The 56,898-nt window shown below is 62.5% G+C and carries 55 protein-coding genes (1 of these 55 only partly in view); 26 read left to right on the top strand and 29 right to left on the bottom strand.

Going from position 1 to position 56,898, the window contains the following annotated elements:
* A protein-coding gene (locus tag AC07VL_RS23140; RefSeq protein WP_494807935.1) for a GntR family transcriptional regulator crosses the window boundary here: on the bottom strand, positions 1-470 show its 5' portion. 415 nt of this gene lie to the left of the window's left edge; 470 of the gene's 885 nt are visible here — the first part of the coding sequence; the start codon lies at positions 468-470; its stop codon lies beyond the left edge, outside the window.
* A gap of 305 nt (positions 471-775) precedes the next feature.
* On the opposite strand from AC07VL_RS23140, the gene AC07VL_RS23135 reads away from it, so the two are divergent.
* The 5 genes from AC07VL_RS23135 (at position 776) to AC07VL_RS23115 (ending at position 7,720) form a co-directional block, all read left to right on the top strand.
* Complete coding sequence (locus AC07VL_RS23135) at positions 776-1,765, top strand: malate dehydrogenase (RefSeq protein WP_076566915.1); 990 nt, start codon at positions 776-778, stop codon at positions 1,763-1,765.
* A 112-nt stretch (positions 1,766-1,877) separates the two neighbouring features.
* Positions 1,878-2,876 carry an HpcH/HpaI aldolase/citrate lyase family protein gene (locus AC07VL_RS23130; RefSeq protein WP_494807934.1) on the top strand — a complete coding sequence of 333 codons (999 nt, stop codon included), beginning with the start codon at positions 1,878-1,880 and terminating at the stop codon, positions 2,874-2,876.
* Between the two features lie 13 nt (positions 2,877-2,889).
* The gene (locus tag AC07VL_RS23125) at positions 2,890-3,444 is read left to right on the top strand and encodes a hypothetical protein (protein ID WP_494807933.1); all 555 of its coding nucleotides are present in this window, start codon (positions 2,890-2,892) and stop codon (positions 3,442-3,444) included.
* Positions 3,445-3,532: 88 nt separating this feature from the next.
* Positions 3,533-6,253, top strand: a complete 2,721-nt coding sequence (gene acnA / locus AC07VL_RS23120; RefSeq protein WP_494807932.1) for an aconitate hydratase AcnA — start codon at positions 3,533-3,535, stop codon at positions 6,251-6,253.
* Positions 6,254-6,466: 213 nt separating this feature from the next.
* Positions 6,467-7,720, top strand: a complete 1,254-nt coding sequence (locus tag AC07VL_RS23115; protein WP_494807931.1) for a DUF2863 family protein — start codon at positions 6,467-6,469, stop codon at positions 7,718-7,720.
* A gap of 70 nt (positions 7,721-7,790) precedes the next feature.
* Here the strand turns inward: AC07VL_RS23115 and AC07VL_RS23110 are convergent, their stop codons facing one another.
* Positions 7,791-8,255: a CYTH domain-containing protein gene (locus tag AC07VL_RS23110; protein WP_494807930.1), complete on the bottom strand. Its 465-nt coding sequence runs from the start codon at positions 8,253-8,255 to the stop codon at positions 7,791-7,793.
* A 12-nt stretch (positions 8,256-8,267) separates the two neighbouring features.
* The gene (locus tag AC07VL_RS23105) at positions 8,268-9,389 is read right to left on the bottom strand and encodes a M14 family metallopeptidase (protein ID WP_494807929.1); all 1,122 of its coding nucleotides are present in this window, start codon (positions 9,387-9,389) and stop codon (positions 8,268-8,270) included.
* A gap of 298 nt (positions 9,390-9,687) precedes the next feature.
* Between AC07VL_RS23105 and AC07VL_RS23100 the strand changes: the two genes are divergently transcribed.
* Positions 9,688-10,350, top strand: coding sequence for a TetR/AcrR family transcriptional regulator (locus AC07VL_RS23100; protein ID WP_494807928.1), 663 nt, complete (start codon positions 9,688-9,690; stop codon positions 10,348-10,350).
* A gap of 96 nt (positions 10,351-10,446) precedes the next feature.
* Positions 10,447-10,818 (top strand): hypothetical protein, encoded by a 372-nt coding sequence (locus tag AC07VL_RS23095; protein ID WP_152281136.1) that lies wholly within the window; start codon positions 10,447-10,449, stop codon positions 10,816-10,818.
* A gap of 63 nt (positions 10,819-10,881) precedes the next feature.
* Here AC07VL_RS23095 and scpC read toward each other — a convergent pair whose 3' ends face one another.
* Complete coding sequence (gene scpC / locus AC07VL_RS23090) at positions 10,882-12,378, bottom strand: succinyl-CoA:acetate CoA-transferase ScpC (RefSeq protein ID WP_494807927.1); 1,497 nt, start codon at positions 12,376-12,378, stop codon at positions 10,882-10,884.
* Between the two features lie 161 nt (positions 12,379-12,539).
* Between scpC and AC07VL_RS23085 the strand changes: the two genes are divergently transcribed.
* Positions 12,540-13,433, top strand: coding sequence for a LysR substrate-binding domain-containing protein (locus AC07VL_RS23085; RefSeq protein WP_494807926.1), 894 nt, complete (start codon positions 12,540-12,542; stop codon positions 13,431-13,433).
* 53 nt (positions 13,434-13,486) lie between these two features.
* Here AC07VL_RS23085 and AC07VL_RS23080 read toward each other — a convergent pair whose 3' ends face one another.
* The gene (locus AC07VL_RS23080; protein WP_494807925.1) at positions 13,487-14,788 is read right to left on the bottom strand and encodes a sugar MFS transporter; all 1,302 of its coding nucleotides are present in this window, start codon (positions 14,786-14,788) and stop codon (positions 13,487-13,489) included.
* Positions 14,789-15,224: 436 nt separating this feature from the next.
* On the opposite strand from AC07VL_RS23080, the gene AC07VL_RS23075 reads away from it, so the two are divergent.
* Together AC07VL_RS23075 and AC07VL_RS23070 are read left to right on the top strand one after the other, a co-directional pair.
* A complete protein-coding gene (locus AC07VL_RS23075; protein ID WP_494807924.1) occupies positions 15,225-15,458 on the top strand; it encodes a DUF3563 family protein in 234 nt (77 codons plus the stop codon).
* 111 nt (positions 15,459-15,569) lie between these two features.
* Positions 15,570-16,097, top strand: coding sequence for an NADPH-dependent FMN reductase (locus AC07VL_RS23070; protein WP_494807923.1), 528 nt, complete (start codon positions 15,570-15,572; stop codon positions 16,095-16,097).
* 60 nt (positions 16,098-16,157) lie between these two features.
* Here the strand turns inward: AC07VL_RS23070 and AC07VL_RS23065 are convergent, their stop codons facing one another.
* From AC07VL_RS23065 to AC07VL_RS23050, 4 genes are all read right to left on the bottom strand, one after another.
* On the bottom strand, positions 16,158-17,864 hold the full coding sequence (locus AC07VL_RS23065) for a lactate permease LctP family transporter (protein WP_494807922.1): 1,707 nt from the start codon (positions 17,862-17,864) through the stop codon (positions 16,158-16,160).
* Between the two features lie 93 nt (positions 17,865-17,957).
* Positions 17,958-19,403 carry a LutB/LldF family L-lactate oxidation iron-sulfur protein gene (locus tag AC07VL_RS23060; RefSeq protein WP_494807921.1) on the bottom strand — a complete coding sequence of 482 codons (1,446 nt, stop codon included), beginning with the start codon at positions 19,401-19,403 and terminating at the stop codon, positions 17,958-17,960.
* Positions 19,400-20,116 carry a LutC/YkgG family protein gene (locus AC07VL_RS23055; RefSeq protein ID WP_494807920.1) on the bottom strand — a complete coding sequence of 239 codons (717 nt, stop codon included), beginning with the start codon at positions 20,114-20,116 and terminating at the stop codon, positions 19,400-19,402. Before AC07VL_RS23055 ends, AC07VL_RS23060 begins: the two co-directional genes overlap by 4 nt.
* Positions 20,113-20,916 carry a (Fe-S)-binding protein gene (locus AC07VL_RS23050; protein WP_494807919.1) on the bottom strand — a complete coding sequence of 268 codons (804 nt, stop codon included), beginning with the start codon at positions 20,914-20,916 and terminating at the stop codon, positions 20,113-20,115. Before AC07VL_RS23050 ends, AC07VL_RS23055 begins: the two co-directional genes overlap by 4 nt.
* A gap of 135 nt (positions 20,917-21,051) precedes the next feature.
* On the opposite strand from AC07VL_RS23050, the gene AC07VL_RS23045 reads away from it, so the two are divergent.
* The 9 genes from AC07VL_RS23045 to AC07VL_RS23005 all read left to right on the top strand — a co-directional run bounded on the left by AC07VL_RS23045 (position 21,052) and on the right by AC07VL_RS23005 (position 29,607).
* Entirely contained in the window at positions 21,052-21,762 is a 711-nt protein-coding gene (locus tag AC07VL_RS23045; RefSeq protein ID WP_494807918.1) for a FadR/GntR family transcriptional regulator, read from the top strand.
* Between the two features lie 96 nt (positions 21,763-21,858).
* The gene (locus tag AC07VL_RS23040; RefSeq protein ID WP_494807917.1) at positions 21,859-22,284 is read left to right on the top strand and encodes a hypothetical protein; all 426 of its coding nucleotides are present in this window, start codon (positions 21,859-21,861) and stop codon (positions 22,282-22,284) included.
* 258 nt (positions 22,285-22,542) lie between these two features.
* Complete coding sequence (locus AC07VL_RS23035; RefSeq protein WP_494807916.1) at positions 22,543-23,325, top strand: TorF family putative porin; 783 nt, start codon at positions 22,543-22,545, stop codon at positions 23,323-23,325.
* A 57-nt stretch (positions 23,326-23,382) separates the two neighbouring features.
* Entirely contained in the window at positions 23,383-25,476 is a 2,094-nt protein-coding gene (locus tag AC07VL_RS23030; protein ID WP_494807915.1) for a methyl-accepting chemotaxis protein, read from the top strand.
* 211 nt (positions 25,477-25,687) lie between these two features.
* Positions 25,688-26,308 (top strand): hypothetical protein, encoded by a 621-nt coding sequence (locus AC07VL_RS23025; protein ID WP_494807914.1) that lies wholly within the window; start codon positions 25,688-25,690, stop codon positions 26,306-26,308.
* A gap of 144 nt (positions 26,309-26,452) precedes the next feature.
* Positions 26,453-27,481 carry an acyl-CoA dehydrogenase family protein gene (locus AC07VL_RS23020; protein ID WP_494807913.1) on the top strand — a complete coding sequence of 343 codons (1,029 nt, stop codon included), beginning with the start codon at positions 26,453-26,455 and terminating at the stop codon, positions 27,479-27,481.
* A gap of 1 nt (position 27,482) precedes the next feature.
* The gene (locus tag AC07VL_RS23015; RefSeq protein WP_494807912.1) at positions 27,483-28,253 is read left to right on the top strand and encodes a PIG-L deacetylase family protein; all 771 of its coding nucleotides are present in this window, start codon (positions 27,483-27,485) and stop codon (positions 28,251-28,253) included.
* Entirely contained in the window at positions 28,250-28,894 is a 645-nt protein-coding gene (locus AC07VL_RS23010) for a class I SAM-dependent methyltransferase (RefSeq protein WP_494807911.1), read from the top strand. Before AC07VL_RS23015 ends, AC07VL_RS23010 begins: the two co-directional genes overlap by 4 nt.
* Positions 28,891-29,607: a glycosyltransferase family 2 protein gene (locus tag AC07VL_RS23005; protein ID WP_494807910.1), complete on the top strand. Its 717-nt coding sequence runs from the start codon at positions 28,891-28,893 to the stop codon at positions 29,605-29,607. Before AC07VL_RS23010 ends, AC07VL_RS23005 begins: the two co-directional genes overlap by 4 nt.
* Before the next feature lie 171 nt (positions 29,608-29,778).
* Here AC07VL_RS23005 and AC07VL_RS23000 read toward each other — a convergent pair whose 3' ends face one another.
* The gene (locus AC07VL_RS23000) at positions 29,779-31,791 is read right to left on the bottom strand and encodes a S9 family peptidase (protein ID WP_494807909.1); all 2,013 of its coding nucleotides are present in this window, start codon (positions 31,789-31,791) and stop codon (positions 29,779-29,781) included.
* 656 nt (positions 31,792-32,447) lie between these two features.
* A complete protein-coding gene (locus tag AC07VL_RS22995) occupies positions 32,448-32,822 on the bottom strand; it encodes a hypothetical protein (protein WP_494807908.1) in 375 nt (124 codons plus the stop codon).
* Between the two features lie 32 nt (positions 32,823-32,854).
* Here AC07VL_RS22995 and AC07VL_RS22990 point away from each other — a divergent pair, with 32 nt between their 5' ends.
* Entirely contained in the window at positions 32,855-33,052 is a 198-nt protein-coding gene (locus tag AC07VL_RS22990) for a hypothetical protein (protein WP_494807907.1), read from the top strand.
* 763 nt (positions 33,053-33,815) lie between these two features.
* On the opposite strand, the gene AC07VL_RS22985 is transcribed toward AC07VL_RS22990, so the two are convergent.
* The 3 genes from AC07VL_RS22985 to AC07VL_RS22975 are packed head-to-tail and all read right to left on the bottom strand — an operon-like array spanning position 33,816 to position 34,740.
* Entirely contained in the window at positions 33,816-34,082 is a 267-nt protein-coding gene (locus AC07VL_RS22985; protein ID WP_494807906.1) for a hypothetical protein, read from the bottom strand.
* Positions 34,079-34,471: a hypothetical protein gene (locus AC07VL_RS22980; protein WP_494807905.1), complete on the bottom strand. Its 393-nt coding sequence runs from the start codon at positions 34,469-34,471 to the stop codon at positions 34,079-34,081. The genes AC07VL_RS22985 and AC07VL_RS22980 overlap by 4 nt, the downstream gene beginning before the upstream one ends.
* Positions 34,468-34,740 (bottom strand): hypothetical protein, encoded by a 273-nt coding sequence (locus AC07VL_RS22975; protein WP_494807904.1) that lies wholly within the window; start codon positions 34,738-34,740, stop codon positions 34,468-34,470. Before AC07VL_RS22975 ends, AC07VL_RS22980 begins: the two co-directional genes overlap by 4 nt.
* A gap of 9 nt (positions 34,741-34,749) precedes the next feature.
* On the opposite strand from AC07VL_RS22975, the gene AC07VL_RS22970 reads away from it, so the two are divergent.
* The 5 genes from AC07VL_RS22970 to AC07VL_RS22950 all read left to right on the top strand — a co-directional run bounded on the left by AC07VL_RS22970 (position 34,750) and on the right by AC07VL_RS22950 (position 38,249).
* A complete protein-coding gene (locus AC07VL_RS22970) occupies positions 34,750-35,109 on the top strand; it encodes a hypothetical protein (protein ID WP_494807903.1) in 360 nt (119 codons plus the stop codon).
* Between the two features lie 69 nt (positions 35,110-35,178).
* Positions 35,179-35,529, top strand: coding sequence for a tyrosine-type recombinase/integrase (locus AC07VL_RS22965; RefSeq protein ID WP_494807976.1), 351 nt, complete (start codon positions 35,179-35,181; stop codon positions 35,527-35,529).
* Positions 35,530-35,953: 424 nt separating this feature from the next.
* Positions 35,954-37,393 (top strand): tyrosine-type recombinase/integrase, encoded by a 1,440-nt coding sequence (locus AC07VL_RS22960; RefSeq protein WP_494807902.1) that lies wholly within the window; start codon positions 35,954-35,956, stop codon positions 37,391-37,393.
* Positions 37,394-37,485: 92 nt separating this feature from the next.
* Complete coding sequence (locus AC07VL_RS22955) at positions 37,486-37,662, top strand: hypothetical protein (RefSeq protein ID WP_494807901.1); 177 nt, start codon at positions 37,486-37,488, stop codon at positions 37,660-37,662.
* Positions 37,659-38,249 carry a hypothetical protein gene (locus AC07VL_RS22950; RefSeq protein WP_494807900.1) on the top strand — a complete coding sequence of 197 codons (591 nt, stop codon included), beginning with the start codon at positions 37,659-37,661 and terminating at the stop codon, positions 38,247-38,249. The genes AC07VL_RS22955 and AC07VL_RS22950 overlap by 4 nt, the downstream gene beginning before the upstream one ends.
* 219 nt (positions 38,250-38,468) lie before the next feature.
* Here AC07VL_RS22950 and AC07VL_RS22945 read toward each other — a convergent pair whose 3' ends face one another.
* The 6 genes from AC07VL_RS22945 to AC07VL_RS22920 form a co-directional block, all read right to left on the bottom strand.
* Positions 38,469-38,780 (bottom strand): hypothetical protein, encoded by a 312-nt coding sequence (locus AC07VL_RS22945; RefSeq protein ID WP_494807899.1) that lies wholly within the window; start codon positions 38,778-38,780, stop codon positions 38,469-38,471.
* A 124-nt stretch (positions 38,781-38,904) separates the two neighbouring features.
* Positions 38,905-39,060, bottom strand: a complete 156-nt coding sequence (locus AC07VL_RS22940) for a DUF4113 domain-containing protein (RefSeq protein WP_494807898.1) — start codon at positions 39,058-39,060, stop codon at positions 38,905-38,907.
* A gap of 299 nt (positions 39,061-39,359) precedes the next feature.
* A complete protein-coding gene (locus tag AC07VL_RS22935) occupies positions 39,360-41,411 on the bottom strand; it encodes an eCIS core domain-containing protein (RefSeq protein WP_494807897.1) in 2,052 nt (683 codons plus the stop codon).
* A gap of 171 nt (positions 41,412-41,582) precedes the next feature.
* Entirely contained in the window at positions 41,583-42,101 is a 519-nt protein-coding gene (locus AC07VL_RS22930) for a hypothetical protein (protein ID WP_494807896.1), read from the bottom strand.
* Positions 42,098-42,622 (bottom strand): glycoside hydrolase family 19 protein, encoded by a 525-nt coding sequence (locus tag AC07VL_RS22925; RefSeq protein ID WP_494807895.1) that lies wholly within the window; start codon positions 42,620-42,622, stop codon positions 42,098-42,100. The genes AC07VL_RS22930 and AC07VL_RS22925 overlap by 4 nt, the downstream gene beginning before the upstream one ends.
* Positions 42,619-42,948: a hypothetical protein gene (locus tag AC07VL_RS22920; RefSeq protein ID WP_290608213.1), complete on the bottom strand. Its 330-nt coding sequence runs from the start codon at positions 42,946-42,948 to the stop codon at positions 42,619-42,621. Before AC07VL_RS22920 ends, AC07VL_RS22925 begins: the two co-directional genes overlap by 4 nt.
* A gap of 4 nt (positions 42,949-42,952) precedes the next feature.
* On the opposite strand from AC07VL_RS22920, the gene AC07VL_RS22915 reads away from it, so the two are divergent.
* Entirely contained in the window at positions 42,953-43,102 is a 150-nt protein-coding gene (locus tag AC07VL_RS22915; protein ID WP_494807894.1) for a hypothetical protein, read from the top strand.
* A 387-nt stretch (positions 43,103-43,489) separates the two neighbouring features.
* On the opposite strand, the gene AC07VL_RS22910 is transcribed toward AC07VL_RS22915, so the two are convergent.
* The 9 genes from AC07VL_RS22910 to AC07VL_RS22870 all read right to left on the bottom strand — a co-directional run.
* Complete coding sequence (locus tag AC07VL_RS22910) at positions 43,490-44,770, bottom strand: hypothetical protein (protein WP_494807893.1); 1,281 nt, start codon at positions 44,768-44,770, stop codon at positions 43,490-43,492.
* A gap of 2 nt (positions 44,771-44,772) precedes the next feature.
* Complete coding sequence (locus AC07VL_RS22905) at positions 44,773-45,627, bottom strand: hypothetical protein (RefSeq protein WP_494807892.1); 855 nt, start codon at positions 45,625-45,627, stop codon at positions 44,773-44,775.
* A 1-nt stretch (position 45,628) separates the two neighbouring features.
* Positions 45,629-48,262, bottom strand: a complete 2,634-nt coding sequence (locus tag AC07VL_RS22900) for a phage tail tip fiber protein (RefSeq protein WP_494807891.1) — start codon at positions 48,260-48,262, stop codon at positions 45,629-45,631.
* Positions 48,259-49,728, bottom strand: coding sequence for a hypothetical protein (locus AC07VL_RS22895; RefSeq protein WP_494807890.1), 1,470 nt, complete (start codon positions 49,726-49,728; stop codon positions 48,259-48,261). The genes AC07VL_RS22900 and AC07VL_RS22895 overlap by 4 nt, the downstream gene beginning before the upstream one ends.
* Positions 49,725-54,875, bottom strand: coding sequence for a hypothetical protein (locus AC07VL_RS22890; RefSeq protein WP_494807889.1), 5,151 nt, complete (start codon positions 54,873-54,875; stop codon positions 49,725-49,727). The genes AC07VL_RS22895 and AC07VL_RS22890 overlap by 4 nt, the downstream gene beginning before the upstream one ends.
* 13 nt (positions 54,876-54,888) lie before the next feature.
* Positions 54,889-55,392, bottom strand: a complete 504-nt coding sequence (locus AC07VL_RS22885) for an HK97-gp10 family putative phage morphogenesis protein (RefSeq protein ID WP_494807888.1) — start codon at positions 55,390-55,392, stop codon at positions 54,889-54,891.
* Positions 55,393-55,427: 35 nt separating this feature from the next.
* Positions 55,428-55,751 carry a hypothetical protein gene (locus AC07VL_RS22880; protein ID WP_494807887.1) on the bottom strand — a complete coding sequence of 108 codons (324 nt, stop codon included), beginning with the start codon at positions 55,749-55,751 and terminating at the stop codon, positions 55,428-55,430.
* Positions 55,752-55,831: 80 nt separating this feature from the next.
* The gene (locus AC07VL_RS22875; RefSeq protein WP_494807886.1) at positions 55,832-56,284 is read right to left on the bottom strand and encodes a hypothetical protein; all 453 of its coding nucleotides are present in this window, start codon (positions 56,282-56,284) and stop codon (positions 55,832-55,834) included.
* Between the two features lie 118 nt (positions 56,285-56,402).
* Positions 56,403-56,898 (bottom strand): hypothetical protein (locus tag AC07VL_RS22870; protein WP_494807885.1); only part of this gene is annotated, 496 nt, incomplete at its 5' end.

Raw genomic sequence — 56,898 nt, 5'->3', positions numbered from 1 at the left:
TCGATAAACTTACTTTCGGGATAATGCGGCACGCCTTCGTCCGGCACCAGGCGCAGGAAGCGGAAATGCGCGCGCGCCTCGTGGTGGGTGGACACAAAAGTGCCCTTACCCTGGCGGCGCATGACGAGATTCTCGGCGGCCAGCTCATCGATGGCCTTGCGCACCGTGCCCTGGCTGACCTTGAAACGGCCCGCCAGCTCGACTTCGCTGGGTATCAGCTCGCCCGGCTTCCACTCGCCCGACTGCAGGCTCTGCGTGATGAGCGCCTTGATCTGCTGGTACAGGGGACTGAAGGTGGGCGATGCACTGACGACGGGCGCGGCCGCCGCAGTGGCATTGACGCTGGCGGCAGGGGCGGCAGGCGTGCCGGCCGGCGCGGCCGCTGGAGTGGCCGGGGCGCCCGCGGTCGGACTGACCGCCCCGCTTGCAGCAGTGGCATTGTTGGTCAGATTGGACGAGGCGGAATTCATAGTCCGACATTTCAACACAAATCACTGCCCGCGTCCAGTAAAACACACGCGGTTATCTGTCTTATATAAGACATAAGATATGATTGACAGATGCAGATCGGAGGCCTAAACTGCCCTCGATAAAACTTGTGAGCCAGCGTTTTATGTTGTCGGCCAGCCACTCTGGCCTCGTGCAGCACAAGCGTGACGGCAGCGTACACCAGCAATTCGGTGGCGCGGGCCGGTTTTGGTATCATTATAGTTTTTCCGGATAAGCGTAAGCCCAGCTTCAAGCCCGTTTTCTTTCCCATTTTTGGAGATTCATCATGGCTAAAACCCCAATGCGTGTTGCAGTGACCGGCGCCGCCGGCCAGATCGGCTACGCCCTGTTGTTCCGCATCGCCAATGGCGACATGCTCGGCAAAGACCAGCCTGTCATCTTGCAACTGCTTGAAATCCCGGACGAAAAAGCCCAGAAGGCGCTCAAGGGCGTGATGATGGAAATCGACGACTGCGCCTTCCCGCTGCTGACGGAAATGACGGCCCACTCCGACCCGCTGACCGCCTTCAAGGATGTCGACGTCGCCGTGCTGGTTGGCGCGCGTCCACGCGGCCCGGGCATGGAACGCAAGGACCTGCTGGAAGCGAATGCGCAGATCTTCACCGTGCAAGGCAAAGCGCTCGACGCCGTCGCTTCGCGCAACGTCAAAGTGCTGGTGGTCGGCAACCCTGCCAACACCAACGCCTACATCGCCATGAAATCGGCACCATCGCTGCCAGCGAAAAACTTCACCGCCATGCTGCGCCTGGACCACAACCGCGCCCTGTCGCAAGTCGCTGCCAAGACCGGCACCGCCGTCAAGGATATCGAGAAGCTGACCGTGTGGGGCAACCACTCGCCAACCATGTACGCCGACTACCGCTTCGCCACCGTGAACGGCAAGGCTGTCAAGGACCTGATCAACGACCAGGAATGGAACGCCAACGTGTTCCTGCCAACCGTCGGCAAGCGCGGCGCGGCCATCATTGAAGCGCGCGGCCTGTCGTCGGCAGCATCGGCAGCGAACGCCGCCATCGACCACATCCATGACTGGATGCTGGGCACCGCCGGCAAGTGGACCACCATGGGCGTGCCATCGGATGGCTCGTATGGCATTCCTGAAGGTACCGTGTTCGGCTTCCCGGTCACCACCGAGAACGGCGAGTACACCATCGTTCAAGGCCTGGAAATTGATGCATTCTCGCAAGAGCGCATCAACCTGACCCTGAAAGAGCTGACCGAAGAGCGCGAAGGCGTGAAACACCTGCTGGCCTAAGCCCAGTCCAGGCGGCGCGGCGTAGCTTGCGCCGCCCACCGAAGGCCGCCCCGCGCACGTCGCGGCGCGGCTGTTTTATCCAGTAGTTTTTACCTGCAGAAATGCCTTAAGCATGCACCCTTCCGAGGTTTTATTCCAAGGCAAACGCCAGCCGCTGTTGCTCGCCGCTTGCGACCACTACGCCGGCTCTGAAAAGCTGATGCGTAAATCGATTGCTTTGCAACAAGAGCTTGGCCCCCTGTTCGACATCACGTTCGACTGCGAAGACGGCGCCAGCGCCGGCAATGAAGAAGCCCACGCCCACATGATCGCCGGCCTGCTGGCCAGCGACGACAACCAGTTCAACCGCATCGGCGTGCGCGTGCACGACGTCGACAGCCCGTTTTTCACGCGCGACGTGGAAATCATCTGCGCCGCCGCCGACCGTCTGGCCTACATCGCCGTGCCCAAGGTGGGCGGCGTGCAGGATGCCATGCTGGCCATCGACCTGATCAACCTGCACGCGCGCCGCGCCGGCCGCGACAACCTGCCCGTGCACATCCTGATCGAAACGCACGGCGCGCTGCGCGACGCCTACGCCATCGCCGCCCTACCCCAGGTTGAATGCCTGTCGTTCGGCATCATGGATTTCGTCTCGGCCCATTACGGCGCCATTCCCGCCGCCGCCATGCGCACGCCGGGCCAGTTCACGCACCCGCTGGTAGTGCGCGCCAAGCTGGAAGTGGCGGCCGCCTGTCACGCCCACGGCAAGGTGCCGTCGCATAACGTGACGACCGACGTGCGCGATTCGGCCGTGGTGGCCAACGATGCCCAGCGCGCGACGGCCGAGTTCGGCTACACGCGCATGTGGAGCATCCACCCGGACCAGATCAAGCCCATCATCAAGGCCTTCACGCCGCGCCTGTCCGAGGTCAATGAGGCCAGCAATATCCTGAATGAGGCGCTGCGCGCCAACTGGGGCCCGATCGCCCAAAATGGCCGCTTGCATGACCGCGCCAGCTACCGATATTATTGGACCGTTTTGCAACGCGCCAAACTGGCGGGCCTGGGCCTGCCCGAGGCGGCCGCCGCATTATTGAATACACCCTCTTCCAGCATCACTGAAAACTGACAGGAATTACACGATGTCCATCTCCAAACTAGCAATTGCCTGCAGCGTCGCGCTGGGCGCCCTGACACTGACGCTGGCCCCGGCCAGCTTCGCCGCCACGGATACGAAGGAACCGGCAAAAGCCAAGGCCGTCAAGGCCAAGCCGAAGGCCAAGGCCACCAAGACCAAGGCTGCCGCGAAGGAAGCCCATCCGCTGGCCATGTCGGTGCTCGACAAGGAAGAAGCGGACGAACCGGATACGGCAGGCTCGGCCTCCACGGATTTCAATTGTGAACTTGGTAATAAAATTACCATCTACACCAATGCGACTGATGACAAACACATCGCCCTGCGCTGGAAGAAGCGCCTGCACCGCCTGAGCCGTGTTGGCACCACCACCGGCGCCAACCGCTTCGAGAACCGCTTGTATGGTCTCGTCTGGATCGGCATCCCGGCCAAGGGCATGCTGCTCGATTCCAAGCAGGGCCGCCAGCTGGCCAATGAATGCAAGGATGCGGAGCAAGCCAAGCCGGCGGCAGTGGTGGAAGCCGCGCCATCGCTGGGCGTGCTGCCAGCCACCGGCGGCTGATGTGCGTAGCAAGGGCCTCTTTGGGGGCCCGGTCATGTTTTGTACCCTGAATAATCAATAAATAGACGATACCCAACAAGGAGAGGTCATGTCCCGCAACACTCTGAACACGCTCAAGGACTTTAATATTTCGGACAGCAAGAAGGGCAAGCTGTATTCCCTGCCTGCGCTGGAAAAAAGCCTGGGCATCAATGTCTCCCGCCTGCCAGTATCGATTCGTATCGTGCTCGAATCGGTATTGCGCAACTGCGACGGCAAAAAAGTCACCGAAGAACACGTCAAGCAATTGGCGAGCTGGGGCCCGACCGCCGAGCGCACCGACGAGATCCCGTTCGTAGTGGCGCGCGTCGTGCTGCAAGACTTCACCGGCGTGCCGCTGCTGGCCGACCTGGCAGCGATGCGCAACGTGGCCGCCAAGATGGGCATCAACGCCAAGAAAATCGAACCTTTGGTGCCGGTCGACCTGGTGGTCGACCACTCGGTGACCATCGATCACTACCGCGAAAAGAAAGCGCTGGACCTGAACATGAAACTGGAATTCTCGCGTAACAACGAGCGCTACCAGTTCATGAAATGGGGCATGCAAGCCTTCGACACCTTCGGCGTCGTACCACCGGGCTTCGGCATCGTCCACCAGGTCAACCTGGAATACCTGGCACGCGGCGTGCACACCACCGGCAAGAAGGCCGGCGATGTGTACTACCCGGACACCCTGGTCGGCACCGATTCGCACACCACCATGATCAACGGCATCGGCGTGGTCGGCTGGGGCGTGGGCGGCATCGAGGCGGAAGCCGGCATGCTGGGCCAACCCGTCTACTTCCTGACGCCTGACGTCATCGGCGTGAACCTGTCGGGCGCGCTGCGCGAAGGCTGCACCGCCACCGACCTGGTGCTGACCATCACCGAACTGCTGCGCAAGGAAAAAGTCGTCGGCAAGTTCGTCGAATTCTTCGGTGAAGGCACTGAGTCCTTGACCCTGACGGACCGCGCGACGATCGCCAACATGGCACCGGAATACGGCGCGACCATGGGCTTCTTCCCCGTCGACGAAGCGACCATCGATTACTTCAAGGGCACCGGCCGCAGCAAGGCTGAAATCGCCGCGTTCGAAGGCTACTTCAAGGCGCAAAACCTGTTCGGCGTGCCAAAAGCGGGCGAGATCGACTACACCCGCGTGGTGGAACTGGACCTGGCATCGGTCGCCCCGTCGCTGGCCGGCCCGAAACGCCCGCAAGACCGTATCGAAATCGGCAACGTCAAGGCCAACTTCGCCGAACTGTTCGCCAAGCCAACCTCGGAAAACGGCTTCAACAAGAATCCGGCCGACCTGGCTGCCGTGTATGAAACGACGAATGGCGTGAAAGTGTCGAACGGCGACGTGCTGATCGCCGCGATCACTTCGTGCACCAACACCTCGAACCCGAGCGTGATGCTGGCTGCCGGCCTGCTGGCCAAGAAAGCCGTGGAAGCGGGCCTGAAGGTCGCGCCGCACATCAAGACCTCGCTGGCTCCCGGCTCGCGCGTCGTCACCGAGTACCTGACCGCTGCAGGCCTGCTGCCGTACCTGGAAAAACTGGGCTTCGGCGTGACCGCCTACGGCTGCACCACCTGTATCGGCAATGCCGGCGACCTGACGCCGGAACTGAACGCCGCCATCGCCACCAACGACATCGTCGCGTCGGCCGTGCTGTCGGGCAACCGTAACTTCGAAGCGCGCATTCACCCGAACATCCGCTCGAACTTCCTGGCGTCGCCACCGCTGGTCGTCGCCTACGCCATCGCCGGCAACATGACGCGCGACCTGATGACGGAACCTGTCGGCAAGGGCAAGGGCGGCAAGGACATCTACCTGGGCGACATCTGGCCTTCGTCGGCTGAAGTGTCGGCCATGATGAAGTTCGCCATGAACGCCAAGGTGTTCAAGGATAACTACGCGGACGTCAAGGGCGCGCCAGGCAAGCTGTGGGAAAAAGTCACCACCGTGTCCGGTCAAGTCTACAACTGGCCGAAATCGACCTACATCGCAGAACCACCGTTCTTCGACAACTTCTCGATGACGCCAGCGGCTGTGGCCACCGGCATCGAAGGCGCGCGCGCGCTGGGCGTGTTCGGCGATTCCATCACCACCGACCACATCTCGCCAGCCGGCTCGATCCAGGAAAACGGTCCTGCAGGCAAGTGGCTGAAGGAAAACGGCGTCCTGAAAGCGGACTTCAACTCCTACGGCTCGCGTCGCGGCAACCATGAAATCATGATGCGCGGCACGTTCGCCAACGTGCGCATCAAGAACCGCATGATCCCTGCCAAGGCAGACGGTTCGGCGGTCGAAGGCGGCATCACGATCCACCAGCCTTCCGGCGAACAGATGTCGATCTACGACGCAGCCATGAAGTATGTTGCCGAAGGCACGCCAACCATGGTCTTCGGCGGCGAAGAGTACGGTACGGGCTCGTCGCGTGACTGGGCAGCAAAAGGTACGCAACTGCTGGGCGTGAAAGCCGTGATCACCCGTTCGTTCGAACGCATCCACCGCTCGAACCTGGTGGGCATGGGCGTGCTGCCGCTGCAATTCATCGGCGACGACAGCGTGCAAACCCTGGGCATCACCGGCAAGGAAACCTTCGACCTGAAAGGCCTCGAAGGCGAAATCAAGCCACAGCAACTGGCGACCCTGGTGATCCACCGCGCCGATGGCAGCTCGCAAGAAGTCAAAGTGCTGCTGCGCATCGATACGCCGATCGAAGTCGATTACTACAAGCACGGCGGTATCCTGCCATTCGTGCTGCGCCAACTGCTGGCCGAGTAATCAGCCCAGCCGTGAGGTAAGATAAAAGCGCCGGTTCCGACCGGCGCTTTTTTTCGTCCCGGCCCGCCGTTTTTACTTGAAATTGCGGCAATCGGCATGATCTACAGCCAGCTTACGTATTGCGTGTGGCCGAATCCTCTACAATACGGTTATAAGGGTTTATCATTGTTTGACTGATCCATTTTTTCCACTTTCCGAGACTCTTATCCCGCTATGCGTCGTCCTTCCAAAGATTCATCCCATAAACTGACTGCCGACAGCCAGCGCCTGGTCACCTTTGCCCAGGCGATCGTACAGGCAGCCAGCCGTCTCGAAGAGCGGTCCTGGGAACACAGCCTGGATACGCAGCTCCAGAAATTACTCAAAACCGGCCACCAGGACACCATCGACAACACCCTGGGCAGCCTGTTCAAGGAAGACTTGAACGCCTACGACGTGCTGATGGACTGCGTTGAAGCCGTCAGCGAATCGACCGTCATCACGCATGAAGACGTGCGCTACGACGCCCTGCTGGTGGCCGTGCCCATCCTCGCGTGGACGCGCTTTTCCATCGCCTCCGGCCCCATGGCCGGCGACGCGCACGGCGTCTTGTCCGCGCATTTCGCCGCCCACCTGCTGGCCGACGGCACGAAGATGGCCATGGCGCCGACCCTGTATTCGATCGACCAGTTGCCACGCAGCCATGTCGAAACCTATGCCAAGACGCAGAAGCTGGCGCAAGCCGCGCTGAAGGGCACGGCCGTCAAGCCGTCAGGCAAAGACGCGGAAACGGCGCCCTTCCTGGCCGACACGCGCTACCTGCTGGTGGCCGTGGTGGCGCCCGCCGGCGCGCCGCTGTTCCGCTGGCAGACGCCGGCCAGCCAGCTCGACTTCATCGCCGAGCGCAGCGCCGCCCTGGAACAATGGCGCACGCAGGCGACGCCGACCATCGCCCGCCTGCTGCCCGGCTGCGGCCTGGAACTGCTGCTGCCGGAAGCATATTATGTGGCCTGCCGCGAAGCCGATAAGCTGATCCGCCCCGTCTCCGTGCGCGCCGCCGTGCACTACCTGACGCACACCCTGGCCATCGAGCCGTCGGAACTGCGCGCCGTGATCGCCGGCTTCGGCGAGGAAGCGGCCGACGGCCAGGTGGACGAATACCGCATCGCCTTCACCCTGCGCCAGGCGCCGGACGTGATCTACGGCATCGTCTGGCCTTTGTACGGCCAGGAAGACGAGGATGGCACGCCGATCGAAGGCCTGATCCAGGTCGGCATCGCCGCGCTGGACAAGCAGAAGACGCCCGTCGATGAGATTATCGAGCACCTGAACGCGGCCGGCGTGACGCAGATCAAGCGCCATGCGGAACGCTTCGTCGGCGAATACTGCGACGACTGCGGCGCGCCCCTGTTTGCCGATCCCGTCGGCGAGCTGGCGCATGCGGAAATGCCGGAAGATACGCCGCAAGGCACCGAGCACTTCCACTAAATCGTGCAGACGTAAAAAAGGCGGAACCTTTGGTTCCGCCTTTTTCATTGCAACGCCATTTAAAACACCATCACCACTGCGAGAACGGGTGGCGGATCAGATTCGCGTTGTAGTAACGGGCGTCGCCCGACACTTCCGCGCCTATCCATTCCGGCTTCTCGAATGGCTGGTCTTCCGACGCCAGTTCGATCTCGGCCACGATCAAGCCTGCGTTGGCGCCCAGGAACTCGTCGACTTCCCACACCATGCCCGCGTGTTCGATGCGGTGGCGGTATTTTTCGATCAGCGGCTGTTCGCACAGGCCATCGAGCAACTCGACGGCATCGGCCAGCGGGATCGGATACTCCCACTCGCCGCGCGAGGCGCCCACGTTGGCGCCCTTGATGGTCAGCATCGCCTGTTCGCCTTCGATGCGCACGCGCACCACGCGCTCGCGCGCCGACGACAGATAGCCCTGGCGCAGCAGCACCGCCTGCCCCAGGCCGCGCCAGGCGTCGCCGGCCAGCAGGAATTTACGCTCGATCTCGATACCCATGAACAACGCCGATCAGTCCAGCGACAGCAGGATAGGCTGCAGCATGGCCGCACCCAGGGCCGCGCTGCGCGCGCCGTTCCAGCCGACGGCCGGATCCGGCAAGTCCGCGTTTTCCTTGAACGGCATTTCCAGGGTCAGCGCCAGGCAGCCGAAGTGGTGGCCGATGTATTTCGACGCCAGGGTCAGCATGTCCGACTTGTACTTGCTGGCCGCATAGCCGAACTTGTCCTGGAAATCGGGGCTGGCCTGCTTGTAGCGCTCGATGAAGGCCTTCTGGTGCGCCGCTTGCTCTGGCGTAAAGTTTTCCAGCATTTCGTTGCCGGCCACAAAGTTGTACGGCAGCGCTTCATCGCCGTGGATGTCGAAGAACATGTCGACGCCCGTTTCGTGGATCTTGTTTTTCACGCACAGCACTTCCGGGCTGGACGCCAGCGTTGGCGTCATCCATTCGCGGTTCAGGTTGGCACCGGCCGCATTCGTGCGCAGGTTGCCGCGGATGGAGCCGTCCGGGTTCATGTTCGGCACGATGTGGAACACGGCGCGCTGCAGCAGCTTGCGCGCGATCGGGTTGGCGTCGTCCAGCAGGGAGTCGATCAATCCTTCGACGAACCATTCGGCCATCGATTCGCCCGGATGCTGGCGCGCGATGATCCAGATCTTCTTTTCCGCCTGCGGGTTGCCGATGGTGACCATGTTCATGTCGCGGCCATCGACCGTGCTGCCCAGGTCGGAGACGCGCGCCAGCGGATGCTCGGCCACTTCGCCCAGCAGGCGCAGGTGGCGTTCCCACGAATACGGCTCGAAATAGGCGTAGTAGACGCTATCGAGTTCCGGCGTGTGCGAGATCGTCATGACCTGGCCATCGAACGATGTCGGCACGCGGAACCAGTTTTCGCTGTCGTAGCTGGCCACGGCCTGGTAGCCTTCATAGCCGGCCGGATAGGTGGCCTGGCCGGCGTTCAGGAAGCGCATGGTGCACGCCTGGCCACGGGCGCCCTGCAGGCGGAAGTGGAACCACTGGTGGATGTCGGCGTGGCTGTCCTTGCGCAAGTTCAGGTCGATGGCGCCGGCACTGGCGGCGCTCACCACATCGATGGCGCCCGAGTCGAAGTTCTGGCTGATTTTAATGGTCATGTATTGATCCCGTCCTAGGTAAGTGTTCCGGCGCCGCCTCGTGGGCGAGCGCCGTTGCGCTAAACGCAGTGTAAGCTATCCCGCTATTTTCCGCCCTTTGGCCCCGTTCGCAAAGCCTGGCAGCCAGATTTGTGCACCAATCCGGGGCATCGATGGCAAAGCACCGGGCAAAAGCGCGAAAAATCGGCCAGCTGTCGCATCTACCGGACAAAAATCTGATTTGTAACAATGCCAGACACATTGGCAATGCACGGCAGCCCTATAATTCTTGCTTTCATAGAGTCGCCAGGAAAGAGTCGTGGACAAGAAGTTAACTAATATTCAGGAAAGAAAGTTACGCGAGGCTCAGGCGCGGCGCGAGCACATCATCGACGTCGTCAAGGATCTCATCAAGAAGGGCGGCGCGCGCGCCGTCTCCATCCGCAAGGTGGCCGAAGCGGCCGGTTTTTCCACCACCGTCGTGTACGCGCTGTTCCGCGACAAGGCCACGCTGATCGCCCAGGCCATGGACAAGGACTTGCTGGAACTGGTACGCGCCATGCGCGATGCCTGCGCCGGCAGCACCGAGCCGTGGGAACGCATCAGCCTCGTCGGACGCGCCTACATCGAGTACGGCTTCCAGCACCCCGACGAATACTCGCTGATCTTCATGGAGTTGCGCCCGCACGCGGAAATCGACGCCGTCGAAGTCGAGCACGGCAATATCGAGCAAGACCCGTATGCCTACGCCCTGCACCTGTTCGGCGAGCTGGCGCAGGCAGGCCAGGTGCGCCAGGACGAGGCGTCCCTGCATGCGATGACGCAGATTTTCTGGCAATCGCTGCACGGCCTCGTGTCGCTGCGCATCGTCATGGATGCGGGCGATCCGTGGACGCCGCACCCGGAAATGCAGCAGCACATCGACGACTTGCTGGCCGTCGTCACGGCAGGCATCCGCCTGCGTTTTGCTGCCGCTTCCTGACGTTTGATCCAGCACAAACCGCGCTGGCGAAAAAGGCGGACAGTGGAGTCAAGCCGCCTGCGCTGGTGCAGCACGGCTGGCGCGAAGGAGCGTGAAATGAACGAAGCCTATGCCACGGACCGGCTTGACAAACAGCAAAGCGCGCACAATGCTGTCCGTATGGAAGCGCGGCTGACAAAACTGGAAACGGACCGGGAACATGACCGGCAATGGTTCAAGACGCTCGAACAGCGTCTTGGCGATGGCCTCGACAACGTGCGCACGGAGTTGCGCGACGAATCGCAGCTGCTGCGCGCCGACCTGACGCAATTTCGCGGCGACCTGCGCGGCGACTGCCATGCCCTGCGCACGGAACTGGGCGACATCCGCAAGCACATGCATACCCACTTCCTGTGGTTCATGGGCATCCAGGCCACCACCACGTTTGCCCTGCTGGGCTTGGGCGCCAAGGCGCTGCACATGTATTAAGTCATGGAAAAAGGCAGGCGCGGTGCTGCACCGCCCTGCCCTGTGTTGTGCGCTGACGCGAGCTTACTGCGCTGCCAGCATGCTCTGCGTTTCCTGGTAGCGCGTATGCCACGCCAGCGCCTCTTGCAGGATGTGCGGCGTGTGCCCGCCGCGCTGGCATGCCGCATCATAATACGCGCGCAATTGATCGCGGTAATCGGGATGGGTGCAGCGCTCGATGATCAAGGGCGCCCGCTCGCGCGGCGCCAGTCCGCGCAAGTCCGCATAACCCCATTCCGTCACCAGCACGTCGACGTCGTGCTCCGTATGGTCCACATGCGACACCATCGGCACGACGCTGGAAATGCGCCCGCCCTTGGCCGCCGATTTCGACACGAACATCGACACTTGCCCATTGCGCGCGAAATCGCCCGAGCCGCCGATGCCGTTCATCATGTGCGTGCCGCACACGTGCGTGGAATTGACGTTGCCGTAGATATCGAACTCGAGCGCCGTGTTCAGGGCGATGATGCCCAGGCGGCGCACGATTTCCGGGTGGTTGCTGATCTCTTGCGGGCGCAGCACGATCTTCGAGCGGTAGTGGTCGATATTCTCCATCAGCTTCTGGTGCACGGGGGCCGACAGGGTGATCGACGAAGCCGAGGCAAATGCCAGCTGGCCCGAATCGAGCAGCTCGATGGCGCTGTCCTGCAGCACTTCCGAATACATGGTCATGTTGCGGAAAGGCGAGCCGATCAGGCCGTGCAGCACGGCATTGGCGATGGTGCCGATGCCTGCCTGCAAGGGCAGCAATTCCGGCCCCATGCGCCCGGCCGCCACTTCGCCTTCCAGGAAGGCGATCACGTGGCCGGCGATGGCCTGCGTTTCCGCATCGGGCGGCAGGGCGTTCGACGGGCTGTCGGGGCTGTCCGTGATGACGATGGCGGCGATGCGGGCCGGGTCGATGGCGATGGCCGTGCTGCCCAGGCGCTGGTCGACGCGCGTGAGGGGAATCGGTTCCCGGCCCGGCAGGGTTTGTGGAATATAAATGTCGTGCAAGCCTTCCAGCGCCAGCGGCGTGGACAGGTTGATTTCGATGATGACTTGCGTGGCCTGCTGGGCAAAGGCGGCGGAATTGCCCACCGACATGGTCGGGATGATGGCGCCCGCGGCCGTGATGGCCGTCGCTTCGATGACGGCGATGTCGACGGCAGCCAGGTTGCCCGAGCGCAACTGCTCGGCCGTTTCCGACAGATGCTGGTCGATGAACATGACTTCACCGTTATTGATCTTGCCGCGCAGCACAGGGTCGACCTGGAAGGGCATGCGGCGCGCCAGCACGCCCGCCTCGGCCATCAGGCCGTCGCTGCCATTGCCCAGCGAGGCGCCCGTGATCAGGGTCAGGCTCAACGGGTCTTGCAGGGCGCGCTCGGCCAGCGCGCGCGGCAGGGCCTTGGCGTCGCCGGCACGGGTAAAGCCGCTCATGCCGACGCGCATGCCGTTGTGGAACAATTTGGCGGCCTCATCGGCGCTCATGATTTTATTCAGCAAGCCTGGGTGGCGGATACGGTCCTCGTACATCGTGATGCTCCTGATCTTCTTAATATTCTCAAACTGGATGGCTGTCATACACCAGCCCCATAAGTGGATTCAGTATAAAATCCCGGCTATATGCATGGCATGAATTAATTTCGCTACATCCAGTCGATATTTTCATGTTTTGCCAATGCCGAGCACCCATCTTGGATATCCGTTCCCTGCGCTATTTCGTGGAAACCGTGCGCCTGTCGAGCTTTACGCAGGCGGCCGAATCGCTGCACCTGACCCAGTCCACCATCAGCAAGATGGTGCGCCAGCTGGAAGACGAGGTGGGCGCGCAGCTACTCGTGCGCGACGGGCGCAAGCTGACCCTGACGGACACTGGCCGCATCGTCTACCAGCACGGCCAGGAAATGCTGGCCAATATGCGCCAGCTGACGCTGGAAGTGCGCGATACCCAGGCCTTGCAGCGCGGCAGCCTGACGGTGGGCATCCCGCCCATGATCAATGTGCTGTTTACGCCCGTGTTGAAGGCCTTCCGCGCGCGCCACCCGCACATCAGCCTGACCCTGCAGGAAGACACGGGCCAGCAGATCGAGCGCAAGGTGGCGGGGGGCGAGCTGGAAATCGGCATGACGGTGCTGCCCGCCGACCCGGAGCTCGATCTCGTGACGGTGGCCGTCGCCAGCTACCCGATCTGGGCGCTGGCCGAGCCGGGCACGTTCCAGAAAAACCGTAAGACCCTGCCCTTCAGGGCGCTGGCCGAGCTGCCGCTGGTGCTGCTGAAAGACGAGTTTGCCCTCACGCGCAGCCTGCGCCAGCATTTCGCGCAGGCCGGCTTCACGCCGACGATCGCCGCGCAGAGCGGACAATGGGACTGGCTGGTGGCGATGGCCTCGGCGGGCCTGGGCGTGGCCCTGCTGCCCGAGCCGTTCATCCACCGCCTGGCTGGCGAACCCCTGGAGACGGTGCGCATCGTCGAGCCGGAGGTGGCGTGGCAGGTGGCGCACATCTGGAGCGGGCGCTATCTGTCGCATGCGGCGCGCGCCTGGCTCGAGGTGTGCCAGGACGTGCTGGGCACGCCGTTCGCGCACTGACGCAAAAAAAGGGTGGCCGAGGCCACCCTTTTGCTTGATCACGGCAGCGCGGCTTACTTGGCGTCGCCGTTGTACATGCTGGCGTATTTCCAGCCGAAGTACAGGATGAACGTGTAGCACAGGGCCGGCACGAGGAAGGACAGCTGCAAGTTGATGTGGTCGGCCAGGAAGCCCTGGATGAACGGCACGATGGCGCCGCCCACGATGGCCATGCACAGGATGCCCGAACCCTGCCCCGTTTGCGCGCCCAGCTTGTTCAGCGCCATGCTGAAGATGGTCGGGAACATGATGGAGTTGAACAGGCCGACAGCGATCAATGCCCACATGGCCGTGTGCCCGCTGGAGAAGACGGCGACGAGGATCAGCGCGATGACGACGGCGGCGTTGAAGGCCAGGGTCTTGCCCGGGCTGACATAGCGCATCACGCCAAAACCGACGAAACGGCCCAGCATGGCGCCACCCCAGTAGTAGCTGACGAAATAGGCGGCGTCGGCGTGGCTGAGGCCCGCGATATGGCTCTCGCCCATGAAGTTGATCAGGAAGCTGCCGATGCTCACTTCACCGCCCACGTACAGGAAGATGGCCAGCGCGCCCAGCACCAGGTGGCGGTGCGACCAGATCGACACCTTGTGGCCATCCTGCGCCAGGGCCGCAGCATCGTCGGCATGCGAAATCTTCGGCAGCTTGGCCAGCGCGAACAGCACGGCCAGGATCACCAGGGTGGCGGCCAGCGCCAGGTACGGGCCCTGCACGGCGGCCGCCTCCTTGGCGCGGTAGGCCAGCTGCTCGGCGGCCGGCAGCAGGTCGAACTGCTGCACCGTCAGCACGGTGCCAGACAGGATCAGCATGCCGCCCAGCGCCGGCGCCACGGTGGTGCCCAGCGCATTGAACGCCTGCGTCAGGGTCAAACGGCTCGACGCCGTCTGCGGGTCGCCCAGTTCCGTCACATAGGGATTGGCGGCCACCTGCAGCACGGTGATGCCGGCCGCGAGGATGAAGAAGGACAGCAGGAACAGCGCGTAGCTGCCCGTGGAGGCGGGATAGAACATGGCGCAGCCGGCGGCGGCGATCAGCAGGCCCGCGACGACGCCGCGCTGGTAGCCGATGCGCTTGATCAGCATGCCGGCCGGCAGGGAAACGATGGCGTAGGCGCCAAAGAAGCAGAACTGCACCAGCATCGCCTGGACGTAGGTCAGGGTGTAGATCGAGCGCAGATGGGGAATCAGCACATCATTGAGCGAGGTCAATAACCCCCACATGAAAAACAGCACCGTGACAATGATCAGGGCGCCCGTATTGTTTTGCGTGCCGGCCCGTGCGAACTGTGCGCCCTGGCCTTGCTTTACGTATTCCATACCTTCTCCATTTTTCAAATCCAAGTTTTGTCTTGCCAGGCAGGCAGCGCTGCCATCAAGGCTGCACCGGAACGCGCCAGCACCTACGCCAGACATCAGCGCAGGCTATGACTGCCATCAATAATCCGCAGCAGGCATGGCGCCATCCTCGCGCGGCAGGCGCACGGCCGGGCATTTCTTGCCGGAACGTAGTTTTTGCGCGCAGCACGTCTGCGGGCCGCGTCTGAAAACAACATCCTGGCAAAAACGTCTTGTAGTAAAACTACGATACTGCGCCCGCATTATGCCCGAAAGCCCCGCAATGCGCAGCTTTCGCGCCTGTTATTTCAAAAATGAATAGCTGACATTTGAAATCAAAAGTAGTCTTATATCTTAGGATTGGTATACTTATGTTGCAGTGCAGCACATCGCGGCACGCCACTCACAGGAGTTTGCCATGTCTACCGCATTTACCTATCACACCACGCAAAACAACAATATCGTCGCCACCCTCGTGCACGCCGCGAAACGCCTCGGCACATGGCTGGCGCAAAACAGCGACCATCGCGAACGCGCTTACGAAGAAGCCTACCTGGCCGAATCGACCGACCGCTACGACCTGGAATACCGCATGCGCGAACTGGCCCGCGCCAACCCGCAACCGAGCTGGATGAGCGGCCTGAGCCGTTAAGAGTGCCGCCATACCCGGCCACTCATCGTAGCCCCTCATCGGCTGTCGCAACACCGATAGCGCCATCCTGCTCGCCTTGCGCTTGAGCACGGGATGGGCTATACAGGCGGGATGCACACACTTCTCTCCATCCTCGCCATCGCCGGCAGCCTGCGCGCCGCCTCCCTGAACACCGCCCTGCTGCGCGCCATCGCCAAGCTTGCCCCGGCGTCATTCGACATCCGCATTTATCAGGGGCTCGGCGACCTGCCGCTATTCAATCCCGACCTCGACGCCGACAGCCTGCCGTCCGTGACGGGCCTGCGCGACGCCATCCTGGCGGCCGACGTGCTGATGCTGGCCAGTCCCGAATACGCGCACGGCGTGAGCGGCCCCATGAAGAATGCGCTGGACTGGATGGTGGGAAATGAATCGTTTATCGACAAGCCGCTGGTGCTGCTGAACGCCTCGCCGCGCGCCACGCATGCGCAGGCGGCCCTGCGCGAAACGGTCGGCACCATGTCGGCGCGCCTCATCGACGATGCCTGCATCAGCCTGCCCCTGCTGGGGTCGGGACTCGATGCGGAAGGCATCGCCGCCGACCCGGCATTGCGCCAGGCCATCCTCGGCATGCTGCAGTGCGTCAGGTCATTTTCATGACCTTCTGCACGTTTTACTGGAAAATCATCTAGTTTTACTACGTACTTCTACGCACTGGCCTCAACGCGGAATCATGCCCGTCAACACGTACGCCTGCAGCATGGTGATCACGCCGATGATGATGGCAAACAGCAGGCTGTGCTTCAGGGTAAAGCGGAACAGGTCCGATTCCTTGCCCACCAGGCCAGTCGCGGCACACGCGACGGCGATCGACTGGGGCGAGATCATCTTCGCCGTCACGCCGCCCGTCGTATTGGCCGCCACCAGCAAGGTGTCGGACACGCCGATCTGGTGCGCCGTCGTGTTTTGCAAGGAGCAGAACAGGGCGTTCGAGGACGTGTCGGAGCCCGTCAGGAAGACGCCCAGCCAGCCGAGGAAGGGCGAGAAGAAGGGGAAGGCGGCGCCGCTGCCGGCCAGCAGCAGGGCCAGCGTGGACGACATGCCCGAGTAATTGGCCACGAAGGCAAACGCCAGCACGAGGCCGATCGACAGCACGGGGCGGCGCAATTCCACCATGGTTTCCACGAAGGCCCTGGCGCCATCGCGCGGCTTCATGCGCAGCATTAGCATCGACAGCACGGCCGTCAGCAGGATCGCCGTGCCCACGGCCGACAGCAGATCGAGCTTGAACACGGCCTCATATGCCTTCGGCGCGGCCACGATGGGCATGGTCTTCATCACCAGCTGGTCAAGGTAGGGCACGTGGATCTTGATCACCAGGCCAGACAAGGCGCCGCCGGCCGCAAACAGGGCCTTGAAGCCGGGCAGGCTCCACACGGTGACGATGGCCGTCAGCAGGCCGAACGGCGCCCAGGCGCGCATGGTCTGCGCCGTCGTGTAGGGCGAGGCGGCGCGGTTGCCGGCGCCGCGCAGGTCCGAGGCACCGCCCGCGCCGCCAAAACCGGACAGCGCGGCCGTGCCGCCGCCGACGGCATGGGCCACTTTCGCGTTCTTCGGCTGCCACACCTTCAGGAACAGGGTCAGCGACACCAGGCTGACGAGGGCCGAGGTGATGTCCGGCAGTTCGGGGCCGATATGGTTCGACGTGAAGTACTGGGTCACGGCAAAACTGAAACCCGTCACCAGGGCGGCCGGCCACACTTCGCGCACGCCGCGCAAGCCATCCATCATGAACACCAGCCAGAACGGCACCAGCAGCGACAGCAGGGGCAGCTGGCGGCCCGCCATGGCGCCGATCAGGAAGGGGTCGATGCCCGTCACCTGCCCCGCCACGATGATGGGGATGCCCATGGCGCCAAAAGCCACGGGCGCCGTATTGGCGATCAGGCACAGGCCCGCCGCATACAGGGGGTTGAATCCCAGGCCCACCAGCAGCGCCGAGGTGATGGCCACGGGCGCGCCGAAGCCGGCCGCCCCTTCCAGGAAGGCGCCGAAGGCAAAGCCGATCAGCAGCACCTGCAGGCGCTGGTCATCCGTCACCGACAGCACGGAGGCACGGATGATCTCGATCTGCCCCGTCTTGACGACGATTTTATACAGGAAGACGGCCGTGACGATGATCCAGGCGATGGGCCACAAGCCATACGCAAAACCGTAGCCGGCCGCCGCCAGCGCCTGCGGCACGGGCATGCCGTAAGCGAAGATGGCCACGGCCAGTGCCAGCGCCAGGGTGACGGCGGCCGCCACGTGGCCCTTGATGCGCAGCGCCGCCAGGGCGATGAAGAAGAAAATGATGGGAACGGCTGCCGCCAGCGACGACAGCCACAGGCTGCCGAGCGGGGTGTAAAGTTGGGTCCAGGTGTGCATGTCGGGTCTCCTCCGGTGGATGCGGGTTGAGTGAAAAAACGGCTTTTGATGTAATTGTGTGCAGCGTGTTTTTTACGGGCTTGCGGGGCCTGGCTATTCCGCCTGCCCCCTTGCATCGAGCAGGTCGGCCAGGCTGTGCGGCGCCGGTTTTAAAGGCTCGCGGTGCTGCGTCCAGCCCAGCTGCTGGCCAGGCGTGAGCCTGCGCAGCCGCGTGGCGGCCCAGCGGAACAAACGGTAGCTGACGGGGCGCGCGAAGGCGCCGCTCCAGAAGCGCCAGATCAGGCTTTCGCCCCGGCTGAATTTGGCGCCCTGCCCGCGCAGCGGATGCGCCACCTGCTCTGCCGGATTGCGGTTCGCTTCCGTGCGCAGGCGCACCAGCAATTGCGGTATCGGGATGCGCACGGGGCACACTTCGCCGCAGGCGCCGCACAGGCTGGACGCCGTGGCCAGGTCCGCCGTCGCGTCCAGCCCCAGCAAATGGGGCGAGATGATCTTGCCGATCGGCCCCGGATACGTGGTGCCATAGGCGTGACCGCCGATGCGCGTGTAGACGGGGCAGTGGTTCATGCAGGCGCCGCAGCGTATGCATTGCAGGGTGGCGCGCAGTTGTTCGTCCGCGTAGGCCTGGCTGCGGCCGTTATCGAGCAGCACCAGGTGCACTTCGCGCGGCCCATCGAGCTCACCCGCCCGGCGCGGGCCGGAAATCAGGTTGAAATACGTGGTGATGGCTTGCCCGGTGGCGGAGCGCGTCAAGAGGCTGGCCAGCGGCACGATGTGTTCCAGCTTGGCGACCACTTTTTCCATGCCCATGATGGCGATGTGCACCTCCGGCACGGACGTCGTCAGCCGGCCATTGCCCTCGTTTTCCACCAGCCACAGGGTGCCCGTGTCGGCCGCCGCGAAGTTCACGCCGGACAGGCCGATGTCCGCCTCGACGAAGGCCTGGCGCAGGGCGCGCCGGCCCGTCTGGATCAGGCTATCGACGTCTTCCGTGTAGGGCGCGTCGGGGATGTGCTCGGCGAACAGGCCGGCGATGTCCGCCTTGGTCTTGTGAATGGCCGGCATGACGATGTGCGACGGCTTTTCGCCTGCCAGCTGGACGATGTATTCGCCCATGTCCGACTCCAGGCAAGTCATGCCGCGCGCTTCCAGGTAGTGATTGAGCTCGATTTCCTCGCTGGCCATCGACTTGCCCTTGATGCAGCGCGTCGCCTGATTGCGCTGTGCGATGGCGTGGATGATGGCGTTGGCCTGCTCGCCATCCTCGGCCCAGTGCACCTGCACGCCGGCCGCCGTCAGCCGCTCTTCCAGCTGCACCAGCAGATCGGGCAGGCGCGCCAGCGCGTGCCGGCGCACGGCCTCGCCGATGTCGCGCAGGCGCTCCAGCTCGTCGCCGTCGGAGAATTGCGCCGTGCGCTTGTCCTGCAAAAAATCCATGGCGCCGCGAAAGCTCTGGCGCAGCTTCGGGTCGTCCAGCGCGGCGCGGGCGCGCGCATGGAAGTCGGCCGGCTTGACGAATTGCAAGGGCTTGGCGTTCATGGCTGGCCTCCTTCCTGGGCAGTCAAATCATCAACGATCAGCACCCACAGCCAGCGCGGGCCGTGCGCGCCATAGGCCAGGGTTTGCTGGATGTCCGAGGTTTTCGAGGGACCCGACACCAGCACCAGATTCGATGGCATGCCATCGGCCCAGCGCTCGGCGCGCGCCGCCGCGTGCAAGTCCACGTGCAGGCTGCTCGCATACACGAGACAGACGTGCAGGGGCGGCGCCAGCGACACCGTGCGCGGCGCTGCCGCGTCGGGCGCGATGACGAGGGTGCCGGTGGCGGCGATGCCGGAACGCGCGACGGTCAACCCCGCGTCGACGGTGTCGAACAATTCCCCCTTCCACTGCGCCAGCGGACGCTCAAAAGACAGCGCTGACACGCCCTGCGGCAAGGCGGCGCGCAAGGCGCGCCCTTCGGCGCTGGCAGTATCCACCAGCAGGCGGTGCACGCCGTGCGCGCCGAGGCGCTGCGCCAGCAGGGCGGGCCAGGCGTCACTGCTCACGCAATCGACTTCCGCATGCGCCGCGCGCAGGGCTGCCTGCATGGCCGCTATCCTGGCGCGCGCCGGCAGCGGCGCGGCGGCGCGACGGGCCTGGTAATGGTTGTCGATGGCCGTATCGATGAACTCCACCGCTTCGGGGGCGGAGGGCTTTGCTGCGCGCAGGCGTCCCAGCATGCGTTCGCGGGCAGTCAATGTCGTACTCATGGCGCACCTCCCGTGCGGCGCCACAGGAAGCTGGCCAGGTGCTCGACGGGCAGCGGCGCGCCCTGGTGCCGGGCGGCGTGGCCGATATTGAGCAGGCAGCCGCAGTCGGCCGAGACGAGCCGGTCGCAGCCCGTGGCGCAGGCCGAGGCGATCTTGTCGCTGACCATGGCGCCGGAAATATCCGGGTGTTTCAGTGAGAACGTGCCGCCGAAGCCGCAGCATTCCGATTCGCGCTGATGCTCGATGCGCGTCACGCCAGGCAAGGCGTCGACCAGGGCCACGCCGTGCACCCGCGTGCCCATTTCGCGGCGCGCGCCGCACGAGGTATGCAGCACCACGCTTTCATCCGCCTGGGCGGAAGCGGCCATGGCGGCCAGGTCGAGCTTCAGCACGCAAACGAGAAATTCGCTCAGCTCATACACGCGTTCGGCCAACTCGACCGCCTTGGGGCCGGCCACCGGGTCATCCTGGAACAGCTGCGGCCAGTGGTGGCGCATCATGCCGGCGCAGGAGCCGGACGGCACGATGACGGGCCAGGGCTGCGCAAACAGGTCGAGCTGGGCGCGGGCCACGGCGCGCGCCTGCTCGGGATTGCCGCTGCTGTAGGCGGGCTGGCCGCAGCAGCTCTGGCCGCGCGGATAATGCACCAGCAAGCCTTCCCGTTCCAGCAGGCGCACGGCATCGAGCCCCGCCTGCGGCACGAACAGGTCGACCAGGCAGGTGGCGAACAGGTACACCTGGAGCGGTGCGGGCGGATAGCGGCGTGGTATGTGACGTGGCTGGCGCGGGTCTGGCTGCATGACGGTGTCTCCCGGCGCTCTGCGTGCTGCTGCGGCGCCGCTGTGTGTTGTTAAGAATGACTGGTTCACGCATAATTCCAGCTTCCGGGAATCACTTCAAATTGCTCGGACCACTTTAAAACAACAGGCGAGACGATGGCGACAGGCATGCAGACGCGGGGCAGGGTCGAGACGGTGATGCGCAGGCTGGAAACGGCCCTGCTGGACGGCAGCTTGCCGGCGGGCGCGCAATTGCCGGCCGAGCGCCTGCTGGCGCAGCAATACGGGGTCTCGCGCAATACCGTGCGCGAAGCGGTGCAGCGCCTGGCGGCGCGCGGCCTCGTGCGCAGCCGGCGCGGGGCCGGCGTGTTTGTCACGGATCAATTGCGTACGGGCATGGCTTCGCCGTGGAGCCAGCTGGTGGCAGACCACCCCGCCCTGCGCGACGACATCCTGGAATTTCGCCGCGTGCTGGAAGGGGCGACGGCCTACTTTGCCGCGCAGCGGGCCAGCCCGGGCGAGCGAACGCACATCATGGATCTGCTGGTGGAACTGGAGCGCACGCGCGCGGACGACGACAAGCACGGCGAGGCGCTGGCCGATGCGCGCCTGCATGAAACCATCGCACAGGCGTCGCACAACACCATGTTCTTGCACTTGCACACCAGTATCATCGGCATGCTGCGCGAACACATCACGCTCAACGGCACGGGCTTGCGCCAGCAGGACGACGCCACCTCGCAGCAGTTGCTGTCGCAGCACCGCACCCTGTGCGAGGCCATCTGCGCACAGCAGCCGGAAGAAGCGCGCACGGCCATGCAAAGCCATATCGACTTCGTGCGCGCGCGTGTGGCCCACGACGACTGAAGCCACTGGTAGGACCAATGGCAGCCGCGCCGGCGGCGGGCCACGGCGGCGGCGAAAACTGCTACCATCGCGCGCCGCCATTGATTTCATCCTGCCATGACCGTCCTGAGCCATACCCACCCGCTGGTCGTCCAGCTGGAAAATGCCTTGCTGCCCCTGTTCCGCGCGGCGCTGCCGCAACTCACCGCAGGCGCGCCGCAGCTGCTGGCCTCCGTGTTCGCCTTTTCCAGCGGCACGGCCGATGCCTTCCTGGCGTACCACTTCGGCATTTCCTGCCTGCTTGACAATATTCCCGACGACCAGCCGGAAGAGGTCGCCCTGATCGTCAGCGTTGCCGGTCTCGACGCCAGCGCCCGGCTGGACGCCAAAGTGGTCTGGGGCCAGCCTTCGGGCGCCGTGGAAGCGCAGGCGGACCTGGAGGAAGCGAACCTGGCCGTCCTGCTCGCCGCCCTGCCCGGCCTGCTGGCCGCCTTGCGCCAGGCCGCATGCCGCGGCGCACCGCCGATTGTGACAAGCGCATGAAAAAGTGCAGCTAAACAACAACTTACAATTTCCTTGTCGCAACTTTGTTGACTTGCGCTAGTCCCAGCCTCTATCCTTTCAGTTACGTTTGGTGAGAATGTGTGCATGTTCTCGCGGCCGCCTGCCGGCCGCCCGGCGTGCATGACGCCATCACCTTCCGGCCCTGACCCAAGTCCTTTCCGCCGTTGCAACCACCAGGACAGCGCGCTGCGACAGCCGCTGCCAGCAAATACGGAGCCGACTGCCATGCGAGCGATCATGTACCCCCTTTTCATTACCCTGCTGGGCTGCGCCGCGCTGGCCGCCCCGGCCGCGCACGGGCAAACGGCACCATCCGGCGATGGCGCCGCCACCGTCAGCGCCAATGCCACCCTCGCCTCGCAATACATCTCGCGCGGCTTTCGCCAGACCTGGGGCAAGCCCGCCCTGCAGGCGGGCGCCGACTACGCACACCCGAGCGGCTGGTCGCTGGGCACCTGGGCTTCCACCGTCAGCGACCGCTACATCCAGGACGCCACCGTCGAGTGGGATATCTACGGCGGCTACGGCGGCACGGTAGGTGAGTTGGGCTACAGCGTGCTGGCGTATTACTACAAGTATCCGGGCGCCGTCTACCGCGCCACGGGCGTCAAGTACGACTATGGCGAACTGTCGCTGGGCCTCAGCTACAAGATGCTGTACGCCAAGTACAACCGCACGGTGACGCGCGATTTCTTCGGCATCGTCAATGCGCGCGGCACGGGCTACCTGGACGTGGGCGCGAATGTCGACCTGGGCCATGCCTGGACCCTGAACTTGCACGCCGGCAATGGCCGCGTGGCGGGCGCCGGCAACGCCATGTGGAACTGGCACGACGCCAAGGCCGGCGTCACGCGTACCTTCGACGGCGGCTGGAGCCTGAGCGGCGCCGTGACGCGCGCCTGGGGCGCCACCGACGCCTACGACCATTACACGCTGGGCATCCCGGATGCGGCCGGCAAGTTCGACATCTCGAACCCGGCCGCGGCCACCTTCGTGCTGGCCGTCAGCAAGACTTTCTGAGCACGCCAGCCGCGCCGCCCATGACACCGATATCCCTCCCTACCAAGGAACAGCATCATGCAACTCTCACTGAACAGTAAAATCTGCGTCGCCGCCACCGCGCTGGCCGTCCTCAGCCTGGGCGTCACGGCCGCCGTGATCGGCTACAAGAGCAGCGCCAGCGCCGAGGCGGCCGCCCTGGACCTGGCGCGCACGTCGGCGCGCGAAGTGGCCGGCGCCCTGCAGGCGCGCATCGCCAGCAACCTGTCCAGCGTCTCCAGCCTGGCCGGCGCCATGCGCGGCACGAAAAGCGCGAACCTGCCCCTGCAGCGCGAGCAGATCAACGAACTGACGAAGGCCACCCTGACCAGCTCAGAAGACTTGCTCGGTTCGGCCGTGACGTGGGAGCCGAACGCGCTCGACGGCAAGGATGCGGAATTCGCCAACCAGAAGCCGAATTACGACGCCAGCGGCCGCTTCATGCCCTACTGGACGCGGGGCGCCGGCGGCAAGCTGCAGGTCGAACCCATCGTCTTCGACCCGAAACCGGGCGCCAACGACTGGTATGACGTGCCCAAGCGCACGGGCAAGACGTATTTTACGGAGCCGTACATCTACCCCGTCGACGGCAAGAATGTGCTGATGGCCTCGCTGGTGGCGCCCATCATGATCGACGGCAGCTTCAAGGGCACGGCCAGCGCCGACTTCATGCTCACGCGCCTGGCGAAGATTCTCGCCGACCTGAAAGTCATCGAGGGCGGCAAGCTGGCCCTGATTTCGAACGGCGGCCTGTATGCCAGCCACCCCGTGCCCGAGCGCCTGGGCAAGAAGGCCGACGACGTGCCGGCCGCCGGCCTGGACAAGGTGCGCCAGGGCCAGCCGTATGAATACGAGGACGACAAGGGCTACATCCACCTGCTGCAGCCGCTGCAGATCCACCCTGACATCGCGCCGTGGAGCGTGGAACTGAACTTCCCGAAAAGCGTGGCCACCGCCTCGGCGCGCGAGCTGATGACCTACACCCTCATCGTCGCCCTGCTGTGCGCGGCGGCCACGGCCGGCATCCTGATCCTCGTCGTCAACCAGCTGACGCGCCCCCTGCGCACCCTGGGCCGCACCATGACGGACCTGTCCAGCGGCGACGCGGACCTGCGCGTCAAGCTGGAAGTCAAGGGCACGGACGAGCTGGCCGTCATCGGCAAGGGCTTCAACCAGTTCGTGGAAAAGATCCACGCCGTGCTGCTGCAAGTGCAGGCCAGCGCCGACAATGTGGCCCGTGCCAGCGCGGAAATTGCGCAAGGCAATAACGACCTGTCGGCCCGCACGGAACAGCAAGCCAGTTCCCTGGAAGAAACGGCCGCCTCCGTGGAAGAACTGACGGGCACGGTGAAGGAAAACGCCGACCATGCGCGCCAGGCGAACCAGCTGGCAGCGTCCGCCTCGAGCGTGGCCCAGAAAAGCGGCGAAGTGGTGGGCAAGGTGATCGAAACCATGACCTCGATCAATGACTCGTCGAACAAGATCGTCGACATCATCAGCGTCATCGACGGCATCGCCTTCCAGACGAATATCCTGGCCCTGAACGCGGCCGTGGAAGCGGCGCGCGCGGGCGAACAGGGGCGCGGCTTCGCCGTCGTGGCGACGGAAGTGCGCAATCTGGCGCAGCGCTCGGCGGCGGCGGCCAAGGAAATCAAGCTGCTGATCGACGATTCCGTCGGCAAGGTGGCCGCTGGCAGCAAGCTCGTCGATGAAGCGGGCGCCACCATGGAACAGGTGGTCGACAGCGTGCGCAAGGTCACCGCCATCATGGCCGACATCAGCGTCGCCACCACCGAGCAAAGCGACGGTATCGCCCAGGTCAACCAGGCGCTGGCGCAGATGGATGGCGTGACGCAGCAAAACGCCGCCCTCGTCGAGGAAGCGGCGGCGGCCGCCGAAAGCCTGCAAGACCAGGCCAGCCACCTGGCCGACGTGGTCAGCGTATTCAAGCTGGGCGAACAGGCGCGCCAGGTGGCCGCGCCCGCGGTGGCGCCAGTGGCGCCCGCCGCGCCGCCGCGCGTGCCGCCGGTAAAAACACCCGCCGCCGGCAAGCGCCTGACCGCCGCCAGGCCCGCCCCCGCCGAACGCGCGCCGGCCAGGGCGCCGGCCGGCGACGACTGGGAAGAGTTCTAGACCGCGCGCATGCCACGCCAGGCCGGCGCAGGCGCGGCCGGCCTGGCTGCCCCTGCTCCGATGGCCGGCAAGGCAGCATACGGACAATGCCAAAAAAATATTGATTAGAATCAAGCCGCGAAGACATTCGGTGAGAATTGCGCCCCATCCCTCCTTCTATACTGGGCCCGCGCCTACGGCACGCATGCTTGCCGACATAAAGGGATGTGGCATGAAAAAAACAGTGGCAATATTGTTGACGTCCGGCAGCGCACTCCTGGCTGGCTGCGGCGGCGATGGCAGCGAAGCACGCAATTCCATGGCAGGCACGATCAGCAACGCGCCCGCCCTGGCGGCCTATGTGGGCACCTGGCAAACCCCATGTGACGGTCATGAGCGCCAGGTCCTGGTCGTCGCGCTGCAAGCCGATGGCAGCGGCGCCCTCGAACTGACGCCCACCACCGAGACCTACCTCAAGGCCGGCTGCAGCGGCCCCGTGCTGGCCACGGAAACCCTGAGCGCGAAGATCGGCGCGGTGCCGGACGGCGTGGCCGACATCGTGATCAAGTTGAGCGGCAGCGACGCCGCAGCCAGCGTACGCATCGACAAGCTCACCCTGTCCATCCCCGCCTACACCTTCAACGTGGCGGGGCCTGGCGTGGAATACGTGATACATAATGACCAACAGCAATGGTGCACCGACCATGAAGGCGGCTCCACCTGCGTCGACGACGATGGCATGCACAAGGCATACACCGTCGCCGGCGGCATGGTGTTGAGCAATAACAAGCTCTACACCGTCGTCTGGAACGGCAGCGACTACGTGCCCGACACATTGTATGTAAAACAGTAAGCGCCGCCACTGCCGCAGGACAGCCCGGCCCTGCGGCCTCCTCTCGCGTCCCCGGCAGTCACCATCCTTGCATCGCGAATGTGCAGAAGCGAACATACATTGCAAAAGTAGAAAGCTATCCTGTTGAAAAAACAGGAGCTTGCCATGTCGTCCACCGCCTTTTCCCTGCCGTCCAGCCTCGCCCTGAGCGCCCTGCTGCGGCCGTACGAGGATGATTTCTCCCCTGCCGCCGGCTTGCGGCGCCTGCTCGATGCGGGACTGGACCGCTTGCCGCTGCCCGGCCATGGCGCCACCCTGCAGCGCTGGCAGGCGCTGGCCGCCGTGGCCGCCATCGACCTCTCCCTGCTCAAGCTGTACGAAGGCCATACCGACGCGCTGGCCATCCTGGCGGAAATCGACGGTCCCGGCGCGCCGGCCGGCAGCAGCTGGGGCGTCTGGTGCGCGGAAATGCCCGGCGCGCGCGTGAAGCTGCAGCAGATGCCCGACGGCCGCTACCGGCTCGATGGCCGCAAGGCCTGGTGTTCCGGGGCCAGTAGCCTCAGCCATGCCTTGATCAGCTGCTGGAATGACGATGGCCAGGCTTGCCTGGCCTCCGTGGCCTTGGCGCAGCCCGGCGTGCACGTCACGGACGAAGGCTGGCACGCGGTGGGCATGGCGGCCTGCGCCAGCGTCGACGTGACGTTTTCCGCCGCGCGCGTCTTTCCCGTCGGCGCGCCGGGCGCCTACCTGGAGCGGCCCGGCTTCTGGCATGGCGGCGCCGGCATCGCGGCCGCCTGGTATGGCGCCGCCTGCGCCATCGCCAGCCACCTGCATGCGCGCGCCCAGCATGCCGCCCCCGATCCCGTGCGCCTGGCGCAACTGGGCCAGATCGACTGCGCGCTGCGCGCCGCCGGCGCCCTGCTACGCGAAGGCGCGGCAGAAATCGACCGCCATCCGCAGCGCGATGCCATGGGCCTGGCCCTGCGCCTGCGCCTGGCAGTGGAAGACGCGGCCACCCTGGTGCTGCACCTGGCCACGCGCGCACTGGGCGCCGGTCCGCTATGCCGCGATGCGCGCTTCGCCCGCCTGGCGGCCGACCTGCCCGTGTTCCTGCGGCAGAGCCATGCCGAACGCGACCAGGCCGTGCTGGGCGGCATCGTCGCCGGCGCCGAAGACCATCCCTGGGCGCTCTGACATGTTCGCCCATCCCGACGCGCATGCGCGCACCATCGAAGGCAGCGGCACGCCGGACCACGTCTGGCGCGCCTGGGCCGGCATGCACGACGTGCCCCTCATCGGCGCGGACGAACTGGTGCCGCCGGGAACGCGCGCCGTCATCGTCGCGCCCCATCCCGACGATGAAATCCTCGCCTGCGGCGGCCTGCTGCAGTTGCTGGCGGCACAGGGCAGCGAGCTGCTGCTCGTCGCCGTCACGGACGGCGACGCCAGCCATCCCGGCTCGCCGCTGTGGCCGCGGGAGCGCCTGCGCCGCGTGCGTCCGCAGGAATCCGCGCGGGCGCTGCAAACGCTGGGACTGGCGCCGCCGGCCTGGCTGCGCCTGGGCCTGCCCGATGGCGGCGTCGCCGGCATGACCCCGGAGCTGAGCGCCACCCTGGCCGCGCAGCTGCGTCCCGGCGACCGGGTGCTGACCACCTGGCGCCTGGACGGCCACCCGGACCATGAAGCGTGCGGCTGGGCCTGCGCTTCGGCGTGCTCGGCCAGCGGCGCCACGCTGGTGGAAATGCCCGTCTGGGGCTGGCACTGGGCCGCGCCGGGCGATGCCCGCATCCCGTGGCACCGCGCGCGCCGCCTGCCGCTGTCGGCGGACAGATTGCGGCGCAAGCGCGCCGCCTTGCGCTGCTTCGCCAGCCAGATGCAGGGCGACCCGTCGACGGGCCATCCCGCCATCGTGGCCGGCGACGCCCTGCAGCGGCTGCTGCACGCCTGGGAGGTATATTTTTTATGAACGCAGCGGCCACCCCGGACGACCAGCGCGGCGTCTATTTCGAGCAACTGTATTGCCAGGATGCCGATCCGTGGCTGGTGCGCCAGCGCTGGTACGAGGAGCGCAAGCGCGCCCTGCTGCTGGCCAGCCTGCCGCAGCGGCGCTACCGCCACGCGTATGAACCAGGCTGCGGCAACGGCGAGCTGACGGTGGAACTGGCGCGCCGCTGCGATCGCGTGCTGGCCGCCGACCTGTCTGCCGAAGCGCTGCGGCTGGCGCGCCAGCGCCTGCTCGACGCGGGATGCGACGCCAATGTCAGCCTCGCGCAGCACCGGCTGCCGCAGGACTGGCCGCGCATCGCGCCCGGCGCAGAAAAATTCGACCTGGTCGTCCTCAGCGAGCTTGCATATTACCTGTCGCCGCAGGAGCTGGCCCGCGTGGTCGAGCACTGCGTCGCCAGCCTGGCGCAGGGCGGCAGCATCGTCCTGTGCCACTGGCGCGCGCCGTTCGCGCAGCGCATTCTCTCGACCGTGCGCGCGCATGCCGCCTTCCAGGATGCCCCCGGCCTGCACCGCGTGCTGCGCCACGAGGAGACTGACTTCCTGCTGGGGATCTGGTCGAACGACGCGCGCTCGGTGGCGCAGCGCGAGGGCTTCGCATGATCGGCGTGGTGGTGCCCGTGCATGACGAGGAAGCCTGCCTGGGCGCCTGCCTCGACGCCCTGCGCGCCGCCGCCACCTGCCCCCTGCTGCGGGGCGAAGCGGTGTGCATCGTCATCGTCCTCGACGCCTGCCGCGACCAGTCGCAGCGCATCGTGCTGGCGCACGCCATGCAGGCGGACCTGCGCTGGCGCCTCGACTGCATCGCCATCGAGGCGCGCAACGTGGGCGCCGCGCGCGCCGCCGGCGCCCGGCTGCTGCTGCAGCGGGGCGCCCGCTGGCTGGCCTTCACCGATGCCGACACGCGCGTCTCGCCCGGCTGGCTGAGCACCCAGCTGGCACTGGACGCCGATGCCGTCTGCGGCACGGTGGCGGTCGACGACTGGTCGCCCCACGGCGACAGGGCCGGCGTCCTGCGCGCGCATTTCGCGCAGACGTACACAGACGCGGACGGCCACCGGCATGTCCACGGCGCCAATTTCGGCGTGCGCGCCAGCGCCTACCTGCGCGCCGGCGGCTTCGCGCCCCTGGCCTGCAGCGAAGACGTGGCCATGGTGGCCGCGCTGCAGGCCAGCGGCGCGCACATCGCCTGGAGCGCCGCCCCGCGCGTCGTCACCAGCGCACGCCGCCAGGCCCGGGCGCGGGGCGGTTTTGGCGATACCTTGCTGCAGGTGGCGGCGGCGCTGGACGCTGCCCCGCACCTGACGCTGACGTAGGTTTCAGGCAAAAAAATCGCCGGAGCGGAAATGCTTCCCGGTCCGGCGATCCGCCGTGGCCTGCTGCCATGCCTGCTCCGTCACAACAGATAACGGCCGCATCCGGGTTTTGCTGGCGAGCCCCGGTTCACGGCTCAGGTCCAGTCCGTACAAGCCCGTGCAACGTCACCTCTAGCGCATGGCCTCTGCCAGTCCCGGGGCGAACTCGGCGCCGTGCTTGACCTGCGCGGTCGATGCCTTCAGGGTGGCACCGATCGGTTCGGCGCGGCCATCGAGGCATTTGCCGAGGAAGTTTTCCGTCACCGCATTGAAGGCGATATTGTTGACGGGCCGGGCAAAGCCATGGCCTTCGTCGGGGAACAGCACGTAGGTGACGGGAATATTCTTCGCCGCCATGGCCGCGACGACCTGGTCCGACTCGGCCACGTTCACGCGCGGGTCATTCGCGCCCTGGCCGATCAGCAGCGGGCGCTGGATGTTCTGCGCAAAGTTCAGCGGCGAGCGCTCCTTCAGCAGCGCCTTGCCCTCTTCCGTAGTCGGGTCGCCCATGCGCTTGTAGAACTGCTGCTTGCCCGCTTCCCAGTAGGGCGGGATGGTTTGCAACAAGGTGAACAGGTTGGACGGGCCGACGATATCGACGCCGCAGGCGAAGGTAGTGGGCGTGAACGCCATGCCGGCTAGGGTGGCGTAACCGCCATACGAGCCGCCCATGATGGCCACCTTGTCGGCCGTCGTCACGCCGCTCTTCACGGCCCATTGCACCGCGTCGAGCAGGTCGTCATGCATCTTGCGGCCCCACTGCAGGTCGCCGGCCGAGATGAATTGCTTACCGAAACCCGTCGAGCCCCGGTAGTTCACCGACAGCACGGCGTAGCCGCGGTTGGCCAGCCACTGGTGATAGCTGTTGTAGCCGTAGGTGTCGCGCGCCCAGGGACCGCCGTGCACCAGCAGCACCATCGGCACGGCGCGGGTGGCCTGGCCGCTGGCATTCGCCTTCGATGCCTGCGGCAGGGTCAGGTAGGACACCAGGGTCAGGCCATCGCGCGCCTTGATTTCCTGCGGATACATGGGCACCAGCGGCGCGCCGACCAGTTCCGGCCGCGTGACGTACAGCTGCGTGAGTTTCTTGCTCTTGCGGTCATACAGCCAGCTCGATGCGGGCGCCGTGACGGCGTCGACGCCGACGAGCCACTTGTCGTCCGCTTCCGTGCGCGACGTCACGTTGAACTGGCCCTTGGTATGTTGCTTCAGGAAGGCCAGGTCGGCCTTCAGCTCGTCCGTCAGCGGCAGGTATTCCTGCTGCAGGTAATCGACGGAATAGGCCTGCACGCGGCCCGTGCGCGTGTCGTACAGCGCATCGGCAATGTCGGCGCGCGGGTCTTGCGCCACCACCGTGGTCTTGCCGCTGGCCACGTCCTGCGCCAGCAGCGCCGAGGTGTTGCGGCCGCGCGAATCGGTCCAGTACAGGGTCTTGCCGTCGACCGTAAAGGCCAGCGGCGCCGTCGTCTGCGAATCTTCCAGGCCCACTTCCGCCAGCGGCGTGCTCTCGACCTTGCCGTGCGTGATGCGGAAATACTGCATGCCGCCGTCGGCCCGCGCCTTGCTGGCGATGCGCAGATTGAGCAGTTCATCGGCCAGGTAGCCGCCATAGCCGTCGTTCTGCTCCACCAGGGTCAGCTTGCCGCTGGCCAGGTCCAGGCTGTAGACGTCATGCCAGCGCGCATCACGGTTATTGATGCCGATCAAGATGCGGTCCTTGACCTTGCTGCTGATCTGGATCACGCGCACGCGGGTCTTCTCGAAGGGCGTGTAATTGATCTGCTTGCCGGTGGCCACGTTCACGCCATACAGCAGGAAATTTTCATCGCCGCCCTTGTCCTGGATGTACAGCAAGGTCGTCGAATCGGGCGACCAGAAGCTGCTGCGGATGGGCCGTACCTTTTCTTCCGTCAGCGGACGCGCCTGCGCCAGGTCGCTGGACGGCGCCACCCACACATTGAGCACGCCGTCGCGCGGCGCGATCCACGACAGCCACTTGCCGTCCGGACTGATGCGCCCGCCGGACTTGCTGGGATTGCCAAAGATCTTCGCCCGCTCGATCAGCGGCGTATCGTTGACTGGGGCTTGGGCATGGGCCGGCAGTACGCTGGCAAACAACAGGGCAGGCAGGGCATAGCGAATCATGGACACCTCATGGTTGTTGAATGAAGGGAAAACATAATAATTGTGCACGTGCCAGCACATGATAGGCGAAAGCCATGTTGCCAGGTTGATTACGGCGATGAAGGACGAAAATCGGGGGATGGACGGGAAGAAACGGGGAATGGAACGCGGTGCCGGCCAGGCGACTGCCGGCGCGCGGCAGACGTGACGGGACGGAGAAAAGAAAAAGGCCACTCCGAAGAGTGGCCTAAGTCCTTGATTCTATTGGTCGGGGCGAGAAGATTCGAACTTCCGACCCCATGCACCCTACACGACGACACCAAGCCGTAAGCCGCATGGACGCTCCATAGGGAGTGAGTCATATAATGGACAGTACTTTCCGACAGATATTCAAGCCCGCATGTCGCGATGTTTTTTCTGCAAAAATTATACATTTTCGCCCCCGTTTTTCTCGCAGCTTCCCATCCCATGCTCACTGCCGGACGTGCCAGTGGCTCATCGCCCCTTGAAATGACTGGCAGACTCCAGTTTTCAAGTCGCCAGAATATTCATTCCAATTCCATATCAGTAGTCTAGCGTAGCTCGAGCATGCCCCCACTATCAACAACATTATCTGGTGATATGGCGTAATTTCGCGCATCGGCCGTAAGGTTCCATATCATCGATACAGCCATGAGTTACTTACTTTTGAGGAAGTCGTAGACAGAAACAATCATTCCGAGAAAAAACACTACAAAGCCAAGCTTTGCAAATAAATCAAAAAAATAATTTCTCGATTCAAAACTCATCAGCACCATTGATCCTGCAATTAAAAACCCACAAAACGTTATCAAGGCTCCTCTTTTAATGCCTTTATTTTTCATATCAGTTCCGAATAAAATAAATCCCGTTATTTTGCAAGAAGTAATGCGTATATTGCAATTGGAATTTAATAAATTGCAAAAGGTCAGTCTGAAATACATTTTATTGCCATCGTGCAACTCGCACATTCCCGCCCGCGGCCAGGTGTGTGCATTTTTCACACGCGGCGGAAGTAGATAGGCGACAGCCACGGGGGCTCTGCTCGATAGCCGACGGCAATCCGATGGAGTTGATCGAGATAGACAAGATCGTCAGCCCCGACTATGACCTCGACAATATGCGGGACCGCATCCTGTCGGCCGACGCGATCCGCAAGTTGCACACCATTATCACCAGGATGCACACGGACTATGATGCCGCGCCGAACAAGCGCATCGTGCAGCACCCCCTGGAAGCGACGACCGAGTGGGATCGGCTCTAACGCCTCCTTCGGCGCCACTGGCCCCGGCCGGGGCGGCAGGTCCACCACTTGCACAAAAGGCGGGCTTGCGCATTCCGCTCAGCGCTCAGTTTTAGCCTCTTGCGGAATGCAGCCCGCAATTACAGCCTCCTGCGCTACCCGTACTTCCGACCACGCGGCCAATCCAGCACCAGCGTCATTACCTTTTCTCCGTCTGGTGCCGCCAACGCCAGCTTTCCGAACTCGTAACCCGACCGGTGCGGCATCGGCATTACGCTTGCACCTTACTTAGATGGCTGTTTCGAACAGGCAACATCATACTGGGACACACTCATAGGGTTGCGCGAATTTTGAGGCTGCTGTCCTGCATATACTGTTCCAGCCTGGCCATTTGGATTGAAAGCCGACCCAGGTGCAGAAGCTGAATTGCCCGGTGTATTGGGAGCGGCAGCACTGCCGCAGCTTTGATTTGGCTGCCCGGAATGCGAAGGGGTAGGCAAAGCTGATGTACTTGTGTGCGTTGGTGTTGCGATCGGCGCTCCTAAATGCGGACCGGCCTTAACACCCCCAGGCCCAGCAGATGCAGCTGTTCCCGTGATAAACAGAACAGTACCAATCACGGCCAATGTAGAGATATGCCTCATGGTAAGACTCCTCTTGTAACGTCCAACTTCCGTCTAATAAGTGTATACCAAGAACCGAAGTTATCAACTTAGACAGCATTTACTCTATCCGGCCGCGCCGTGCTGGAGAGATAGCACAAAAGGCCGGCTTGCGCATGCAGTCAGCGCTCTGCTTTTGCCTCAGTTAAAACGCAGCCCGCAATTAAGGCCTCCAGTTCCGCCTCATACTTCCGGCCGCGTGGCCAGTCCCGTGCCAGCGCCAGGACGATCTCGCCGTCCGCTGCAATCGACGGCAACATATCGAATTCGTAGGCCGGACGCTGCGGCACCTCCTTTACGCATGGTGTGAGGACGGGAACTTCGACCCGCTGCGGCGCCAGCGGCGCGCTGCCACAGCCGGCCAGCAGCAATATAAGCGTCCATTTCATTGCACACCCTCCAGCAGCCTAACGGCCGGCATGGCCTCGTCGCAGGTCGTGGCGCGCGCGCCAACAACTTGCGTCAGGGCGGCATCGTACTTCTTGCCCTTGGCAGCGGCGGCCGCCTGCGCCGCCGCGCCGCGCTCCTGCGCCGCCAGGGTTGCCTTGGCCATGCCATCGATGGCGCGGTTTTGCTCGCTGATCGAGGCCCGCAGCGCTGCGCCGACGCCCTGCTCCCGCACCAGCGCCGCGCGCGCGGCGCCACGGTCGCCAGCGGCCAGCCACCAGTCGGTCGCGGTGGAGCTGGCGACCAGCAGCAGCGCGGCGACCAGCACGACGACGGCCGCCTTCCAGATGCCGCTGACGCCGGCGCCCGCCAGCGTGCCCAGGGCGCTCATACGATGCCCGCCACGTAGCTGACGCCGCCGCCGGCAAACTTGGCCGTCAGGACCTGGCGCCGCGGCGCGCCAGCCGACAGGGCGATGTGCACCCACGTGCCTTCGTAGATCAGCTGGTCGAAGGCGATATCGCTTTGCCGGATCAGCAGGGCCAGCGCCTTGGCCGCCAGCTTGGTCGTGCTGATATCGGCAGCCAGGCCCAGCACGTGGGCGCTGCTGCCCACCGTCGTTACCTGGACGTGATCGCGGACGAGTTCGAAGAATTCCATGCTTCCCAGGTGACGACCAAGGACTGCGCCGGCTTCTTGCGCGACAACTTCAAAAGCACGCCGAACACAGCGAAGAAGTACGCCGCACTGATGAGCCGGCTGTTCAAGTTCATCATCGGGGAACTGGGCATACGCCAGGACAACCCTATTGATCAACTCGATATGTCCAGCTACAAGACCGGACGGCGCGAGGTACTTGCCACGCATGCGCAAGTGCAGGCGATAAGAGAAGCCGGCATGATGAGCAAGGAACGCAAGGGAACGGGTTTGAGCATTCCGACGGCCAGCGGCCCCATGTTCGCCTGCATCATCGACATGTCCTACTTGTTTTGGGCGCGCGGCATAGATATCCGCATGCTGAAAGAATAACAGATCGAGGATGGGCGGATCAGGATCAAGCCAAGCAAGACATAAAAAACCAGCGGCAAAGCTGTCGATATCGTCGTCACGCCTGAGATTGCCGAAGTGATCGCCCGCGCCCGTGGACTGAAAATCAAGTATGGGCTGATCAGCCAGTTCGTGTTCCCGACGCAAAAAGGCGGCGCCTACACCCGCTCCGGCCTTAGTTCGATGTGGGATCGCGCAAAGGAGCGCATTGGAATGAAGGATGATGTGGTGTTCCGCGATATCCGGGCCCTGGCGGCCACCGATGCCGCGCGCCGAGGCGAGAACCGCAGCGACATTCAAAAGCGCTTGGTGCACACTTCAGGCAAAACCACGGATATCTACATCAAGGAAGTGATTGCAGATGTTTCCGAGATTCCTATGGTATTACCATGGCTTGACTAAAGCCCGACCTTCGCAAATAGCCGCCATCCACTGTCAACGCTGGATGGCTGCTTTCGCCCGGCCGATAGCGGACATCAGCATGCTGCAACGAAAATCATACGTCATGTAAACGGAAAAACCCAGCACCGATATTATACAAACGTATAATATACAGTACTGGGTTTCTATACAGCTTTCGCCGTAACTCCTTGAATCTAATGGTCGGGGCGAGAAGATTCGAACTTCCGACCCCATGCACCCCATGTGAAAAATGATGATTCCACGAGATTTCAAATAGGACAGTTATTGCGCATATTATCTTTTAAAATCAATAACTTAAAAATTATGCAAGTTGCATAAGGTTTCAAGAGATACAATGCGAGTTCAATAAACTGTAGGGGTAAATGTAGGGGTAAAAGTCCACCACCTCCGACCCTTTATAAAAATGACAAAGCTCACACAACGCGCCCTTGAGGCTGTAACAACAAGCCAATCGGGCGCCGTGCTGCGTGATGAAGGCGGCCTGTTTGGGCGGGTGCGTGCAAAATCAGACGGCACCATAGGTATCTCCTTCTACTATCGATATCGGTTCGATGGAAAATCCAAGGACGTGTCGTGTGGCACTTGGCCAGCTGACAGTTTGGCGTCCATTCGCTCCAAGCGCGACGAGGCGCGCGCGAAGGTCGCGGAAGGCTTGAATCCTGCCATTGAAAAGAAGCTGGCCCGGCACGAACGCCAGGAGGAAGCTGCGGCCAAGCTCGCCGCGGTTGAACTCCAGCGCGCTGGCAACCTCACTGTCCAAGATATGTTCGATGCATGGATAACCGACGGCGTGCGCCGCAAGGATGGTAATGCAATGCTCAAGCGCATGTTCGCCACCGACGTGCTGCCAGCCATCGGCACCGTGGCCATCAAGGACGTAACCGAACACCACTTGCGCGCAGTGCTGCGTGCAATGGTCGAGCGTGGGGTTAACAGGTCGGCGGTGATGCAGAGAAACAGCCTCACGCAAATGTTCGCCTGGGCCCGCAAGCGGCAGCCATGGCGCAAGCTGCTGGTCGACGGCGATCCGATGGAGTTGATCGAGATCGATAAGATCGTCAGCCCCGATTATGACCTCGACAATATGCGGGACCGCATCCTGTCGGCTGACGAGATCCGCGAGCTGCACACCATCATCACCAGGATGCACGCGGATTACGACGCCGCGCCGAACAAACGCATCGTGCAGCAGCCGCTGGAAGCGACGACCGAGCGCGCCATCTGGATCATGCTGTCGACCATGTGCCGCGTCGGCGAGACAGCAAAGGCGCGTTGGGAGCACGTCGACCTGGCCGCCGGCACCTGGTTCATCCCGAAGGAAAACGTCAAGGACAACGTGGCCGACCTGACCGTGTATCTTTCCGCCTTCGCGCTGAACCAGTTCCAACAGCTGCATGCGCACACTGGCCATAGTGCCTGGTGCTTCCCGGCCCGGAACAACGAAGCCAACATCGAGGGCAAGTCGATCAGCAAACAGGTGGGCGACCGCCAGTCAATGTTCAAGAAGAACAAGGATGGCACGGCGCGCGCGCCACTGAAGAATCGACGCAGCGACGATACCCTGGTGCTGGCCGGCGGCAAGAATGGCGCCTGGACACCGCACGACCTACGCCGCACTGGCGCTACCCTGATGCAGGCGCTGGGTATCTCGCTGGAGCTGATCGACCGCTGCCAAAACCATGTGCTGCCGGGCAGCAAGGTGCGGCGGCATTACATGCTGCATGACTATGCGGAAGAGAAGCGGGCGGCTTGGGCGGCGCTGGGTGAGCGGCTGAACTGTTTATTGGAAATTGATCTGACAGATGTGGTTATTAGTGACAATTTGATACATTCTGCAAAGTAAAAATGTTTACACTAAGCAAATGTAGAGCAAGTAGTTCTAAGCGATACATTTGCACTTTCGCAACCAGCCCCCCCCCCTCACTGAAAAAAGCCATGTCCGACAACAAAAAAAATCCACCGCCATCTAACAAGCCGAGCCCAGCACCAGACCGTCGGCCAGCGCAAGATTCGAACAGAGGCATCGTGCACGGCACCTACGACAATGGCAATAAAAATAGTATCATTCCAAAAGTTCCAACTCCAGACAATCCCACCAGGCCTAAAAAATGACTTCGCAAACGCCACCGCCTGCTCAAGAATTTACCGAGGCTGAGCTTGATCACGCCTTTGAAAAGCGGTGCAATGCATTGTATAAGGCTGAGTTGTCGGCTCTATACCACCAAAAGCGCGAGCGGTTTTTTGAGCTCGCTGACAAACTTGGCAAGGCCGCATCATTGTTTGGTGGCTCTGCAGCACTCTGGAAGATTGGTGATGAAGATATGGTCAAAAATATGGCTGCATTCATCACTGCCAGCTCCGCTCTATCGTTAGTCTTTTCATTTTCAGAGCGTTCAAAACGTCATGCGGAACTGGCACAAGGATTTAGATCGATTATTTCCGAAATTCTTGCGAAGAGCGAATTTGAAATTACCCCTAACGATGCGGGTACTTGGATGAGTAAAGTTTGTGCGCTCGAAACTAAAGAACCGCCCTCTTTATCTGCATTAACTGTTATGTGCCAAAATGAATTAGCAATTGCGAAGGGTGCACTTGATAAGCTTCATCCTCAAAGCTTCATCACCCGCGTATTGGCACACTTCTTGGACATGCCATTAAGTAGTAATTTGCTCGCTACTTCAGGCGGCAACCGGCAATAGTCGCCTCCAGTTCGCTCTCATATTTCCGCCCGCGCGGCCAGTCCCGTGCCAGCGCCAAGACGATCTCACCGTCGCTTGCTACCGGCGCCAGCTGGTCGAATTCGTAGACGGGCCGCTGCGGCACCGACTGTATGCATGGAGTGGAGACGGGAACTTCGACCCGCTGGAGCGCCCGCGGCGCGCTGCCGCAGCCAGCCAGCACCAATACAATCAGCCATTTTATCGCACGCCCTCCAGCAGCAGTCTGACGGCCTGCATAGCCTCGTCACATGTATTCGCGCGCGTGACCGCGATCTGCGCCAGGGCGGCGTCATACCTCTTGCCCTTGGCAGCGGCTGCCGCCTGTGCCGCCGCGCCGCGCTCCTGCGCCGACAGAGTTGCCTTGGCCATGCCATCGATGGCGCGGTTTTGCTCGGTGATCGACACACGCGACGCAGAGCTGACGCCCTGCTCCTGCTCCTGCTCCTGCTCCTGCTCCTGCTCCTGCACCAGCGCAGCGCGCGCGGCGGCACGGTCGCCAGCGACCAGCACGATGGCGGTCGCCTTCCAGATCCCGCTGACGGCGCCGGCCGCCCGAAGCCAATTCTCTTTAAAATTAGTAGTTTGAGTGGAAGACTGGTAAATTTTCGCCAGTTATTCGCACACTATTTTTCCACTAGTGAGCCAGAGCCTTTGGCAATTCTTGCCAATTCGTAGTGTACCGCGGCGTGCGGTTTTCCGACAACATTGCCCAGCGCCTGACCAGGCCGGCCGACCCGAGCTGCACAGTATCGCGCCCGAACCTTTCGTTCAGCGCGTCCAGCGCCGCCATGGCACGTACTGAACGCACACGCCCGAGGCGGCATCGAACAAAACGCCTTGGCGCTGGGTATCCGGCTGCAGATCCATCAGCATTATCCCGGCCTTCTTGTACTTGCCCCCCCTCGCGAAAGATCGCGGCCAGGCCGTGCAGCGCGACGCCGGCGAGGACGCGGTTATCAGCGCTTGATTCCTCCAGGCTGACTGGTGGTATATCGAATGCAATTCCCGGGCTAATTTTGATAGGATGTAATTTCCCAATCAAAAAATGTTCAAGGGAAAATGAGCTTCGGCGTCTTCTTGTTATAAATTTTATTTAGCGTCGGCTGCATTGCGATAAGTAGCATGTGCTGCGGTTTCGATTCCACTTTGATCAAAAGTCAGCCAGCCTTGAGGGATGACCGCATTCTCCTTACTATCGTTCTCTTTTGCCATCTCTAAAATATATTCGTTCGCAGCAACTCTACCCAAGGTCGTATATAAATTTTGAACTATATTTTTAACTTTTCCGCCTGCAACGTTTTTAATGTCTCCACCGGCAGCGTTTACGCTTTGCATAAAGCCCCTGATCCATAATTGGTCATGGCTGGTGTATGCCTTTAGTTTGAATGTTCCTGTCTTGAATTGTTCTTTTAATTCCTCAAGACTAGAGGCTCTATCTCTCTTTTTTGGTAATAAATCAATGGCTTGACTTTTTAACTTAATCAAATCATTCTTGCAATATTTCGGGAATGGCTCTTCCTTACTAATGGCAATTAGCGTTGGGGCATCCATGGGAAATTCGAGCTTCGCGTCATCGTCAGGCGCTTTGCCGATACTATTTTGGAACTTGGTTTTGGCAGCCGCCAACTCGTCCTGTTGCTGCAACGTCAGGTCGGAATTTGACAAATGCGACAGGTTGGCGCCGATAATTTTCGTAAATACGCTCATGAAGGTTTTTAGTACTTCTTCACTGTCATTTTCGAGAATATGGCGAATCACTTCATTAATAAAAATTTCTTCATATTTGGTAACCACCGCATACTTAAGCTTTTCGTTACGCGGTGTGTATTTCGAATCGTACATTGCTTCCACAACAGTGTTTTCTTCTTTGCTATGATAATCAAAAGCGATCCCTTTTCCACCGGTGACGGTTGTGTCTATTCCTCTCTCATGCAATTGCACGGCAAGTTCCTGTGCATAATTTGCGCTTTCGCACCCAAGCAATATCAGCTTTTGACCAGATATTAGTCCGGTATCTTTAAAAAATTGAGCCATTTCAGGCGCACTTTTCCCAAGGTAGTTTCCGGTAGGCTGGAAATGTCCGTTGATATAATTAACCGGATCATATTGCCTTACTTCATTAATATCTTCAATTGAAAATACTCCAAACCCATCCCGTTTGTCTTGTTCCAAATAAGAATTGGTGTTTTGTATCTCAGAGGCACTAATGAGTCTTGAAAAGCCGGACTGTGCGAAGTCGGATTGCTCGTTCGCATCTGCTCCATGAATAACGATTCTTTGTGCCACTGCTATGGCCGACATAGCGCCTGACTTCGCCTGTAAAGCACACCCCTGCTTCACCTGAGCCGCCTTGGCTCCTATCACATCGGCTTCACGCTCCAAGCGCTCGTCATTATTGACCAACACACCGTGGTTCATTTGCATGGTCGGCCGCACACGACCTTGTGCTTGCTGGACGATATGCCACGCCTCATGCGACAAATGTCGCTCCTGTCCAGGGGCGAGGTGAATGTCGGTGCCTTGCGCGTAAGCGTGTGCATTGAGCTGCTTTGGCTGCGATGAGTTGTAATGGACTTTGACATGGTCCATCGATATGCCGGACAATGATTCGATGCCTGACTTGAGATCATCCGGCAGGCCGGCGGGACTGCTTCTATTACTCGACGCCGACTGCGTACCAGCAGGCTGCGCTTGCGGTCGCTGGCGCGATGTCGCCTGCACTTCTATCTCGCTTGTTCGCGGGCTGGTATCGACTATGGCCTCCATTCGCTGCTGGGCGGCTGAGGGCGACTCTACCCCTGACTTCAGTTGATTGGGCAAGCCCGTACTACTGGGATTTTCTTCACGCTGCGGGGGCAATAACTCAGCTGACACTACCTCGTCTCCTTGCGGTCGAACGGCCCCGCCAAAAAGAGCATTTAATTTATGACGCTGCACCACCATCCGCGGACTGTTATGGATGTCCTCGCTTAGCGCCCGCAGCTGCAACACACGCGGGCTATTATTCATCATCTCAGCTAATTTACGTTGCGCCACCGCCTCGGGCCGGTTGTCCGCAAGAACACGCTTCTGTGCAACTGTCTTGGCAGTGTCCGTTTGGGCGGCATCAGAGTTATTTCTTGCTTGAAGTGGTGCTTGCATGGGCAGCCTTCGCAGATGAGTGGTGTTATTGATATTACTCCATGATCATAACCCTGTTTTCCTTTTTTCGGCTAAGACAAGTTCTTTCGCTATCGCATGAAGCACAATCGAGAAGTCTTTTTCGTGACGTCACTTTGTGCGTAAGCGATCATATCGCAGCGGATGTTTGCTCTACTGCACCATACGCCCCCTCAAAACTGCCTGGCATGCCCGGCCTGTGGCGGCCACTTCTTCCGTATGCAAGATCAAGGCTTGAATATCTCGCGCCACCGCGTCAGGAAGTAACCCGCTGGCGGGATCGGCTGCAGCGCTTCCTTCGTCGCCACTGGCATCGGCCGAGGCGGCAGGTCCAGCACTTGCACAGAAGGCGGGCTTGCGCATGCGCTCAGCAGCAAGGCGAGCGCGAACGTCATTGATTTCTTCATCGTAGGCTTTCGTGATGGCCAGCGCGACGGCGGCCTGGTGCTTGGCTTGTGCCAGGTTCTCGGCGGCGCGCTGCGCCACCGCCTTTGTTTCTGCCGCAGCGCGGAGCTGCTTATCAGCATTCCATTGGCCCTGCACGGCCGCTCGGCCCTGGGCGTTGCCAAGCATGCGCTGATACAGCATGCCGGCGCCCGCCAGCAAACACACAAGCACGGCGCCGCACAGCCAGCCCGGCACCTTGCCCGCAAGTCTGGCCAGCGCGCTCACGCCAGCACCCGTTTGGCCACCGCGAACAGCGCCAGACGCTCTGCCAGGCCGTTCGTGCCGCCGTTGACGCGCCGCGTCACCTTCACTTGGTCGCCTGCATCGGCCAGCGCGTTGAGCCTGTTCGCCTGCCAGAACCAACCGGCCGAGCGGCAAGCGTTGACCGTCTGCTCCAGCAGTTCGGGCTTGGCCAATAGGTCCAGGCCCAGCGCCTTGCCGCAGGCGGCGTAGTTGGCGCGGCCGGTCACCTGCAGCAGGCCGCGCCCCTTGAAGCGCACGCCGTCGCCACACTGTGTATTTCCCAGGTCGGCGCGGCCTTCGTAAGCCTGCCCGCTCGCCAGCTCGCGCACATACACCAGGCTGCCAGACTCGTGGCCTACCTGGGCCAGGAACGACGCCTGGCGCGCAAGCGTGGTAATGCCGAATTCCACCATGGCCGCATTCAACGGCGCCAGGAACGTGCCTGCACGCGGGCGCGCGTTGGGCAGGATGGCCAGCAGCTGGGCCAGCGTGACGGCGCTCACAAACCACCCCGCACGTCCTTGACGATGGCGGCCGCATCGCGCGCCAGCTCGCCGATATCCTTGTCGCGGCGCTTGTCGAGCCAGCGCACCGTGGCGCCCAGCACCCACCAGGCGGGCAAGCCGGCCGCCACCATCAGCGGTGCGGCGATGAACAGGAAGCCCAGGGCCGGGTCGCTGCCGTACAGCACGGCCACGGCGCGCGCGCTGTCGAACAGGCCCGGCATCCAGTTGCGCACGACCACAACCAGGGCCGGCCCCATCAGGGCGGAAAACAGAATGGTAACGAAGAAGCGCACGCCCGCTTCCTTGGCGGTTTTTGGCCACATAAACATGAATCCCAGTGAGGTTGCGGCAGCGCCGGCCAGGACCGGGATACCAAAAATTTTGATCAGTGCGCCGCCGGCGGCGGTTGTTTCGATGGCCATGGATGCCTTTCAGGTGGTGGAAATGAAAAAACCCGCCGAAGCGGGTTTGAGGTGAAGCTTTGAGATATGGCTAACTAGTTCCTTAAGCTGCCTTACTTTAGCAACTCACGGACAATACAAAGAACAGAATTTGTCAACGTAAGAATTAGGGGCAGATATTTGACAAAGAAGTGTGAGCGTTTCATTACATGTGTCCTTTGCTGAGAGAGGGTTGTGAAACTGCACGATAAAAAGACCTCCCTCAACGGACAAGCTCGCGCCTGGGCAGATATGTAGCCTGTACCACTCCCTAGGATCTTAGCGGTCGACTAGTACCACCACACTCCACGGCTCTAACTAGTTGCGCGAACACTCAGTTTGTGATGCCCCCCCCATTCAAACAAACGAAAACTAAACAAAGGCAAAACCCGCCGAAGCGGGTTTAAGGTGAAGTGCTGTTGTGCTACACGATCTTGACCATCACGTAGGCGCGGCCGTCGGGTTCGATAGAGATCACCCGCCCTACCGCCTGCAGGTGTTGCAAATGACTCAGGTCAGCCTGGCGCACGGGAATACCCTTGATGCCGTCCCCGTCCTGCACCGGCACGATGTAGTCGCCCGGCTGGGCGCCCAGCACGTTCACCGGCACGCGGCCGGCAATCGCAATGCGGTCGACCTTCTGGCGCTCGACCTCCAGCGCTGCGTCGAAGGCGGCCATGGCATCGGCATCCAGCTGCGTGGCGGCGTCGTGCGCGGCCAGGGCTGCAGCGTAGGCAGCCTGTTTGACCGCCCATTCGGCATCGGTATCGCCGGGTATCACCACGTCCTGATATTCCAGGGGATTGGTGCCGGGCAGCGCCTGCTGCTCGATTACATCCGCGCGGCGCGGTGCCGGCGTCGGCGCTGGCCCTGCCTGGGGTGTCGGGCGTGGCCCGACGCAGTTCGCCCAGGAGTCGCCGCCGACGAAAGAAGGCTCCGTCGACTTAATACTAAACAGGACAGCATCTTCCCATTTATCTGTGAGGGTATTATCAGCGGTGATGCCAATAATCTGCCCCTTGGCGACGGTGTTGCATGTTTCCGACTTGAGAATGTATTCGGCGTAGTCATTGCCCGCCGTATTTACAGAGCCAGGAGTCGAGAGCCCGCGTTGGGTCGCAGCAATTTTTCCTACATACATGACCGATGCGGGCTGGGAGAATGCCGTACCATCTCCGGTATAGACGACTAGCGATGATCCTGCCCCCTCTGCTCCTGCCGACAGTACTAATGGCCCCACAACGGGTGAACTCGTAATCAGCACGGGTCCCACAACTTGCAACTGCGCTTGTGGTGCTTCGGTTTTCGCTCCCAACAGCAGAGCACCGCGCTCCGTAAATCGCGCAATCTCCCGGTAACTACCACCGCCGACTCCAACCTCGAATGCGGTGTATCCGGCAGAGTTCAGCGTAGGATCGCCGGCGCCGACAATCCGGGTGCCGTACCCGACACCACCAGGATAGCCGAACCGGATTGCGGTACCCGCAATACCGGCTCCGCCAGCATTGGTGAGCAGTGCAAGTTGCTCAATGATGCCAGCCGCTCCCACGCGAAGTGCGGTGACTGTTGAGGTTGTTGTCAGCGGCCCCGTCATGGTCCCGCCGGTCAACGGAACTGCATTGTAGGGGCCACCGGCAAACGCATCCCACATCTGGTTCAGCACTTCGAGCACGTTTTTCATGCCTGGTAAAAATTTCGATGCCATTTTTAGAACCCTTCAATTTCAAGTGGAGTGGAGTAGGTTTCGTAATACGGGGTGGCGACCGCCTCCAGATTGGCGACCCGGCCGTACATCATGTGGTCCTGCTCGATCAATGGGTCAGCATTCTCGGGGAACAGGCTGAACATCAGCGGCTTGATCGGGCCACACTCGCGCAGGATGTGCATCAGGCGCGCGCGGTCCGGCGGTGTCAGGCTCTCCAAGTTAATGCTGAGTCTTTTACTGGTCGTGCCGACAGCCGCTTTCGGGGAGCCTGCGCTGGTACGGTAGGCTTCGCTGGTGTCCTGCAGCTGGAGTGATGCACCGTATGATGCGTTGTACTCAGGCGCAAAATAGTTGCCCGCCACGAGCCTCGACATTTCAATGTAGCCCTCCGGTGTATCGATACCTGTCACGTCGACAACCAGCCGACGCACCAGCACGGCGGAAAACCAGCTCACCAAATTGCTCCCGCCGCCGCGGGCCCAGGTGTTCACGCCGCCCCATTTGTAGGCATTCCAGCCCAGCGGCATTTCGCCAAATGGGTAACTGCCCAGCGGCGCCTCGGGACACGGCATCGTCCAGCCAGTGTCGAGCACTGCCACGGCATCGCCGGGCTGGGCATAGCCGCGCACGCGCATGCGAGCGGTGCTGGTGAGGTTGGTGCTGAACAGGCCCACATACGCCACCACCTCCTGCGCTGGCCAGGTGGCGGTAATGGTCTGCGCCGTGCCGGTAGCGCGCAGCACAGCCGATTTTCGGTCGAGCCGCAGGTTGGCCGGGCCCAGCACGCCCACCTGGCTCGATGCCGTGAGCACGGCGCGGTCGGCGGCGTTGTCGTGAAGGATGCGTAAATTGGCCATACTATTCCACCGTGGTATTGGATAAGCGTTGATAGACTGCATTCACAGGGGGGAGATCAGCACCAGGACGAGAACCTATCGTCACCGCCTGCTCCACCATGGCCACCGTCACGCGGTAGGTATGATCGGCAGTGCTATGTGCATCATCAGTAAAAGTAAAAGCTCCCGACACACTGAGTTTGCATGTAGACGGCTCATCAAAATTGACCGTATTTTCGATGGCAGCAGGTGGGCCGGTAAAAGTGGAGCTGGCGAGCAACGTATCCGCAGCCGCACCTGCAAGCCCCCTGTACAGGCTTACCACCGCCTGGGTACTGCCGGCACCCGCCGTGTACTTGGCGCGTGTCGATCCCAGGCTGCGTTGCCAATCAAAGCTGCAGATCACCGTGATCAATCCGCCATTCGAACCGAAGGGGCCATTAATTAATTGCGCGTTCGGGTTAATTTCCGGACTCGTCACCGCAGTTCTCAAGGACCCGGCGGTCAACGCCCCGCCGAAATAGCCCGAGCCATTGCGCTTGAGATAGAAAATCGCATTGACGTCATTTTTGGCGCCGGCGCCGGCCCACATGGCATACACGGGGTCATCCGGCCCCATTTCGACGCGAAACCCGGTGCCCTCGCCCGACACCACGTTGCCAGTGAACGTCGCCTTGCCGCCAATAATTTTCAGCCCTGGCGCGTACATATCTCCATTGCTGGAAATTTGCATGTATCGCCCGTTGCCGTAACTCCCCCACAACGCACCTTCAGGGCCAAGATAAAATCCCGTGCCATTGTCTGCCGGCCACCCCCACCCCGTGAAACTCCCCCCCATCACCGCACCGCGTGCCGTGAGGTTATTCACTTCCATATTGCCGGCACGGCTCAAACGCCAGCCGGCCAGGCCCGCCGCATAGTTCGATGACCAGATATCCCCGCCAATTTTGGCATTCGTGATCGAGGCGTTCTGGATGAACGCATCGGCGATATACACGCCGATGGGAATGGTGATGCCGCCTATCACCGTCTCCGTCGTGCGCACGATAAACGGTACGGCAGTCGGAATGCCGCTGCCGGCCGGCGCCGCGATGAAGAAGGAGTTGGCGCGCACGCCGAAGTCGACGCGGCCGCCGCCACCGATCAGCTCGAAGCCGCCGGAAACGCCATTCACATCCACCTGCACGCTATATTTCGCCTGCGCCTGGCCCATCGACTCGGCGGTGGCATCGGCCAGCACCTTGACGGCGGCGTACTTGTCGACCAGGCCCGACACCGGGTCGCGCAGGGTTGCCTGCGCCTGCTGCAGGAACGATGCTGCTGCCTGCGCGCTGCCGTCAGCATTCGTCTGCGAGTTGGCCGCCTGCGCCGCGTACACGCCCGCATCGGCCGCACGGGTCGTCGCCGTCGTGGCTGCGTTATTGGCGGCGATGGCCGACTGGCCTGCCTCGTTGGCCTTGGCGCTGGCCGTGCCGGCCGAGCCTGACGCCGCCTGTGCTGCGTTGGCGGCACCGTCGCGCGCAGCCTCGGCGCTGACCTTCGCTGCGCTCGATGCAGTCGATGCCGTCTCGGCGGCGTTCGCGTAGCTGGAGGCGCCCTGCTTGCTGTCGGCGGCGGCAGCGGCGCTGGCGCCGGCACCTTGAGCCGCCTGCGCCGCCACGTTAGCGGATGCCTGGGCGGCCGACGCCGAGCCGGCGGCGCCGGTAGCCGCCTGGGATGCCTGGCCCGCCGAGGTGCTGGCGCGGCCCGCATCCGCATTGGCGGCCGTGGCTGACTGGCTGGCCTGGCTGGCGTACTGCCCGCCCTGGCCAGCTGCAGCCGCCGCCTGCTGCTTGGACAGTAAAGCGGCGGCAGCCGCTTCCGTGGCAGCGGCGGCCGACACCGCCGCGCTGGCCGTGTCGCCGTAGGCCTCGTCCAGTACGTCGATCAGGTCGATCTTGGCCCCCAGGTCGGCATGCAGCTGCGATTCGGTGATTTCGCCCGTCAGCACGCCCAGCAAGTGCTCGACTTCCGCATCGGACGCGCTGATGGTGCCGCTGCCGGCGTTGTACGGTCCGGGGATGGCCGCCCGCGAGACGTAGCGTATCCAGTAATACCGGCTTACCCCCGGTCCCACCGGATCGACGTATTCGCGGCCATCGGCGCGCCCCGCCAGCGCCGCCTGGGCAAAGTTATTGACCGGAGCGCGCCACACTTCCGTGTGCGACAGGTTGCTGTAGTTGGCCGGCGCCGCGTCCCATGCCAGCGTAATCGTCGCCGGATGCCCGGTGGTGGCCAGGCCAGTCGGTGCCGGCGGCGGGCGCAGGTCCAGGGCCTGCTGCTTGGCCACCGTCTGGCGGGCAACATAGGTCAGCCCATCGATGACCGTAGTGGCCGTCACCGTCACGATGCTGGCGGCCAAGTCGGCAAACTTCAGCACAGCGTCGCCGTTGGCCACCGTCAGCGGCACGGCCGGATCGCTGGAAAACGTGATTTCGCCAACGGCGCCCAGCATCAGGGCCGAAAACGTGATCGCGGCCGGCGTCGGCGCGCCCGCCACCGACACCTCGAACAGCGTGGCGCTGGGCGTGAGCAGCAGCGCCCGGTCGATGGGCGCCGCATAGCGCGGTACCGTGTTCATGATGAGGGTGTCGCGCGTGCCGCCCATGACGCTCATACCAGCACTCCCACGGTCACACGGCCCGTCAGCCAGAAGCGCGACAGCAGCACCACCACGCCCGGCACGCCGTCCTGCAGGCCGAAGCGCTCGTCGCGCAGGATCACGGCCTGACCCAGTTCCAGCATCATCATCTCGGGCTCTCCGTCAAATTCATAAATGGTGCGCGGCACGCTGTTCAACGCCAGGCGCCGCGCCGCTTCCGCATGCGCGTCGGCACGGGTTTTCAGGCAGGTGTCGATCTGCACCGGGTCGTCGCTCAGCCGGTAGCGCGTGCGCACCGCCTCGTCGACCACCGTCTCCGTCAGCCACTCGGTGGCATACAAGTCGGCATGCTCCGGGGGGATGCTGGTCGTCAGGCCAGCCTGCACGGTCCAATTCTTGTCGAAGCCGATTTTCACGGCCGCCACGACGGGCAGGCACTGCACCGGGTGCAGCGAATGCTCCTTCATCTGGTCCGGGCCTATGTCCACGGGCACGCCGGTACCCGGCAGCGCGATCTGCACCAGGCGCAGCTGGCCGGCGCGCGACATGATCGCCTGGGCGCCCACGCTGGCCGCCAGCTGCTGGATGGCCTGCGCCTGGTTGCCCCGGTCCGCCAGATACAAGCCCACCAGCTGCGGGTGCGCCGCGTCGAAGGCGGCCAGATTGGCCAGGTCCAGGTCGCCCAGGGTGAAGCGGTCTGTTTCCTTGCCAAAGCCCGTGGCGATGCGCTGCACCAGCGGGGCGATGCGCGGCGCATAGCCGGCGCCCTTGTCGCCCTGCACGCTGACGGTGATCACCTGGGCCTGCGGGTTGGTGATGGGCTTGAAGCGCCCGGTGGCGTTGTCCACGGCCACAGCGACCGGCTTGCCATTGGCGCGCACCTCGGCGATGGACTCCACGCTGCCGAGAAAGCCGTACTCCAGGGTGGCCGGATTGGTCAGCAGCGGCGACACGTTGTGGCACTCGCCAAACGGGATAGGCAGGATGGCGTCCTTGTTGGGCGACGTGCCGCCCAGCTTTGCTTCCGTGATCTGCGTATTCAGACGCTGCAGCTTGTCGCGCAGCACCATGGTCAACGACTCGCGGCTGGTACTGACCACGCTGTCGAGGATGCCATCGAAAACCAGGCGGAAGTCCGCACGCGGCCAGGATGGGTCGCCGGTCCAGACCTTGATCGTGCGATTGCGCCACACATCGGCCAGCCAGCAGTCGAGTCCGCCATCCGCATTGTCCAGCTCGATATCGCCGCCGGACAGGCCCGCCTCGCCCGACAGGCTGACCTGTTCGGTGAAAGCCAGGCCGCCGGTGGCCCACGGCATGTACTCGATGCTGGCCGGCACGTCGCCCTCCCCCGTGACGTACGGCCTGGAGGAAAGGTAGCGGGTCGTTTCCTGGCCCGCCACGTTGACCTGCGCCTCGATCAGCACCATACGCGCGGCAGCCGGGTGCTGCAGCCACTCCAAAAACTGCATTTCCGTCATTTTTCATACTCCGGTTGTTTTGCCCAGGCAGATGCCTTGGTGGATTTATCGATGCCGGCGACCACGCTCTTGGCGGCCTTGTCGTTCGATTCGACGGTGGCGCGGATTGCGGCGCCAGTCTGCTTATCCTGGTCGGCACGCAAGCCTTTGACCTCCTCGCGCAGGCTCTTGATCTCAGCTATCAGGGCATCGGTGTTGCCGCCGCCCTGGCTTGGAACGCCGCCGAAGTAGCGGCGCATGGCCGCCGCCGCTGGCGCGTCGACCACCACCTCGCCCCGGTGTAGCTCGGCCGCGTAGCCGTCAAACGGCACACTGGCCAGGCCGCCGGCATGCGAGCCGTCGAACCGCACGCCCTGGCCCGTGGCCGTGCCCATCGCCGCCTGCAGGTTGGCGATGGCTTGCGCCACCGTCAGCACGCTATCGTTGATGGTGATCAGGCCCGATACCTGCGCCGTCAGGGCATCCAGGCTGGCCTGCTGCACGTCGACCTGCATGCCCGCCCATTTCAGCGCCTCGTCGTTGGCCGCCATCACGCGGGCGTAATCGGCCACATACTTGGCGTCCGAAGCGTTGACCACCTGCGAGGCAGCCAGGAACGCCTGCTCGGCTGCCGACAGGCCCGACTGCGCCGTCGTGTCGCCGGCATTGGCGGCCGCCAGGGTCGTCTCGAACTGGGCCCGCGCCTCGGCATACTTCTGCTCCGGCGTCAGCGTCGACTGGGCGCCCAGGGCCATGCTGGCGTTCAGGCCGTTGAGCGTGGTCACCCACGACTTCGACTTGTCCAGCGCCGTCTTGGCCGCCGCCGATTCCGTGCCGTAGGCCTTGGCCAGTGCATCCTTGGCCGATACCACGGCCTTGGCTGCCTGTACCTGGTCGAACAGTGCACGGTTGACGTCGGCGATGCCGGCCCGCTGGATGGCCAGCAGCTGCGTTTCGCTTTTCGTCAATTCATTCAGCTGTTGCTGCAGGTCGCGCCGCTCGCTGGCGACTTCGCTTGCCGTCTTTGCCACTGCAGCAAAGTCGCCCGTGGCCGCCGCCAGCTCCGCCGCGTAATCGGCCGCTTTCTTGAACGGTTCGGCGATGGCGATCAGCTGCGCATACATGGCCTGGCCTGCGGCCGTGTTCAGGTCCTGCACCAGCACCAGGGCCTTGAACTGCTCGACCGTGGTCACGCCAGACTGCCCCAGCTTGCCCATGGCGTCGTTCACCGACTTGGTAATCGGCGCCATGCGCTCGGCCTCGGTCAGGAAGTTCTCGACGAAGAAGCCGGTACCGCTGGTCAGCTTGTCGAGACCGCCGGCCGCAGCGATCAGGCTTTCGCTCAGCGCCACCGCCCCCAGGCCGGTGGTGTTGAACGACTTGCCCAGCACGGCCAGCACGTCGGACACCTGCATGTAATCGTTGGTGACGCGCACCAGCGTCTCCAGGTAGCCCTCGCCCACCGCCTGATACTGCTGCAGGCCGGCCACACTGAACTTGGCCATGTCGTCACCCAGCTTGGAAAAGGCTGTTTCAAGGGCTTTCTGCTGCTCCTCGCCAGTCAAATCCTTGAGGCTGATCTTGCCCAGGTCGACCACAAAGGTATTGAGCTTGGCGTTGAAGGCTTCGCCGCCCAGGCCCAGCACGCCGGCCGCGCTGCGGATGGTGTCGCCCATGCTGCTGATGATCATGCTGAACTGCTGATTCATTTCATCCGACAGCGCGGTGGTCTCGGTGCTATTTTTGCTGCTGTACGAAATACCAAACGCCTTTTTTGTTTTGTTGACGTCGGCGTAGGCCTGGGCAGTGAAGCCAACGGCATCTACATTGCCAAGCGACGTTGCCTTGCCGGTAATACCCTGGTCGAGTATCGACGTCTTGGTATTGAATAGTTTCGATACGACAGACCCGATCAACGCGCCTGCAATCGTGCCGGCAATGGTACCTACTGGCCCGAACACCGAACCCAGGCCGCCGCCAATCGACGCGCCGCCGGCTGCGCCAAGTAACGTACCGACCGTGCCGCCAAGCACATTCGTGCCCGTCTGCACGCCAGCAGCGGCACCACCGCCTTCGGCAACCACACCGGAGCGCGCCAACAGTCCGGCCAGGTTGCCGATGCCGGCCACCATCTTCCTGAGGGATGAATCCATCGAAATCGTGTGCGCCAGGCCCAGGCCGCTGTTTTTCTCCATGATGGCCAGCGAGTGGGCAATCGATTCCGATTTTGCGGACGAGTCTCCCAGCACCGTGCCGGTGCCGTTGGCCGCCTGGCGTTGCTCGGACAGACTGACACTGTCGCCGCCCATGCCACCGAACATTTTTGCTCCAATTGCCACCACTGCCGCCAGCGTCGCAGCGCCTGCCGCCAGGTTCATAGGGAACGGCAACGAGGCCAGGGCTTTCACCACGGCCGTAATGCCCCAGGCGCTGGCCTCGGTCGCGGCCAGGCCAGTGGATGCGGCGGTGGTCGTCGCCTCACCTGTCAGCTTGGTGGCATTCAAGGTCAGATTGGCAGCCACCTCGGTCTCCTTGAAGAAGATCTTTTTGACCATCGACTCGACGGCCATGGCCATTTCGTAGGCGCGGAAAGCCTTTTCTGCGGTTTCCATCACCTTGTAGCCAGCCGAGTTTTCCTTGAAAAATCCCTTCGCCGCACTGGCCATGTCGCCATACGACTTGACCTGCGCCTGAGCGCTACTGCGCGCCGCGTCGCTTTCCGCCTGCTTGATCTTCTTCGCGTCGCTGGTAGGGTCGGCCTTGACGGCGGCCAGTTGCGCAGCAATCGCCTGCTGCTGAACGGCGTAGCCGGACAGGGCCGTGGTCAGGCCGCCGATTGCGGTGCCGACAGCGCCGAAGGATGCTTCCATGCCAGAAGCTGCGTCTCGGGTCGCCATATCAACGGCAGTGAGGATATCAAGCAAATCTTTTGCGCGAGTGGCATCGGCAGCCGTCAACGTATTTTTCGACCTGTTGACATACCAGACGTCATATTGCGTTTGCAGCGCGCGCTGAGCTTCGGTGCCTTCGCCGGCAAGACGGATACGCTCCCTCCATACGTCTGCATCGATCCGTAGCAGCGCCGCAGCGCGCGCTGTCGGATCGGAGATGGACTCGGCCGAATTTTTCCTGTTTTCCTCTTCCAATTGCCGCGCAAAGTCCAGCGCCTTGGTTTGTCCGAGCGTCGCTGCTTCAACGTTTGCACGTTCCGCCGCTTCCGCGCGCAGCTGCTTAATCTGGTCTTCGGTAACGATCTTGCCAGCGGCCTTCTCCTGCAGCAGGAATTTTTCGACGGCAGCCTGGGCCTTCACTACCACCATCGCCAGTTCCCGCGCGTCGGCCGACTTGCCCATCATCTGGTATTCCACCCTCAGCGCCGCAGCGGACTCCTGGCGCGCCAGCGTGCCTTCGTTGATGAACTTCGCCACATCTTTCTCGGCCTGCTGTGCCTTGACCGCATCTTCGGCGACTTTGTTCGCTGCCAACTGGGCGACGGCTTCGGCCTTCAAAGAGTTCAGGCGAGCCAAGTCGGCACCGGACAGGTTCTTCTTGCTGCGCTCTTCTTCCAGGTTCAACTTGATGGCGAATTTCTGGTTTTCGGTCGCAGTCAGGCCGGTGGCCAACTCCATTTCGTTTTCAGCGGTCTTTGCCTTGATGGCCGCGATCAACGTGGTCAGGCTGACGACTTCCTTGCTGGCGGCAGCGTCACCCTTGGCGCGCGCTTCCTGCGCTTGCCGGTTGAGCTTCTCCTGCGCGATCAATAGATTCAGCTCTTCCGTACGTTTGGATTTTTGCGCCTCCGTCATGGTGATTGTGCCGTCTCTCAAGTCGGCGTTCATTTTGAGAAGCAGTCGCTGGCCCTCCGTCAGCGTAGCGCCCGTCTGAATTTCCAGTTTTTGCACAGCAATTTTTTGCTGAATTGCTTTGGTGAGGGCGTCATACTCCTTCTCTGAATCCTTAGTGACCGAAGGGTTGTCGGCACCAACAAGTGGGACAAGGGCCGGGACCGGCGCTGGCGCAGCACCTTTGCCGAGCGCGCTTGGATCGCCCAAACCTGTCTTGATGGCCACATATTTCAGGATCGATACCGTCATCGCCGTCGCGCTCTGGGCGACCTTGTCAAACCATTGGGATGCGGATTGCCCCCACTCCTTGATCTGCTCCCCGAAACTCGGCAACTTCGAGCCACTGCCATAGATATCGTTGAACGCGCTGACGATGGTATTTTTTGAATTCAGAATGGTCAGCGACGCCTCCGTAACTGCCGGGGTCAGGCTATTGGTCAGGAATGTGCTGACCTGTGCCCACATGCCTTTTCCGCCAGGTAGGATGTCGTGCCAGATTTTCCCCAGCCGCACCACGGCAGCGGCCTGCTCATCGGTTGTGGTCGCCGATAGGTCGCTGGCCCGCGCAATATCTTCCAGCACCTGGACCTTGCCTTCAAAGCCGGCCTTGGAGGCGGCGGCATACTTTTCAGCCTCGCTGGACATGGCCGCGATCTTTTTCGCTACCTGGATGGTTACATCATCGGTCTTGAGCAACGCATTGTTCGCATCGACAATATCGACGCCGAGCTTGGTGAAGAATGTGCTGCCGTCGCTCGCAGCGGCTTCCTTCATTTTTTCGCGCAGCTTGACCATCGAAGCGCCGAATTCCTGGGCAGTCACGCCAGACTTCAAGGCGGTAGTCTCGAAGCGCGAAAACTGCGACGCCGTGATACCGCTTGAGATAGCCAAGCCGGCCAGCGCAGAATCAGCATCCAAGCCCTTTTTCACCAGCACGGCAATGGCAGCTGCAGCGGCGGTAACGGCCACCACGACGCCAATACCTATTTTCTTGATCAGGCTATCGGACTTTTCTTCCGTTTCGCCCATCTTGTCTTTAGTCTTGCTCATGGCGCTGTTGAAACCAGGCAGAACGCTGATGACCTTACCGAACGCACTCGACGCGGAATCCGAGAGCGAACTGAATGCCCCTTTGGACTTGTCGCCGATGCTGGAGAAGACGTTCTTCAGCGAATCCCACATGCCGCCGGCCATGCTTTTGAGCTTGTCAAAAATGGATGCAATGAAGCCCATGGACTCGCCGCCGATCTTCTTCGCCTCGGCCATGCCCTGCTTATACTTTTCAATATCAGCCATCAGGTGAACTTCAATGCCATGAAACATGCGCAACTCCAGTTTATTTTTTCAAGACCGCTTTGACTTCTTCCTCGACCAGCGCAATTGCATCGAGCGTGCGAGCATCCAGCGCCGGGCGCAGGAAGGGATGCGCCTGCATGCCGGGGTGATGCAGCGCCGAATAGGAGCGGCCACCAAACGTCAGGCGCCGGCCATTGCGACCGCTGATTACGTGCGCGGCCGCGCCGGTGAACTCGATGATGTGCGCATAAAAAACAATCGCACCGCTTGGTGTTTTTCCGCCGGCCCTCACTGACGCGAACACACGGCCGCCTTTCTCTCCGACCGTCGCTCGAATGCTGTCGCGAAGGGCGCCGGGATAACCGCCGTAGGTCTTCGCGCTCTCGCCTGCCGGCGCTCCCACCGGACAGTTCTCCTTCGCCTGCGCTTCGATCAGTTTGGCGCCGGCGTACAGGCCTACACGCGCGCCCTGCTGCAGTTTCTTCGGCGAATCGTCCAGGTATTTCAGCCAGTCATCCAGACCGACCATGATTGAATCTGCCATGCTGATCCTCTTGTAAATGCAACGGAGAGCGGAAATCACGCCAAGAACCGGTCGATGCTGTGCTGCATATCTTCCGCTCGCGCCTGCCTGAGCAATGGTGCTGCGCCAAACGGCGGCGGACAATCACGCGCCGTTGCCCTGTGCGATTCATCCAGGTATTCGCTCGACAAGCGCCGCAACAGCCGCGCCTCCCATGGCTGAAAGTCGATATTGAGAAGTTCTTGCCAAGCCAACAATTCGACGCCAGTGACGGGACCGTTTCCCATGCCCACCGCCACCGTAGGGCCGAACTCAAACAAGTAATCCACCAGGTAGCTGCCCCACTCCAGCGCCGGCATTTCGATGGGCGTCTTGCTCAACCGCAGCGCCTCGCGGCGCGATATCTCAGGCGGCGCCGGCGGCATGCCGGCAGGCCGCTTTGGGGCATCTGGAATCGCGTTTAGCCAGGCAGCGTGCCGGACGTAGCTGGCGAGCTGGTCGGCAACGGCTTTTTGAAGTTTCCCCGCTCACCCAGGAACTTCTCGACGTCATCGGCGATGTGGCCGATTTCGATATCGGAGTAGGTGCGCTTGAACAGTTCGTATCCGGCGCCCAAACCATCGCCGAAGTTGTTGAAACTGATCGTACAGGCGGCCAGGAATTCAGCGCGCTCCTTGATCTTGTCTTCGGCGCTCTGCTTGGCGTCCGCTTTACCCTGCATACGATTGAACACACGCGCGCTGTTACGCTCTTCCGCTGCGTGGCGCGCCTTCTGGAATTCTTTCGTACCAGGGCTGTGCAGCGTGATGGTCAGTGCATTGCCGTGTTCATCGGCCTGCGGCTCGCCCGCGGCGTCGCGTACGACCATTTCTGCTGCTACGGCGATAGCCAGTTGCTTGATGTTGAAGGTCATGATGGTGTTACCTTTCTTCTATATGCGGGAATATGGGCACCAAGCCTGTCACCTCTCAATGAAAGAGATGGCAGAGCCGGTGCTGGTGATGGCCGCGGCTGGTGCCGCGTCGGGATGGTCAAGCAGTGATGGTGTCGCTCTGGCGCAGCAGGACGAAATTGCCCTTGACGGCGTCATTGCTGGTGCCGTTGTTTTCGATAAAGCTCTTCACCTGGGCGGTGAAAAAACGCTCTGCACCACCCTGTTTTTCGAGCTTGAAAGCCGGAATGCTGTAGTCATTGGCGGCGGCGGCAATGATGATCTGGCCAGCATCGGCCTCATTCCAAGCGCATTCAAACGCAGCGTCAGGCAATTTGTAACTACCCTTCTTTTCGCGATCGTGCGCATTGCCGACCGTCGACAGCGTGGAGGTGCTGTACTCGCGACCGTTGACGCTGCCAACGTTGGTGATCAGGCCCACCTCGACCCAGGTAAGCGCAGCATACGCAGCTGCCGTGTCGGCGGTCGGGCGTGCCACGCTAACGTAAAGCTTCGTGGTGGCGACTGTTTCAAAGTCATCTTCAAATGCCATGATGTTACCTTTCAAAAAAAAGCCCGCTCGCTGAAATGCGATA

The sequence above is a fragment of the Janthinobacterium sp. GW821-FHT03C08 genome, assembly GCF_059420905.1.
This window is presented reverse-complemented; position numbering and strand designations above follow the sequence as displayed.

Bases quoted from the DNA above. Each gene is read 5' to 3' on its own strand.
- AC07VL_RS23135 (WP_076566915.1), top strand. From the start codon at position 776: ATGGCTAAAACCCCAATGCGTGTTGCAGTGACCGGCGCCGCCGGCCAG.
- AC07VL_RS23130 (WP_494807934.1), top strand. From the start codon at position 1,878: ATGCACCCTTCCGAGGTTTTATTCCAAGGCAAACGCCAGCCGCTGTTG.
- AC07VL_RS23125 (WP_494807933.1), top strand. From the start codon at position 2,890: ATGTCCATCTCCAAACTAGCAATTGCCTGCAGCGTCGCGCTGGGCGCC.
- acnA (WP_494807932.1), top strand. From the start codon at position 3,533: ATGTCCCGCAACACTCTGAACACGCTCAAGGACTTTAATATTTCGGAC.
- AC07VL_RS23115 (WP_494807931.1), top strand. From the start codon at position 6,467: ATGCGTCGTCCTTCCAAAGATTCATCCCATAAACTGACTGCCGACAGC.
- AC07VL_RS23110 (WP_494807930.1), bottom strand. From the start codon at position 8,255: ATGGGTATCGAGATCGAGCGTAAATTCCTGCTGGCCGGCGACGCCTGG.
- AC07VL_RS23105 (WP_494807929.1), bottom strand. From the start codon at position 9,389: ATGACCATTAAAATCAGCCAGAACTTCGACTCGGGCGCCATCGATGTG.
- AC07VL_RS23095 (WP_152281136.1), top strand. From the start codon at position 10,447: ATGAACGAAGCCTATGCCACGGACCGGCTTGACAAACAGCAAAGCGCG.
- scpC (WP_494807927.1), bottom strand. From the start codon at position 12,378: ATGTACGAGGACCGTATCCGCCACCCAGGCTTGCTGAATAAAATCATG.
- AC07VL_RS23080 (WP_494807925.1), bottom strand. From the start codon at position 14,788: ATGGAATACGTAAAGCAAGGCCAGGGCGCACAGTTCGCACGGGCCGGC.
- AC07VL_RS23075 (WP_494807924.1), top strand. From the start codon at position 15,225: ATGTCTACCGCATTTACCTATCACACCACGCAAAACAACAATATCGTC.
- AC07VL_RS23070 (WP_494807923.1), top strand. From the start codon at position 15,570: ATGCACACACTTCTCTCCATCCTCGCCATCGCCGGCAGCCTGCGCGCC.
- AC07VL_RS23065 (WP_494807922.1), bottom strand. From the start codon at position 17,864: ATGCACACCTGGACCCAACTTTACACCCCGCTCGGCAGCCTGTGGCTG.
- AC07VL_RS23060 (WP_494807921.1), bottom strand. From the start codon at position 19,403: ATGAACGCCAAGCCCTTGCAATTCGTCAAGCCGGCCGACTTCCATGCG.
- AC07VL_RS23055 (WP_494807920.1), bottom strand. From the start codon at position 20,116: ATGAGTACGACATTGACTGCCCGCGAACGCATGCTGGGACGCCTGCGC.
- AC07VL_RS23050 (WP_494807919.1), bottom strand. From the start codon at position 20,916: ATGCAGCCAGACCCGCGCCAGCCACGTCACATACCACGCCGCTATCCG.
- AC07VL_RS23045 (WP_494807918.1), top strand. From the start codon at position 21,052: ATGGCGACAGGCATGCAGACGCGGGGCAGGGTCGAGACGGTGATGCGC.
- AC07VL_RS23040 (WP_494807917.1), top strand. From the start codon at position 21,859: ATGACCGTCCTGAGCCATACCCACCCGCTGGTCGTCCAGCTGGAAAAT.
- AC07VL_RS23035 (WP_494807916.1), top strand. From the start codon at position 22,543: ATGTACCCCCTTTTCATTACCCTGCTGGGCTGCGCCGCGCTGGCCGCC.
- AC07VL_RS23030 (WP_494807915.1), top strand. From the start codon at position 23,383: ATGCAACTCTCACTGAACAGTAAAATCTGCGTCGCCGCCACCGCGCTG.
- AC07VL_RS23025 (WP_494807914.1), top strand. From the start codon at position 25,688: ATGAAAAAAACAGTGGCAATATTGTTGACGTCCGGCAGCGCACTCCTG.
- AC07VL_RS23020 (WP_494807913.1), top strand. From the start codon at position 26,453: ATGTCGTCCACCGCCTTTTCCCTGCCGTCCAGCCTCGCCCTGAGCGCC.
- AC07VL_RS23015 (WP_494807912.1), top strand. From the start codon at position 27,483: ATGTTCGCCCATCCCGACGCGCATGCGCGCACCATCGAAGGCAGCGGC.
- AC07VL_RS23010 (WP_494807911.1), top strand. From the start codon at position 28,250: ATGAACGCAGCGGCCACCCCGGACGACCAGCGCGGCGTCTATTTCGAG.
- AC07VL_RS23005 (WP_494807910.1), top strand. From the start codon at position 28,891: ATGATCGGCGTGGTGGTGCCCGTGCATGACGAGGAAGCCTGCCTGGGC.
- AC07VL_RS23000 (WP_494807909.1), bottom strand. From the start codon at position 31,791: ATGATTCGCTATGCCCTGCCTGCCCTGTTGTTTGCCAGCGTACTGCCG.
- AC07VL_RS22990 (WP_494807907.1), top strand. From the start codon at position 32,855: ATGGAGTTGATCGAGATAGACAAGATCGTCAGCCCCGACTATGACCTC.
- AC07VL_RS22985 (WP_494807906.1), bottom strand. From the start codon at position 34,082: ATGAAATGGACGCTTATATTGCTGCTGGCCGGCTGTGGCAGCGCGCCG.
- AC07VL_RS22980 (WP_494807905.1), bottom strand. From the start codon at position 34,471: ATGAGCGCCCTGGGCACGCTGGCGGGCGCCGGCGTCAGCGGCATCTGG.
- AC07VL_RS22975 (WP_494807904.1), bottom strand. From the start codon at position 34,740: ATGGAATTCTTCGAACTCGTCCGCGATCACGTCCAGGTAACGACGGTG.
- AC07VL_RS22960 (WP_494807902.1), top strand. From the start codon at position 35,954: ATGACAAAGCTCACACAACGCGCCCTTGAGGCTGTAACAACAAGCCAA.
- AC07VL_RS22955 (WP_494807901.1), top strand. From the start codon at position 37,486: ATGTCCGACAACAAAAAAAATCCACCGCCATCTAACAAGCCGAGCCCA.
- AC07VL_RS22950 (WP_494807900.1), top strand. From the start codon at position 37,659: ATGACTTCGCAAACGCCACCGCCTGCTCAAGAATTTACCGAGGCTGAG.
- AC07VL_RS22940 (WP_494807898.1), bottom strand. From the start codon at position 39,060: ATGGCGGCGCTGGACGCGCTGAACGAAAGGTTCGGGCGCGATACTGTG.
- AC07VL_RS22935 (WP_494807897.1), bottom strand. From the start codon at position 41,411: ATGCAAGCACCACTTCAAGCAAGAAATAACTCTGATGCCGCCCAAACG.
- AC07VL_RS22920 (WP_290608213.1), bottom strand. From the start codon at position 42,948: ATGTGGCCAAAAACCGCCAAGGAAGCGGGCGTGCGCTTCTTCGTTACC.
- AC07VL_RS22915 (WP_494807894.1), top strand. From the start codon at position 42,953: ATGAATCCCAGTGAGGTTGCGGCAGCGCCGGCCAGGACCGGGATACCA.
- AC07VL_RS22910 (WP_494807893.1), bottom strand. From the start codon at position 44,770: ATGGCATCGAAATTTTTACCAGGCATGAAAAACGTGCTCGAAGTGCTG.
- AC07VL_RS22905 (WP_494807892.1), bottom strand. From the start codon at position 45,627: ATGGCCAATTTACGCATCCTTCACGACAACGCCGCCGACCGCGCCGTG.
- AC07VL_RS22900 (WP_494807891.1), bottom strand. From the start codon at position 48,262: ATGAGCGTCATGGGCGGCACGCGCGACACCCTCATCATGAACACGGTA.
- AC07VL_RS22895 (WP_494807890.1), bottom strand. From the start codon at position 49,728: ATGACGGAAATGCAGTTTTTGGAGTGGCTGCAGCACCCGGCTGCCGCG.
- AC07VL_RS22890 (WP_494807889.1), bottom strand. From the start codon at position 54,875: ATGTTTCATGGCATTGAAGTTCACCTGATGGCTGATATTGAAAAGTAT.
- AC07VL_RS22885 (WP_494807888.1), bottom strand. From the start codon at position 55,392: ATGGCAGATTCAATCATGGTCGGTCTGGATGACTGGCTGAAATACCTG.
- AC07VL_RS22875 (WP_494807886.1), bottom strand. From the start codon at position 56,284: ATGACCTTCAACATCAAGCAACTGGCTATCGCCGTAGCAGCAGAAATG.